The organism is Granulimonas faecalis (genome assembly GCF_022834715.1).
Taxonomy (GTDB): domain Bacteria; phylum Actinomycetota; class Coriobacteriia; order Coriobacteriales; family Atopobiaceae; genus Granulimonas; species Granulimonas faecalis.
The window spans coordinates 1-57,671 of record NZ_BQKC01000002.1; the positions used below are offsets into that span (position 1 = coordinate 1).

Consider the following 57,671-nt stretch of genomic DNA (forward strand, 5'->3'; position numbering starts at 1 on the left):
GGACGGGTCGCGCTCCAGGCGGGCGGCGTGGGCCGCCCCCATGGCGCTGACGAGGCACTCGCGGGCGTACTGACGCCTCGCGCCGGTGACCGACGCCCCCACGACCACGGAGAGGGCCCCGTCGGCCGACGGCCCGAACCCGAGCTCAACCACGTGATCGGAGCCGTCGAATAGCGCCTCCACCTTCGCCCGGGCGTCCTCCTCGTCCAGGACGCGTGCGCCCCGCTCGGTGACGAAGGCCCCGTCGGGGCCGACCAGGGAGACGGCCTCGGGGAGCTCCGCCCTTCCCATGACCACCGGGGCCTCGGGGATGACGAGGTCGGCCGGGTGGTCCATCATCTCGGCGAGGGTACCCCCGTTCAGGCGCGACAGGTTGGACCACCCCGAGGCCACCATGTCCAGGTGGGGGTTGGCGGCGAACAGCCTCACGGCGGCGGCCTGGGCGTAGCCGAGGCGCCCGATGTCGGCGGCGGGGTCGGCGACGAAGCTGATGACGCCCTTGTTGCCCGACTTGTCGCAGAGCTTGTCGCCGGCCATGAGGGGGCGCTCGCCACCGCGGCCGTCGGGGACCGGGTGGGCGGCGGCCCAGGCGGCGGACACCACGTAGGCGTCCTCCATGGTGAGCCCTCCGAGGCACATCTGGGCGACGCAGGCGGTCTGGTCGGCCCAGATGGCTACGCGGTTGTTGGACAGCGTCATGCCGGCGCGGTCCGCGGGGTTGTTGGCCCTGGTGTAGGAGTGGCACCCCTTGGCCGTGAGGGGGCCGAAGACCTCGACCTGGTCGGCGGGCACGGGGTGGCCGTCGGAGGCGATGGACACCCCCTCGCCCAGGACCTGGACCACGCCCTGCTTGGTGCTGGTGTAGACGAGGTCGAGGGCGTCGAACATGTGGTCGTGGCCCGCGGTGCGGACGCACCGGCGCCCGGTGAGGTCGAGCCCGTCCGCCATGCGGTCCGCCCTCCAGCGGCGCCTGCCGTCGATGGTCTTGCAGGCGTCCTCCGCAGCGAACAGGGCGTCGACGCCGGCGGCGTCGGCGAGGGCCGTCGGGAACCGCACGGACCGGGCGTAGCGTCGGACGAGGGCGTCGACGTCGTGGCCGTGGTCACCCATGGCCTCGAGGCCGCCCTCCTCCCACTTCTCCTCCTCCATGGCCCGCCAGACCCGGTTGAGGGCCGTCTCCCCGTGGACCGGGGCGCAGGCGGCGCCGGCCTTGCGGGCCGAGGCCCGCCCGTCGGTCCTGCCCACGACCTGTGAGGCGACCTCCCGGGCGACGGCGTCGGCGAGCCTGCGGGCGGGGTCGCGGACCTCGATGCGGTCCTCCTTTTTCCCCGTGGCCTTGCCGGACTCGACGTAGCGCCCGGCCATGGAGGGGACAAACTCGTGGTTCTCCCTGCCGAGGAACGTCGTGGTGGCCACGCCGCGCCCGTCCACATCGAAGACCTGGCCGAGATAGCCGGTGAACCGGGCCGCCGGGGTCCCGGGAAGTGTCCCCTCGTAGCGCATGACCCCGCGCCCGTCCACGGCGCAGGCGGTGTCGGTGAGGCCCAGGGAGGCCAGGGCCCCGAGGGCGGCCGCCGAGGCGGCGCGGGCCATGGGCCTGTCGTCGCCGAGCTCGGAGGAGTCCGTGGCGCTCGCCCCGTCGAAGGCCACCATGGCCTCGAGGTCCCTGCCGAAGGTGCCCTCGGCCCCGAAGACCTGGTCGACGGAGAGGGCCGCCTGGCGCATGAGGCAGTCCACCTTGTGGCCGCAGGTGATCGCCCCGTCCACGGAGGGGCAGAAGGCGGAGATCCTGCGGGGGGCGACGCGCAGGGCGCCGTCGACCTCCCCGCCGCACATGGAGCGTGCCCAATCCCCGGCGGCGCGGACGGCCTCGGCGGCGCGGGCCGCGGCGGTGGGAGCCAGGCCCCCGTCCACCGGGACGCCGTCCACCCCGTCGGACCTCCCGGAGAGGTAGTCCAGGAGCTGGCGCTGGAAGGAGGCGACCTCGCGGTCGACGTCGAGGGGGACCGCCGACGGGTCCGCCCCACCGGCCACCGCGGCGGCGAGGCTCATGGGAGACACCCGGTCCGCCATGGACCGTGCGGCCTCGTCGGCCATCCACGCGAGCTCCCGGCGTGCCGTCTCGGCGTCCACGTTCTCCACGGACCAACCCTGGCCCCTGCCCGGCGACTCCACCTTCATGCCGTCGGACACCGTGTCGACCGGGACCACGCACAGGCGCAGGCCCCGGCTCCTGTCGCTGCGGCCGGGCCGCAGCGACACCGAGTTCGCCCGGGTCGTGCCTGAGAGGCGCGCCTGCCTTTGCCCGGAACCGTCGAAAAGGCCCGGGCCCGTGGGCCGGCCGAGGGCATCCGCAGCCTCGGCGGGACGGCCGAGGAAGACCCTGGCCACGTTCCTGGCGTCCACGGGGCAGACGTCCGGGGAGGCCGCCATGGTGCGGACCTCGCCGGAGGCGTTGAGGCCGGCCCCCGTGTCCTCGACGACGCGCCAGGCGGCGGTGCCGTCGTAGATGTTCACCACGTCGCCGGCACAGTCGGCCTCGTCGAGGACCGCCCTCACGGCCTCGGGGGCCGAGCGGGGGGCGCCGTAGCCCGTGGCCAGGCACCGCACGTGGCACGAGGCACCGCCGTCGAAGGAGCAGGTGGCCTCGACCCTGAGGAAGTCGCCGCGGCCGGCGGCCCGACCCCCCAGGGCCGGGTCCACGGCGACCTCGGCCCCGGCCCCATAGAGCTCGTCCAGGCAGGCGGCGCCCACCGCCGCCGCCTGGCGGCTCCGGGAGAGACCGGCGCCGAGGCAGGCGGCCAGCGCGTCCTCCGAAGGCCTGCCCCCGATGGCCTCGGAGAGGGTCTTGGACACGCGTCGGGCCCAGGAGGCGAGGCCGCCGCGCTGGAAGACGGCGAAGCGCCCCCGCCTGCCCGTGGTGCCTCCCCGGTAGTCTCCGAACACCGACCGGTACCCGGCGACCCTCTCGGTGAGGTCGGCCCAGGTGCCGTGGTCGCAGTAGCGCGCCAGGGTCGTGAGGCCGCACTCGTCGGCCGGGGTGATGAGGCAGAAGAACGGGTCCTGGCCCCCCGCACGCCTGGAACGGGTCCGTGACTCCCGGCGCCCCTCGTCGCCCTTCGCCGCCGCGAGGGCGGCGGCGTCGGGGTCGAACGTGGCGGCCCCCTCGCGCATGGCCCGGGGCCCGAAGGCGCCCCGGGAGAGCGCGGGGACGAAGTAGATGGGGTCCACCCCCGCCTCGCAGACGGAGACCTCCCCCTCGCAGAGGGCGGGGTCGAGGGGCGAGAGCCTCATGACGCCCCCCTCGTAGGCGGTCGACGGGACCTCCGGGGCCCCGTCGAGGGTCCAGCCCCTCGCCTCGCACTCCGCCACCGCCGCCTCCATGAAGGATGCGAGGCCGTCCCTGTCGGCCGGGGAGACCACCGGGTGGCCGCCGGGTCCCGCCGTGTAGCCGGCCCTGCGCGCCGCGGCTTCCCTGACCGACAGGCAGGCCGCGGAAAGCGGCCTCTGACCGTCGGCGTCCCTGGCGGAGCGGACGATGTCGAGCACCGTCGCCTCGGCCATGAGACGCAGGGCGAGGGGGTCGTTGGGGTCCGCCATGCGGGACGCGACGTCCTGGATGTCGTCAGAGGCTCCACCCTTGTAGACGTTCGATGCCGCGTAGGCGTTCTGGCCGAGGCCTTTACCGAGGGCCATGAGGTCCTCCCTTCGATGTCAGCGGTCCGCAGGGACCTGGATGTAGGTGCCGGCGAAGATGATGTCGGGGTCCGTGATCTGGGGGTTCGCGTCGCAGAGGGACCCCATGGGGACGCCCTCCTCGATGGCGATGCCGTAGAGGGTGTCGCCCACCTCTACCAGGCGGCGCCTGGCCGGCCTCGGCTCCCGGTCGTCCGGGCCCGCCGCGGCGGAGACTTGCGCCTCCGCGACGGGGAGCTGGCGGGAGAGCCTCCTGGCGGTCACGGCGGAGCCCGCCACGAGGCCCAGGAGGAGGCAGACGATGAGGGCGACGGCGAACGCCGCAGACAGGGTCTTGGGCACGGGCGCCGCGACGCCGCCGGTCAGGGTTTCGGTCCGGTCCATGGAACTCCTTCCGTCGGGACGCCCTAGGCGTCCTCGCAGTCCTCGTACTCGACGTCGAACGGGTCCTGCCCGTCCTCCTCCAGCGAGTCGTAGCCGAGGACCTGGGGCCTCGCCACCTCGCAGTAGTGCTTGAAGACGCCCTCGAGCCGCCCCCGGGCGGCGCCGGTGGGCGCGTTCGGCCCGCAGAGCCAGCGGATGGCGTCGTCGGTGACCTCGTAGAGGTCGAAGGCCTCGTGCATCTGGCGCTCCAGGTCGTCGGCGGCGAGCTCGGCGGTGTCGGTGGGGTTCCGTCGCCGCTCGAGGACGACCGTGCCCTCGACGCTCACCTCGCGCCCGGACTCCTGGGCTCCGAGGGCCTTCCTGACATCCCTGTGGTCGAGGGTCGCGGCGAGGGCGCACAGGAGGTCCCCGTCGATGTCCGGCCGGACGCCTCCGGGACCGTCGGGCCCAAGGACCACGAGGTGGGACGCCTTGAGGTCGTGCTCCCCGTCGACGGCGATCACGACCTTGGCGTCGAAGGCCGCGTGGATCTCGTTGGCCTCCCGCTCGCTGGTCTCGTACTCCACGTCGTCGTAGCGGTTCCTGGAGTAGTGGGGCAGGTCCCTGCCGGCGCCCCGGAGCTCTTCGCGGCGCTCCTCCACGAGGTGCTCGGCGATCTGGAGCACGTCCCGGGAGACCTTGTCGCGGTCGCGGTCGAGGGCGTTCTTGTACTCCACGACGTCGAGGCCCATATAGGCGCAGTAGGCCTTGACGGCCTCGTCCATGTGGGAGGCGAGCCACAGGACCCGGTCGAACTCGTCGTAGAAGTCGGGTGTGGCCTCGTCGAGGCTGAAGTCGTTGGGTCCCGAGGAGCTCGGCAGGGTGAAGGCCGTGTAGCGGCGATGCGGGTCGCTGATCTTCATCTGGCGGGACATGTGGTCCGGCGGCATCATGGTGTCCAGCTTGTTGAAGATGGGGTAGCCGCCGCGGTCGAGCACCAGGCACTGGCCCCTGGTCATCGTCCTCAGGGCGTTCACGGAGATGACGTTGGCCTCGACCACCGACTTCTGCAGGCTGAACTCGTTTTTGACCTGTCCGCCGAGCTTGGCGGGGTTGTGGTCCTCCGTGGCGCTCGTGGGGCGCACCACGTGCTTGACGCCGGTGCGCTCGCTCATCTCCTTGAGGAACTCGTTGTCCTTGGACCCCATGAGGATCTCCACGAGGGCGTTGGACTCGATGGTGTCGCTCTCGCCGCTGTAGACCGACTTGAGCTGCTCCTTGGTCTGGAAGACCATGGTGAACCCCTGACGCTGGGCGAGGCCGAGGGAGAACTTCGTCGCGAGCTCGGGGATGCCGTTGGTGCCGCTCTTCAGGTTTCCGGCCTCGTCGAGGATGTAGAGGGTGGCCACCTGGGGCTTCTGGGTCGCCTTCCTGACATAGGCCTCGGAGACGTTGGCGTCGAACTGCTGGTGCAGGTAGATGAGCAGGATGGGCAGGTAGTGCGTCTTGGTGAGGTCGGTCATGAAGAACACGGCCTTGGGCCGCTCGCAGTAGGACACGCGGGTCTCGGAGACGCGGGGCACGTCGATGACGGTGACGCCGGCGGGGATCTTCTGGCGGGTGCCGAAGAAGCCCTCCCTCTCGTCGGCGGCGATCCGCTCCTTGACCCGGTCCCAGTGCCTCACGGCCATGGCGCAGTCGAAGGCCTCGGCGCGGTGCATGGAGCGCCCCTCGGCGAGCAGGCGGCGCCCGGAGGCGTCCTCGACCATGGTCATCTCGGTGAGCTGGCCGCCCTCGGCCACACGCTCGTCGGTGAACAGCGTCCGCACGTAGATCCTGCCGCCGTTGCGGGTCCGCCAACCCTTGGTGAAGCGGAAGTAGACGGGCTCGGCCACCTCCTGCATGCGGTTGCCGTCGAAGATGCGGCAGCGGATGTAGGCGGGCCCGTCGGGCATGATCCCCTCCCACACGTAGGAGACCCAGCCGTTGGAGTCCACCTCCTCCTCGTGCTCGTACTCCGGGCCCATGGGCTCGGTGAGCCCGCGGTCCCGGAAGGCCTCGAAACGGCAGAGCCGGCCGCGGATGTGGCGGCGCCGGGCATAGCCGCTCTCGAAGCGGAAGGAGATGCGCCTGGGGAAGCTGAAGGAGTAGATGTCGAGGTTCTGGCTCTTCCTGCCGGACGTGATGCGGGCGAGGTTCTCGTCCTTGAACTGCGACATCTGGGTCGAGGCCACGCCGTAGATCGAGGCGATGGTCTTCTCGCTGTCCTTCATGGACGAGATGGAGGCGTTCGCGAAGCCGACCTGCTCCCTGACCTTGTTCTGGGGGAAGGACAGGAGCGCGTTGCAGTACACGGACATCATGTCCAGGGACTCATGGCCGTTCCAGAACCTGGAGGCCGGGTCGTTCTCGGCGGCCGCCTCGGTCTCCGCCGCCGTGCGACGCAGGCGCACGACCTCGTCCTCGACGGCAGGGTCGCAGGGAAGCCCCGTCTCCTCGGTACGCTCGGCGGCCTCCTCCTCGAGCCTCTGGGCCTTGGCCCTCATGGACTTGGCGATCTCCTTGTAGGCGTTGGCCGGGTTCTGGACCTGGCTTCCGGCCATGGCGCGGAAGAACTGGTAGATGTTGCGGAACGACAGCGCCCCCCAGTTCTCGTCGATGAGGGTCTCGGCCCTGGAGGCACCGATCTCACCCCGGGCCTCGCTGGCCCGGATGCGGTCATCCGTGCGGTTCACGATGTCCACGAGCATCCACGCGCACATCTGGTAGCAGTTGGACGCGGCGTCGTTCCAGAAGGTGTCGTCGCCTTTCCCCTTGGGGAAGAAGCACTGGGTGATGCGCTCCATGGTCGAGCTCGCCTGGCCGCCCTTGCCGTCGGCCATGAACTCGGCGCAGATCTGGAGGCAGTTGATGACGTTGGAGTGCATCTCGTTGAAGAAGTTGAACTGGCGGATGTCGTAGCCGCTGTGCTCCAGGGAGGCGTAGAGCGAGGTGACGATCTCGCCCTTCATGTCGGCGACGATGAGGTTGGGCTTCTTCTCCTGGCGGCGCACGACGTCCAGGAACGGCAGGATGTAGTTCTGGGTCTTGCCCGTGCGCGTCGAGGCGACGATCATGACGTGGTTGTCCTCGGTGGAGACGCGGTAGGCCCCGGCGGGTCGCTGGGGCTCCTCGGGGTCCATGACCCACTTGGCGTTGATCTCGTCGGCAAGGGTCCCTCCCCCGAGCACCTCCACCTCGGTGGGGTCGAGGATGCGGCGGACCGACCGGTCCACCCCCGACCCGTCCAGGGCCCTCCTGACGGTCCTGGTCAAGAAGTTGTCCGGCAGGCCGTCGACGGCCTCGGCGAGCCTGCTTCTCACGGCGGTGCCCCCGACGGCGTGCCTGTCGAAGATGCGCCCGGCCATGGGCTCGTCGATCATGGGCACGCGCTCGGTGGCGATTCGCCCCTCCTCGTCCTCCACGACCATGCCGGCGACGATGTCGCGGTCGGGGTCGTCCCCTTTGTGGCGCTTGGCCACCTCCACCTTCTTGAGGCCGGAGTTCGACAGGAAGCTGTGGCTGATGAGGGCCGAGCACTCGTAGGGGACGCTGGCGCCGGCGTCGGGGGCCCAGTGGTAGATGCCGTCGAGCTCCTTGGGCGTCAGCTGGTGCATGTCCTCCTCGTTGTCGTTGAGGAGGAAGTCCGAGGTGGCCCCGGCCCAGGCGGACGACAGGCGCAGGTGGCAGACGGCCGCGTAGGTGCCGACGGCCGCCACGACGGAGAAGGCCGCTATGGCGACGGGCTGGATACCGTCGCCGTCCCTGGGCACCCGGGCCTCGGCCACGGCATCGGAGTGCCATGCGGGCTCGGGGACCTCGGACGGGTCGCCGTAGGGGCCGGACACCACCTGCTGGGCGGGGTCGATCTCGTAATACTCGTAGACCAGCCCATCGCCCATGGTGTTCCCGATGTAGTCCGGGACCTCGAGGACACGGCCCTGCACGGCGGACTCGGCGACCGCCGAGGAGGCGAAGGTCCCGATGACCGCGGCGACCACGAGGGCCGCCACGGCCCAGAGCAGGGCCTCGGTGCGCGAGGCGTCGGCGTTGGCCCCGGCGCTGTTGCGCTCGGCCCTCCGCAGGTCCTGGTTGGAGACGTGGTCGAGCTGGGCGAGGTCGTTCTTCGACCGGTTCTCGACGAGGTCGCGCTCCACGGCCTCGAGCCTGTCCCTGGCCATAGCCCTCCCCCCTTACGAGATGGCGCCCACGACGGCGAAGACCGCCATGAACAGCACGATGCAGACGACGATGGTGGCCGCCACGGCCCAGAGGGTGCGCCTGAGCGACGCCTCCCTGAGCTCCTCGAGCTGGCGGGAGTTGCGGTCCAGCTGGTCGCGGTAGGTGGCCGCCTGGGCCTCGGCGTTCTCCCGGAGCTCCCGGGCGGCGCGCTCGGAGTCCTCGCGCAGGGCCGCCTGGCGCTCCTCAAGGCGGCGGATCTGGCCGTCGCGCTCCTCCACCATGGTCTTGTAACGGGCGGTCTCGGCCTCGGCCGCCTGGCGGGCCGAGGCGACGAGGCCGTCGGCCTGGCTCTTGCCGTCCTCGATGGCATGGGTGGAGCGGCGCCGCTCCTCGGCGATGGCCCGCTGGGACTCCTCCTTGATGCGGACGACCTCGCCCTGGAGCAGGTTGTGCTCGGCGGCGAGCTTGTCGTAGGGGCGGGCCTCCTCGATCTTCTCGGCCACGGCCTCGATGGCGTTGAGGCGCAGGCGGTCGATGCGGCCCGAGCTCTTGCGCCACACCGCCACCATGGCGTCGGTCGCCTGCTGGCGGGCCACGGTCATGCCGGCGTCGAGCTCCATGCGGAAGACCTCCTTGGCCTCCGCGTCGAGCTTGAGCCTGTCGTCGGCGTCGGCGACCTCGGCCCGGGCGCGGATGCTCTCGACCACGGAGTCGAAGTTCTTCGCGAACTCGGCGTCCCACTCGAGCTCCGCGACGCGGGTGCGCGACGCCACGAAGGCCGCGCGGTCCTTGCGGGCCTTCTCGAGCTGGGCCTCCACCTCCTCCGTGGCCTTGTCGTGGCGCTCCCTGGCCCTGACGTCCAGGTCGCGCCGGCCCTCCTCGATGAAGGACTCTCGGCGCTCCTTGGCCCTGGCCACGGCGTCGTCGGCGAGCTGGCGCAGGGTGTTCCAGTAGACGAGGCGCGCCTCGGCCTGCTGGTTCTCGCTGAGGCCCACGAGCTCGCGGTCGAAGTAGCGCACCAGGGGCGCCACGTAGCCGGCGGAGGGGCGGTCGAGGTCGATGGGGATGGCGAGTTCGGTGGAGGACCCGGGCCCGCCGCCCAGGACGGAGGAGAGCACGGCCTCGGCCTCGCCGGGAGAGATCGACACCGAGTAGGTGCCGTCGCCCACGAGCATCACCGCGACGTCCTCCCCCTTGGGCACCTCGACGGAGGTCCCGTCGTCGGCCAGCTCGTAGACCCCCTCGGCAGACCCTCCCCCAGGGTTCGCGGGGGTGTCCGCGGGGGCGTCCTCGTAGTCCCCGAAGGGGTTTCCGAGGTCGTCGTCGACGGGCTCGTAGGCGTCGGGGGCGACGTCCGCGTAGGGTCCCGGGATGTCGCCGTAGGGGTCCTCCCCGGCGGGGGGCTGGCCGAAGGCCCCGGGGAGGGCCGCCATGGCCACCGTGGAGCCGTCCGCGAGCGGGTCCCCGAAGGCGCCGTCTGGGTCCTCCCAGGCGCCTGCGTAGGGGTCCTCCCCGCCGAAGGGGTCGTAGTCGCCCTCATCGAGGTCCTCCCAGGCGTCGACCCGGGAGGTGGGACCGGCGGGCGCCTCCGCAGGGTCCTTGGCCGGGACGTCCGGGGCCGGTTTCGACGGGGCCTCCGCCGGCGGGGTCTGGGGGCTGCGGCCGAAGGCCGCGACCAGCATGGGCTCCGCCGAGTCGTTGGCACGGACGTGCTCGGCGACGTCCTTCAGGGAGACCCCCGTCCGGGCCCGCTCCACCACCTTGCCCGAACCGTCCATGAGGGCGAGGTTCAGGGTGGCCCCGGCACGGCCGCCGGAGAAATAGGGCTGGTCGCTCATGACCTCGAGGGACAGCCGCGTGGGACAGAGAAGGAACCGCCCCTGGCCGAGGAGCTCGGGGGTGACCACCGACACGATGGCCCCGGTCTCCACGTCCGCCTGGAGCGACCCCCAGACGGTGTCGTTGCTGGAGGCGCGGCCCTTGAAACCCATGGCCTCCGCGTCGCACTCGATGACGAGGTAGCGCCTCTCCCCCTCGGGGGAGGACGTCGTCAGGGCGGGCTCCTCGTCCATGGTCTCGCAGACGACGGCCACGTTGCTCTCGGGCAGGTAGTAGGCGAGGTCGTCCCGACCGGCCTTCCTACCGCGCTTCTTACCAAAGGCCATGGAAAGGCCCCCTTTCGTGTCTCGGGCGCACCGCCCGACGGACGCATCTGACACGAATGCTAGGGGGCTCCACGGGAACCGTTTCGGTCACGGATTTCTATCAGGCCGTCTACCTGCGGTTATATGGGACAGCCCGCAAATTCGGTGACGAACAGGACGACCCCTCAGCCCAAGGGGGTGATGGTGAGCTCCTCCACACGCCCCTCGGAGGCTGTCCCGGTGACCCTGGCCTCGACGGCCACGGCGGCTTCGGCCGTGCCGGTCACCATGGCCCGGTTCCTGAAGCGCAGGTGGGCCACGGCGACGATCCGCTCCGGGTCGCCCTCGACCTCGCCCATCTCCACGGACCCGAGGGAGAGGGTCCCGCCTTGGTAGCCGGCCCCCTCCCCCGTCCCCTCGGGCATGAACTCGGTCAGGGCCTGGGAGTCGGCGGGCACGCCGTAGCGTTCCTGGAGGTCCTGCCTCACCCGAGCCACGTCGCCGTAGTCGGAGGTGGAGAAGCAGGTCTCGAGGCACTCTTTCAGCAGGTCCCGGCGCCAGGAGCCGTCCCCGTCCCCCTCGGGGACGGCGGCGGCGGTCCCGGCGCCCTCCTCCGCTCCGGCCGCGGCCGAGGCTGCGGTCGGCGCCTCCGCGGGACCCCCGTCGTCCGACGGAGCAGCGGTGAGGACCGCGCCCCAGAGCAGGGCCGCGCACAGGCAGACGGCCCCTGCGGCCACCATGGCCGCGGCCCTGCCCCTCCCCATGGTCGGGACCCTCATGTCACTCACCGCTCCCCTCATCGTCGTCCCCCTTCCCGAGGATCCGGTCGTAGACGCCGGCATCCTCCATCATCCGGGCCCTGGCCGCCCCATTCTGCTCCCGGGCCTCGTCGGTGACGCGGTCCAGGTCCCTCCTGGACTGCTCGTCGTACCCGTCGGGCTCGCCGAGGCCGGGGTAGGCGTCCCGCACCGGGTCGTAGTCGCCGTCGAGCATGTCGTCGGTGGCCTGGGCCCAGAAAAGATCCGCCTCGGTGAAGCCCTCCCGCTCGGCGTCGTAGACGGCCACGACCGTGGAGTGGGCCCTCCCCGTCGCCGCCTTGCGGGCGAAGAAGACCACGCCCACCTCCCCGTCCCCGGCGCCTTCCGGGGCGAAGAGGGCGAACGGGACCTCGAGCCCGCCTTCGACGCCGTCGGAAGCCCCCCAGTTGACGCGGAGCTGCGAGGCGGCGGCGTCGGCCACGAGCCTGTCGACGGCCTCCATCCTCTCGGCCTCGCCCATGGTGGTCTGGGCGAGGACCACGGCGCGGGCGGCCTCTGCGGCCCGGTCGCGGTCCCAGTCCCCCATGGCGCCTTCCTCTCCCTGGGGCGTCTCGCCCTGGACCGTCCCGGCCTGGGCTCCCTCCGCCCGGGCCGCCTGGCCGCCCGCGGCGGGCCGTCCCAGGCAGAGGACGAGGACCGCCACGGCGGACGCGACCATGGCCGCCGTGGCGACGACGCACGCGACGGTCGCGGCCGGCCCCAGCCGCCCGGACCCCTCCTTCGGATTCCTGCTCATCTCGGTGCCTCCCCTCAGTACTTCACGGAACACGAGAAACCGGCGCCGCGCTCCCAGACCACCTCGAAGGAGACCCGGGACCCATCCGAGGCCTCGCCCGAGAACGACCAGACCCACGGGCCGTCGGCGCCCTCCTCCGGGCGGTCCACGAGGGAGCCGTCGACAGGGTCGATGGCGGGCACCGACGACGCCTCGGCCCAGAGCCTCACGGCCTCCCTGAGGTCGTCGGCCGAGGTCCCCTCGGGGAGCTCGTCGCCGACGGGGAGCCCGTCTGCGGAGAACGGCTCCCCCGTCGGGTCGGGGAGCTCCTCGACCGGGGCCGCCCCCGCCACCGGGCGCACGTCGGCCGCCCGCTCCAGGGCGGACGCCTCGACGTACCTGAGGGCGGCCAGGGCCAGACAGACCGCCCCGATGACGAACAGGGCCGCAGCGGCCGAGCGCCGGCGCCCCGCCGCGTCCTGCCGCGCCCCCGGGCCGGTCGGGCCCACTCCCAATCTGTCCATGGGTCTCCCCTTCCTCAACCTATGGAGCGGGTGGTGGCGAAGCCCCACCTCGGGGTCTGGGTCGCCCCGTAGTAACCCACCCACTGCAGGATGTTCGTGGTGTCGATGGTCCCGGTGTTGTGCATGACGAGGCCGTCCCCGACATAGACCCCCACGTGGCCGTAGACCGACCCGGCGGCGGTGTGGGGGTGGCTCGGCACGGCCACGATCATGCCCACCTTGAGCTCGTCGAGGTTCGTGCTCGTGCACCACCGGGCGTACTGGTCGCAGGCGTTGCCCGAGACATAGCCGAGGCCGGCGGCCTGGTAGACCTGGGAGACCCACATGGCGCAGTAGCCGGCCCCGGGGGACGGGACCGAGCGGGCCGCGTCCACGATGCGCCTCTGGGCCTGGCTCGCCCCGGCCAGGGCCTGCCCGTCGGTGCCCCCCGAGACATCCTCCCCCGCACCCCCGTTGTCCGGGGCTACGCAGCGGTAGGCCTCGTATGAGCGCGCGTCGGACAGCAGGGACGCCGTGGACGCGGCGGCCGGCGAGTAGGTGTTGAGCGACGCCTGGACCATATCGAAGGCCGGGTCGACCCCGTCGATGGAGGACAGCAGGCCGCCGCCGGTGAACACGGCGGTGTGGCCGCAGCCCATGTCGTGGCCGTCGGCGGCCGTCTTGTCGGCGATGAGCACGTCCCCCGGCCTCAGGAGACCCACCTTGTCGGCCCCGTCGAAGTCGCAGACCTTCTCCCACTTGGAGGAGGAGCGCAGGTACGGGAGCTGGTTGGCCGTGGTGTCGGCCAGGGGGTAGTCGAGGTCGGCGCCGCTCGTGCGGACGGCGGTAGCCACGGCTATGCCGCAGTCCTTGTAATTCGCGCCTGGGCCATGCACCTCGTCGTGGGCCCGCCTGTAGGCCTCGGTGCCGTCGTTGTATGCCCGCTCCTTCGAGGGCCACGCCCAGGAGGCCGCGGCCCGGGCGATGGAGGCCGCCCCCTTGCCGAGGTCCTTCCCCTGGGGGGTGCAGCGCTCCACGGCGGGGTTGTCACGCACGGCGGACGCGACGCTCGACGCGGCCGCGTCCTGGCCCATGGAGGAGACGATGGAGGTGTAGAAGCCCTGGGCCTCCGTGGACATGGACCTGGGCTGGGCGCCGGCGATGGCGGGCAGCCAGCGGTCGGCTGCCTCGAGGCGAACGTCGCCGCGGTTGCCCATGGTCTGGCCGTGGAAGACGTCGACGTAACGGGATACGCACTCGGCCACGGTCTTGCCCTCGCACCAGGAGGCGTAGTCGGCCAGGAACTCGGTGCCGTTGGCGAACCCTCCCCTGCCCGTGGTCTCGTTGTTGCCGTAGGCGAGCCAGTAGGCGATCTGGAAGTCCCTGTCCCACCAATCGGCGCCTGCGGCCTGGGCGCGGCTGTAGAGGCGGTAGGCCTGACCCCCGGTCCAGCTGCAGAACCCCAGGGCCGGCCAGTAGTTGCCGTCGGCCTCGCTCAGGTAGGCGTCCCGGTTGATGGACAGGCCCGACGACGCGTAGCTGGCGAAAAGCCCGCGGGTGTAGACATCGATGTCGGACAGGGCCCCCGTCTTCTTGGGGCCGGGCGCACCCCACTCGTCGTAGATGCCCTCGACCTGGGAGAAGTCGAACCCACACTCCGCCGCCACATTGCCGACGATGCCGGCGATGGCGTTGTCCGAGAGCCCCTGGCCCTTGAGGATGCCCGCCAGCTCGTCGACGATCTCGCGGTAGGCCTCCTCGCCCTCGACCACGACGTCCTCGTCCCCGGTGACGCTGTCCTGGGCGGCCCTGTTCGCCGCGACGTCGGCCACGAGGGCGCACGGGTCCCCGTCGTCTGCCTGCTGGGGGGAGAAAACCGCCACGGAGCCGACCACCGCGACGCAGGCGACGGTGGCCCCGACCACGGCCCCCGAGGCGCCGAGGCCGGAGAGGAACGCCCCGATGGAGGTGAACAGTCCGACCACGGCGCCGGCGACCGACTGCACGAGGCCCACGACGCCGCCCGAGACGAGGTTCTGGACCGCCACCACCGCCGTGGACAGGAGCGACACGAAGGTCTTCTTCACCGTGGACGCCACCTGCATGAGGACGAGGGTCGGCGCGGCGGCCCCGACACCGCCCTCGGCAGCCTTTCCCGCGACCTTCCTGGCGACGTCCCTGACGCGGCCCTCGACGCCCCCCTCGGCAGGGGCCCCTTCGGGGCCGTCGTGGGATGTCCCCAAGGCGGCCTCGGCCCGCCCGTTTCCGGAGACGCCCTCGTCGGACGTCCCGTCGGGCGTCCCCTCGCCATGGGCGCCATGGGCGTCCGGGACGTCCCCGTCCGCAGGGGTCCTGCCGGCGTCGGCCGCCAAGGCCTGCGCCGGGGCCTCCCCCCTAGGGTCCCCGGGGAGGTCCCCGGGAGTCCCTGCGTGCCCCTCTGTCGCAGGGCCCGGAACGGTGCGCCCGTCGTCGGCGACCCCAGGGCCTGCCATGGGCATATCGACGGGACGCCCTGCAGGTTCCGCCCCATTGCCGACCTTCAGGGACCCGCCCAAGGGGGCCTCTGCCTGGGGCCCTTGGACAGGGGGAGCCGCCACACGGCCCCGGCCGTGGCCCGGCGCCATGTCCTGGAATGCCCGCTGAGCAGGCGGCGGGCAGCACGCCTCGCCCGAGGGTCCCCCGGGCACGGGCCGGGTGCCTTCCGGGACGGCCGCCACGGACCCCACCCGGAAAGGCCTGGCCGCGGGCTTTGCCGGCTCCTTCGCAGGGACCGGCTCCGGGGCGGCCCTCCTCACCTGCCCCTGGGACCTCTCGGGGCGGCCCTGCACGGGACCCCGGTCGTCTACGCGACCCATAGCTGGTCCTCGGTGGACGACACCTTGAAGGCGCAGGCGACGTCGGCCTCCGCCTCGAGGTCGACGAGGTTCGCCAGGGAGTCCAGGTAGGTCTTCCTGACCCCGACGTAGTTCGCCCAGGCTTGCTCCAGGTCGGCCTTGGCCTGCTCGGCCCTCTGGGCGGCGGTGCGGGCGAGGCCGGCCGTGTCGAAGGGCTTCCCGTCGAGGGTCCACGAGACGTCGGCGAACGTCGCCGCCAGGGCGTCCTTCTCGGAGGCCTCGATGGCGGCCGCCAGGGCCTCGGCCCCCGACGACCCCGCCTTGCAGGTGGCGGCGTAGGACCCACCTTGGGAGATCGCGGTGTCCGCCCAGGCGATGTCCGTGCCGCCGTCGTCGTCGGCGCGGGAGAGCGTCTGGGCGTCGAGGTCGACGGAGTCGGACTCGACGACCGCGACGGTAGATCCCCCGGTGTGGCCGACGCCGGCGTTGGCGGCGCGGGTCTCATACTCGTCGATGCGGGCCCTGGCCTGGGCGAGGTCGGCCAAGGCGCGGCCGCAGTCGCCCCTCAGGGCCTCCTCGTCGGCCGACGCCGCCTGGCCGCGGTAGAGGGCGTCGACGTCGACCGTCTCCCCCTCCATGTAGCGGGTCAGGTCGACGGCGCCCGCGGCCACGGGGTTCACGTCGACACGCAGCACGTTGCCGCCGTCGAAGCCCGCCTCCGGGTCGGCGGCCACGGTGGGGGCCACCTCTTCCGCCTGGCCGGAGCCCCCGGTGATCCGGGCCTTCGACTCGAGGCGGACCGCCAGCACCTCGTTGGGGAACGGGGTGTCGTCCACGGAGTCCATGACAACGAGGCAGTAGCCCGTGTCGGAGAAGAACGTGATCCTGCCCACGGGCACGCAGAGCGGCTCGTCGCTGTTGCCGGGGACGTCGGACCGGCCGAGCACGATGCGCCACTGGGCCGGGTCGAGGGAGACCTGGCCCGGGGAGTCGAAACGCAGGAGGACGAAGGCATGGCGGCCGGTCCGGTCTGAGCCGCACGAGACGACGCTGCCCGAGGCCCCCGACCCGCTCATGACGAAGGTCGGGGTGTAGACGGCCTGCTCGGCGAGGACCACCTTCTGGGAGTCCACGTAGTAGAAGGCCGAGACGACGACGATGGCCGCCATGGCGACGGCGAGCACCGAGGTCTCGAGGATGAAGCGCTCCATGCGGGCGTGGGGGCCGAGGATGCCGGTGACCGCCCTCGCCACCCGCTCGACGGGGGCCGGCACGGGGCGTCTGGCCGCTGACTTCGTGGTCACTGTGTCTCTCCTTGGTGGGTGTGCGGAAGGTGGCGCCCCCGCCGTGGCGGGGGCGCCGTTGGCCGGGCCCTAGGCGAACATCACCCAGGCCCAGGTGCGGACGGCCTCGGCCTGGGCGGCGAGGTCGACGGCACCGGACCCGGCGAGGCCGGTCGAGCCCTTGAGGTTGGGGTTGATGGAGATGCCGGAGGAGGTGGAGTTGCCCCACTTGACGAGGGTGTCCTGGCCGCCGCGGGAGATCTCCGCGAACATCACGTAGCCTCCGAAGAGGCACACGCCGGCGAAGATGCCGCCGGCGACGACCATCGACCACTTGACCGGCGGCGGGCCGCCGTGGCCGTGGGAGCTGGCCCAGACGTTGCGGGAGATGGAGACGATGGCCCAGAGCAGGATGACCGCACCGACGAGCAGGACGGCCCTCTGGGCGTTTTCGGTGAACCAGTTGAGGCCGGACTCCAGCATGCTGCCGAGGTCCCAAGCACAGAGGTTGCTCATGGCCCCCCCTTTCATAGACGGATGACTTGCCGATCGCGGACGGCCCGGCGGCCCTCGGCCCGCGGCGCCCATCAGGAGCCCCCTTCCCTCGAGGCGGCGGATGCGGCCGCCCCCAGACGCGACTCGCCGATGGCCTGGGCCACGGAAAGCGCCCGCTCCATGGCCTCGGGATGGGCGAAGAGGTAGGCCTTGGCCGCCCGGGAGCCGGCGTCGTCGGCGGCGACCGCGCCGGCGGCGTAGTCGTCGTGCAGGTCCCTCACCACGGAGGGCAGGTCGAGGAGCGCCTGACGGGTGGCGGGGTCGGCCGCCGCCGCGGCGGCGGCGGCCCCCTGGCCGCCGGCCCTCAGGGACGAGGCGACCGACTGGACCAGGCCGTCGGTCTCCTGGAGCGAGCGGGCGGCCCTGGCGAGACGGCAGGCCCCGTCCGGGTCGCAGGAGCGCAGCATGCGCTCGAGCCTCTCCTTGGACCCCTTGGTCCTGGTCCCGGCGGGACCGCTGAGGTCGCGCCTCAGCCTCACCGCGGCGTCCCGCGCCTCCCTGTGGGCGGTGGCCGCCTGGAGGTGGCGCCCGTAGGCGGCACGGTCCCTGGCGTCGGTGCCGGCCTCGGCGGCCGCCCTGGCGACGCCTCCCGCCGCGGCCGCGAGGCCGGAGCCGGCACCGGTGCCGGTGCGGGGGCCTGCCCCGTACTGGTCGCTGTGGAGCCTCGGGACCCGCGCGGGCTCGCCCGTGGACTGGGAGACGAGGGCGGCCTTCTGGAGCCTGATGAGGTCGTCGACCTGCTCCCTCTGGGTGACCTGGTCGACCTGGGCCCGGTTCCCGAGGTGGTGGCCGAGCCTCTCGGCGCCGCCGACCGCCTTGGCGGCCGCATCCGCCAAGGGGGCCATCCTGCGGGCCGCCGCGGTGGGGGGCTCGGAGAGCGAGCCCTTGTGCCTCTGGTCGTAGGCGCCGTCGATGCGGTCGTCCACGGCGGACCAGGGCTTGGACGGGGCGGCGGCCCCCGGCGCGGCGTCTTCGGCACCCGGGGCCTCGGGGGCGCCGATAGCGTCCGCGAGGGCGCGGTCCCGTGCCGATGCGGCCCTCGACGCCTCGCGGGCGGCGACCATGGAGGAGAGGCCCGGTCCGTCCGATGGGGCCGACGCGGCATCCTCGATGCCGTCGACCGCGGCGGAGGCGGCGGTCGCAGACCCGTGGCGGTCCCGGTCGTCGCCGACGAGACCGGCGGCGGCCCCGGGGACGGGTGCCCCGCCCGACGCCGTGACCCCGTCCGGGGAGGTGCCGGCCGTCCCGGGAGCACCGGGCACACCCGGCGCGTCTGCGGGTCGGCCCGCGGCCACCGCGGCCGCGGACGTCCCGTCGGCGGCACCGTCGACCCGGACACCATCGGCGGGCGCCTCCCCGATGCCTTCCGAGGGTGCAGAGCCGTCGGCGCCGGACAGCTCGCCGTCGCCGCCCTCGTAGGCGTCCGGGGGGAGGTAGTCGTCCGGGGCGTCGTCAAAGGACCCCCCGTCGGGGTCTCCGCCGCCGTAGACGGCTTCCACGGCGTCGTCGCAGGTCTCGGCCCCGGCGGCGTCCGCCGCCCGGGCGATGTCGGCATCGGTCGGCTCGCCGCCGCGGTCCTGGGGCCCCTCGGCGGAGCTCCCGGGGGCGTCGGCCGGTCCCCCCTCGCTGCCGTCCTGGACGTCTCCGGCGGGACCGCCTTCGGCGGTGTCCGTGTCGCGGTCGGCGTCCCAGGCACCCGGGGGCGCCTGCTCGCCCTGGGGCCCCTTGTCGTGGGCCCCCTTCCCACCCAAGGCGTCCATGGCCGAGGAGAGGGCCCCGGCGCCGAGGGGGGCCGCCTTGTTGATGGCGTCGCCCATCTCGTGGCCGGCGCCCTGGCCGTCCTTGCCCTCGGACGCGGTGTCGAAGACGCGGTCCACCGTACGGCCGACCATCTCATCGAAGGCGCCCACAAGGCCCTTCCGGGCCTTGACGACGACGACCACGACCAAGATGTTAACGGCGACCATCAGCAGGTTGAACACGGACCCGAACACCGACGCGGTGCCGGCGATGGGGGTGCGGGAGACGACGTTGCCGACGACCTGGGGCACGGCCGTGGAGATGGAGACGACCATGTCCACCAAGACCGTGTAGACGGCCACCGAGAGAAGGATCTCCACGACCACGAGGAAGACGCCGGTCACGAGCTTGGCGGCGCCGGCCAGGGAGCCCATGACCGCCACGGGGACCTGGACGACCGTCATGAAGAGGCGCTTCAGCGCGGTGAAGATCATGGAGATGCCGTAGAACCACCCCACGACCCCCATGGCCACGAGGAGCGACACCGCCTTGGCCCAGTTGACCGCCTTCACAAGGAAGTTCCCGCCGGCGAGGTTGGCGCTGTTGTGGCTCTTGACGGTCATCGAGCTCAGGAGCTTGCCGGAGCCGTAGGTCTTGATATCGGATTCCTCGAAGGACGTGGTGAGGTAGTTGTAGGTGGAGAGGCTCGAGAGTCCGCGCGACCCCTCCGGGCAGGAGCCGCCGGAAAAGACGATCATCGCCCCGCGGTAGCCGACCCGCCCGTACTCCTCGTCGGGGGCGGTCTGCCCGGAGAGCGCCGCCCTGAGGGCGGTGGGACTGCCGTCGTGCATGGCGGACAGGGCGGAGTAGCCCGAGTCCGCGCCGTCACCGATCTCGGCGTCGAACTCGTCGGCGTCCTCGTCGGGGTGGAAGTAGCTGTTCCCGGTGGTCTTGACCAGGTTGGACACCTGGGCGACGTCGTTGATCTTCTCGTAGAGCTCGGTTCGGGCCGCCGCCGAGAGGCGGGCCTTGTACGAGCTCTCGAAGCTAGATGCCGCGTAGAGGGAGTTGTTGGTGTAGCGGTCCAGGAGGTCGGCCGCATAGGCGCTCTTGGTGACCGAGCCCGAGGCGTCGGTGAGGCCGGCGTTGACGCCCTGGTCGGCGTCGCCCGACACCTCCTGGACCCGGCGGCCCCACTTGTCGTTGATCGCCTTGACGATGCCGTCATAGACCACCTCGGCGTTCCCGGAGGGGCCCGAGACCCGGGTGACCTGCCCGGGGCCCTTGTCGGAGCACGAGACCTCGACCGAGTAGCCCTCGGGCAGGGCCAGCCCGCCGTTGGACGACCATCCCTCGAAGTCGACGAGGGTCTGCATGACGACGTTGTCCTGTTGGGTCGAGCCGCCCGCCCCGCTCTCGCCGAGGTTGTCGGCGATGCCGTCGAGGATCCCCGTGTAGGCGAAGGCGAGGAGGGGGACGCCCAGGAGGATGAAGGCGACCCTCCTCACCCAGCGGCCGGCCCTCGGGCGGTCGAACCTCCGGCGCATGATCGACGAGGCCCCGAGGAAGACCAGGCCGAGGACGAGGAGGGCGAAGCCGTAGCGGTAGGCGATGTCGTAGTAGCCGGAGACGACGAAGCGAACCGGCTGCAGGATGCCACCGACCTCCTCGCTGCCGATCGATGCGGCGAGGTCGGCCTTCGAGGCCGAGGTCCCCCGCACCGGGCCGACCATGTCGCCCGTCGAGGAACCTGCGGTCTGCCCCATGAAGGCGCTCATGTAGTCGGAGTCGGTGAAGAGGGTGAACGGGTTCAGGAAGCGGAGGAACTCGACGGCGGCCCCCATGACCGAGTCCGCGGAGTCGGCGAAGAAGTAGGCGAAACGCATCAGGTTGCCCGAAACGGCCCGGACGGCGGTGCCGATGGGGTCGGCGGAGCCCTTCACCTCGTCGAGGCCGAGGGAGGAGAGGGCGTGGCCGTAGGCGGTGTAGGCGTAGAGGGCCTGGGACCCGTCGTTCTGGAAGGTCTCGTAATGGATCTGCTGCTCGCCCGTGGAGACCTTCGCGATGATGCCGACGATGCCCTCGGCCTCGTCGGAGAAGCCCACGAGGCCGCCCGCCTGGACCATGTTGGAGGCGTCGTCCATGGCCTCGTCGTCCACGAACTGACTCACGGTCTTGCCGTCGGAGTCGCTCGTGGTCTGGCTGAGGGAGTAGTAGGAGGAGGTGGCGCTCGCCAGGCGGTAGAAGGAGAGGTCCTTCTCGTCGTCCGCCAAGGCCAGGCCGGCCCCCGCCAGCAACAGGCACATCGCGGCCACGGCCATGACCGCTCCCAGGCGGCGCAGGGCGCCCGGCCGTCCCCTACCGTTTCGCTTCCCGTGGCCCATGACGTGTGCCACCCCCAAAGACTGTCTCGCGTTTTTCACGAGTCCATCGTCTTGAAGGCGGCGTCCGCCGTTTGAGTCATCGTTTTAGGGTGTTGGTGTCTAGCTGGCGTCTCTCAAAATGGCCCCACAAAGTCGGTGACGAACGGGACGACCCGGGCCCCGTCAAGGGCGCACGGGGACGTCGAGCTTGAAGACGACGTTCTCGAAGTCCCTGTGGAGGTAGGCGAGGTCCGGGGACCGGCTCGTCACGAGGTCGGCGAGGTCCTTCGGGACCTGCCCGTCCACGATCTTCTGGTAACGGCCGGCCTCCTCCTTCGTCATGGTCCCGAACACGGTGTAGTCGGCCGCGTGGAACCGGTTCTCCTTGTATGAGTCGAACATGGCATCGAAGGACCCATAGGCGAGGGCGGTGCGCCCCCCGCGCTCGTGGAGCGAGCCCAGGCAGGTGTCGAGGTACTCCCAGACGGGCGGCGAGAGCCTCTCGGCACCGGTGACGATGCAGAGGTCCCCCGAGCCCAGGGACTGGATGGCATAGGAGACGACGTTGACGAACTGCGCCAAGGCGACGCCCCGGCCCCTGGTGAGGAGGCTCGAGAAGTCGTAGACCACCCGGCTAGCCTGCCTGACGCTGTCGATGGCGTCAGAGGTGGGGGTGTCGAAGAGGTCGCCGTTGTATTGGACGAGGTTCGTGAAGGTGAGCCTGATCTGGTTGAGGGCGCTCAGGAGCTCGGGGTCGATGCCGCGGGACTCCTTCTCGCTCTCGTAGGCGTCGGTGATGTAGCTGATGAACTCGCGGAGGAGCGGCGCCTGGTCGTGGGCGACGCCCAGGACCCTGACCTTGCCTCCGCGGTCGGCCCACATGCCGCGGTGGATGTAGAACTTGTTGAGCATCTTTCCGAGCTGCTCCCGGATGATGACCGACGACTCGTCGGCCTTGTCCGAGTAGGCCAGGTCCGCCATGAGGCAGACCTTCTGGCGGTGAGCAGCGAACGACGCCCTGTCGGTTCCCGGGGCCCCGAACACCTCGAACATGTTCACATCGCCGCGGTTCATGTCGATGCGCGTCTCCGAGAGACCCTCCGGGTGGAGGCCCGAGTCGTCGATGGAGTCCAGCTTCAGGTGCACGACCCGGTGCCCGTTGGACAGGCACGCGTGCACCATGGCGGCCGACCAGACCGCATAGACCGGGGCGCCGTAACGTTGGGCCTCGCGGGTGTCGGAGCAGACCACCACGTTGCGGCCGAACCGGTCGATGTCGCACAGGACGGCGGAGTCGTTGACGTCCCCCATCATGTAGCCGACGTACTCGCCCGCAGGGTCCTCGAGGCCGTGGGTCACCAAGGGGTAGGAGCCGGCGAACTCGGTGGAGGTGAAGTGGTGGCCCCTGCCCATCTTGTCCTTGTTCCAGGATAGGAGCCCCTGGAGCTCGGAGCGCTGGCAGCCCATGTAGCTTCCGAGGTAGACGCCGGAGAAGGCCTCGGTGTAGTAGCGGTTGAGCCGCTCGCAGGCCCTGTCGAGGGTCTCCAGGTCCGGGGCGCACACGATCATCCGCATCTTGTCCTGGAGGTACGAGGAGCCGTTGTTGACCTCGACGGCGATCTGGGCGAGCTGCCGCTGGCGGACCGACGCCCTGTGGCGCGAGGTCACGGTGCCGGCCTCCGCCTGGGCTCCGGCGTCCATGTTGCCGAGGCCCTCGGCACGGGACAGGGCGTCGGTGACCCACGACTCCGGCATGCGCTCCACCGAGTCGAGGACCGTGACGCTGACCCCTTGCTCCAGCCCCCGGGGGATCCGCGCGAGGCCCCAGAAGAACCCGAGGCCGTCCGTCACCCCCTGATTGGCGGCGAACTCGAGGATGCAGGCCACCCTGTCGTCGACATTGAAGTGGTCGCTGTGGAAGCGGTAGCCCCAGGCGGGCTTCACCGCCATGAGCAGACCGTCGTCCCGGATGGCGTCGGCCTCGGGGCGGTCCCGGGTCCTGTCCCGACGGAACCCGAGGCCCCTGCGGACGGCCTTCTCCCTCTTTCCCTTGAACATCGGTAACCCCTAACAGGTGAAGATCGACTTGACCACGGCCTCGGCCTCGCGAGCCCCGAGGCGCTCGACGCGCTTGAAGACGAGGGACGAGTTCTCCGCCTCCCCCTGCACGTGGCTGCAGCAGCGACGGAGGGACTCCGGGTTCTCGGCCCGGACAAGGAGGTACTGGTGGGTGCTGCGGAACTCGTCGCCGACGTAGCCCTTCAAGACCTTGTACTTCGCGTTGATGAGGGACCTCAGGGCGTCATCCGTGCACCCGTGGCATCGCCTGACCATGGCCCCGCATTGCGAGTCGACGCGCATGGGGGCCTTGGTGGACACGAGGATGTACTGGCAGGCGACATCGAGCTTCCGGAAGAAGCTGTCGTAGCGCGACACGATCCTCGCCCGGTCCTCCTCGAAGAGCAGCCGGCTGCCGTTGCCGACCACCTCGTAGATATAGCCGCAGGACCCGTCGGTGAAGCCCAACCTCCCGTCCGAGCGCCCCCCGTCCTCGACCGACGCGATTCCCACCATGGCCCTGAAGGGCCTGGCGGGCTCGGTGCGACGGGTCGGCAGGGACCTGGAACGGCTCCGGAGGTACTCGATGGCGGGCACGACATAGACCCACATCTGCTGCCCGAGCCTGTCCCGGCGAAGCAGCAGCCAGGTGGCCAGCAGCCAGACCAGCGAGAAGCATCCTCTGAGCCAGAGCGGTCCTGCGGCGATGAAGGTGCCCGTCACGGCCCACATGAGGCCGAGGGCAGAGGCCATCCACACCAGGAGGAAGCCGAGGGGTATGGGCCTCGGCCCGACGCCGCTCTTCCCCGTGATGGCGATCTCGACATCCAGGGGGCTCTCCCCGAGGGAGACCGGGATACGATAGTTCTCCTTGATTGCCATAGGTCCTCAGCGGCCGCGGGCCGCATCCCCCTTCCATCCGGTGCCGTCACTTTGGATCGTGGGCCTTCGGGCCCCGACGCGCGGCGTCGGTGCGCCTCGGACCCGTGGTTTGGGAAAAGCCGCGGACAGACGGGACGCTCAGGAGGCCTTCCTACCCCTGCGCGTCGACCCCTTCCGTCCCTTGGCGCCGGTCGTCCCCTTCCCCTTCCGGGGGACGAACTCGACCTTGCCGGCCTCGGCGTCCCAGTACAGCTCCCTCGAGTAGGTGCACCCGTCCTTCCTGACGAGGTTCTCCACCATGACGCGCTTTCCCGCGAGAAGCGCCTCGACCTCGGTATCGGTGAAGGTGTGGCCGGAGAAGCGGGTGGGGCGGTCCGCCCTGCTGGACGAGACGAACACGATCTTCCTCGCGTCGGGGTCCCATGCGATGTCGGCCACGTAGGTGCTCCCGTCCGCCGTGCGCCTGAGCTGCATGTCGGAAAGCACCTCGCCGGCCGACAGCCTCCCCATCTCCTCGTCGGTGAAGGTGTGGCCCGAGAAGCGCCTCCACACTCCGCCGGCACCGAGCTCCCGCTTACAGAACGTGATCCTGCCGTCCTTCCACTCCACCTCGCGGCGGTAGGTCCGGCCGTCCCGGGTGACGAGGCCCTCGAGCATCACGGTCTCCCCGGCCTGGAGGCGGTCCCTCTCGTCCTGGGTGAGGATGCGCCCGGAGAACGAGTCCGGCACCCCCCAGCCCCTGCGGTCGACGGCCACGTAGAGGCGCCCGTCTTCGGTACGGGAGAGCTTGGCGGGGGCGTCGAAGACGCGGACGCGCCCGCTGACTCGGTCCTTGGCCCTGAGGCCCTCGATGAAGACCTCGGAGCCCCTGAGAAGGGCCTCAACCTCGGAGTCATCGAGCCTGTGACCGAGGACGGTCCGCGGGAAGTCCACCAGCACCCCGCCGAAGACACCGCTCGCCCGCTCGGTCACGGGGCCGTCCGGCACCTCGCCGCCCGATCTTCTGACGTTTGCCGCCATCACCTCTATGTCGTGCACGACGAGGGCCGTCACGTCGGCCGCAGCGTCGTCGACGGAGAGGGTGCCGGCCGCGGCGGCGCGCATCGCCTCCTGGACCCGTTCGGTCGTGGCCAGGTCCGCGATGGAGGTGCCGCGGGTGACGTCGTACACCGTCCTTCCGAGATCGGTGAGCGAGATCTTGCCGGTCTTGGTCTGCTCCATGAGGCGCCGGCGCCTCGGCTTGGCCGCTCCGGGACGTCCCTTGGGGTCCGCCCTGCAGACGTCTGCCAATGTCGACACCCTGGTGGAGCCCGTGCCGACGTCGTGCTTCTCCAGCCGCTTGCGGATCCAGTCGACCGACGGTTCCTCCGGGCGCTTGTTCACGTGCTCGTGCACGAAGGCCGTGGCCTTGCCGCCGGGGACCGGCTGCTCCTTGGCCCCTCCGTCGTCGAGGACGTCCCTCCAACCGGGACGCAGGGTCCTTCGGCTGGACCCCTTGAAGGAGGGGTGCCCCTTGATGTGGGCCTCGGTGAGCTCGTAGACGTAGTCCTCCGCGAATATCCGAAGGGCACCGAGGGCCACCTGGCGCCAGATCTCCGAAGCACCCTCGCCGTAACGGTCGAGCTCGGACAGGTCCTGGGGTACCTTGGACCCGGGGCGAATGGCGCCGTGGGCGAGCCCCTCACCCACATGGCGCTTCCTGGGCTCGGTGTGGGTGAGCAGCTCGAGGCCCACGCCGCAGACGGCGGCGATTCGGAGCCGGTCGCCCTTCAAGGCCTCGAACTGCTCCTGGGTGACCTTCTTGTCCTCGGTCCTTGGATAGGACACGTAACCCGCCTCGTACAGGGCCTGGTATGTGGAGAGGAAGGTGTCCGCCGCCATACCCCGCTTGGCGAAGACGGCGGCGATGGCCATGAGGTCGGGGAGGTCCGGCGGCGTGTTCCCGCGGCGGCGGATGCCGTCGACCTCCACCACGTCGTCGCCCAGGCGGCCCAGGTCCACCTTGTCCGGGCTCTCCTCGTAGGGCTCGTCCTCGTCGGTGAACACGCACCCCGTCTCGTCCTTGTAGCGTGCCTGGTAGGTGGGGCGCCTCACCCAGGTCCTGCGGGCCTCCTCCTGGTCGCCGACCAGGGTGACCATGGCGCTCTTGAGCCTTCCCACGCGGCAGATGGAGTCAGACCCTCCCGCCATGCGGGTGGCGGCCCGGGTGAGCTGCATCGAGAGGTAGTCCCAACGGCAGCGGTAGGTCGCCTTGCGGCAGTCGGGGTCCGACTCCGAGTCGATGAGGGTGTCCCTCTCCTCGAAGGCCTCGACGAGGGACGCCGGCTCCTCATCGGCGAAGCGCATCCGGGTGACGAGTCGGTCCTCTCCCACCCCGAGCTGGTCGATGATCTCCCATGCGAGGAGGCTTCCCTCGCCGGTGGGGTCGTCGTCGGTGGCGATGACGATCTCGTCGGCCTCGGTGAGGTCCCTCTTGAGGCGGTCCCAGGCGTCCGAGGCCGACCGGGTCGGCACCGCCTGGCGCCTCCAGGAGAGCCTGGCAGCGTCCCATGGCAGGAGGCCGAGGTCCCACCGCCGGTAGCGCCAGGCCAGCGAGGGGTCGACCTGGAGGTGTGGCGGCGCGTACTCGAGGATGTGGCCCGACGCCCAACTCACACAGATGTCCTCCCCCTCCCTCTGGAAGCGGTTCGGCCCGTCCGTGCCGGAGAGGGCAAGGATCATGTGGTTTGCCGCAGAGGCCTTCTCAGCCATGATGCAGATCATTGGGCCACCTTCCTGGGGCGGTCGTGGTTTCCCGTGCCGGAAAGGGCCCTGTCTGCGGCCCTTTCCGCCCGCTCGTTCACAGCTACGCTCCGTACAGACGACCGTACGGCCGGCCCCGGGATCATCCGGTCGAGGGCCCTGGCGACAAACGGGTCCCTCTCCGGGTCTGCCATGGTCGAGCTCGAGTTCCATCCCCGCAGGGCCTCTTCCAAGGGACGGTCCCTGACACCGCCTGCGAGGGAGGCGAGGGAGCAGAGCGCCGCCACGGCACCCATGGAGGCGGCGGCACGACATGCTTCGACAGGGTCTGTCGGTCCCATCTCGGCGATCCTGTCGGCGGCCCTGATGGCGAGGGAGCCCGGGCAGAACCGACCGATGGCCTCGGAGAACGCACGGTCGACGTCGCTGTCGGAGGCCTTGGAAACCGTGTTCCACGTCCTCAATGCCTCTTCCAAGGGGCGGTCGCGGACCTCTCCCGAGAGCAGCGCCATCGAGACGACGGCCCCCACGAGGGAGGCGGCCGCGGCCCTTCTTGCCTCCTCGGCGGCGGACTCCAGAGCCGTGTCGGAAGACAGCCGGCGGGCCCTCGCCGACACCTTCCCGGCCACGAAGATGGAGTCGTCGGGAAGGCCGTCGGGGTCCCCGTGCTGGGCGACCCAGCAGAGCGCCCCCGCGACGAGGGCGCGGTCGGAAACGTCCTCGCTCAGACCGAGCACCGACCGTGCCTCTTCCATGACCTTGGACGGGACCCTCACCCGGCGGGCGTCGGCGGCACGCTCAGCCATGGCTCTCCCCCACCACCTGCTCGTAGGCCCGCACGGCCTCGTCGAATCCGGCAGCGCCCACGCCTAGGGCGTGGGCCAGGAACCGCCCGACGGAAAGGTTCGCGTCGGTGGCAGCCAGCGCAGTCTTCTGAAGGGCCTCCATGGATGCGGTCCAGTCGGCCAGCGAGGCCTCCATGGAGGCCACCGCGAGGGCCATGGGGGCCTCGACCTCCCGACCGTGGCTGACCTCGTCATAGAGGTAGAGGGACCGCTCGACGTACTCCGAGCGGGAGACCCCATCCCTTCTGGCCCCGAGCTCCAACAGGCGGGCCGTCTCGGGGCTCAGCCGCAGCTGCACGCGGACGTTCTTCTCCTTTACGGCCTGGGCGGCCACGGTCACTGCCCCACGGCGCAGGTGGCGGGCAGCCTGTCGCCCCGCCAGTCGTACAGCACGAGATCCCCGAGGCGGATCGAGCGGAGGCCGCACCCGCCGTAGCGGGGCTCCTCGACGGCCTTGGAGATCAGGTCGTCGATGTCGTCGAACTCGTCGAGGGACCCGGTGGCCACAAGGCACTGGCCGAGGGTCACGTCCCCGTCCGCGGCCTTGCTCACCACCTCGATGGCGATGTCGGACATGGGCAGGGACACCATTTTCAGGCCGACCCCGCAGCCCTCGGGCACATCGAAGGTCTCGAAGGAAGTGCTCGTCTCAATGGTTACTCTCATTGGCTCTCCTCGATTTCTCGCCGGGTCCAAAGCCGGCTGTCGTTGACGCTCTCGACCCAAGAATCGCCGAACGGGGCCCCGGGGGTCTGGATGCGGCACCACCCACCTGCGGCTATCCGCAAAGTCCGTGACGAACGGGACGAGGGTGACGAGAGAATGGGGCCTTGGATCGACCCCTACCGCCCGTCCCGGCGGCGCCCGTGAAGGCGGGCGGCAACCGAGCACCCGAGGGCCGAGAGCCCCCAAAGCCCCCAGACGATGCCCGGGCCGCCTGTCTCGGGCAGGACCACCGCCAGGAGCCCCACGGGGACCTCCACCCGCACCGTCCCGGAAGAGACCGTCGTGTCGGGGTCCCAGGGGCAGGCGGCCGTGGCCGAGACGTCTGTCGTCGCCCTGCATGTCCTGCAGGGCGCCTACTACACTCTTGGCGTTGTGTACATGGTGGTGAGGATTCGCCGCCTCGTGCGCGAGGACGCTATCCGCAACAAAAAAGAGAACCGGTAGTCTAGGCTACCGGTTCTCAGCTCAACAATCACGGGTGGCGCCCACTTCCCAAGGCGGACGTTCCCGTCGCGTGCCCACATTGTACAACAGATGCCGACGGCCGTGGCCGGAGACGGACAGTGTCCCACAGAGCCTCGACCCCGGGCGCGGGGCGCCCCTGCGGTACGGGAGGGGGTGCCCCTCCGGCCAGAGGGTGTGCAGCCAGGATTCAACGCGAACGTTGCCGTCTCCTTATTTTCCCGGTTCTATCAGCTGTTTCCCTTGGTTCGTGCTATACTGTTTTCAACAGTATGCCACGACCGAAGGGAAGTTCTCTATGGCCGACCACCAGCCCCTGCAAGAGCTCCGCGAGGCCTCCAGACGGGTCCTCGTCTCCATAAAGGCCGTCCCGGGTCGCCTGAGGGAGGCCCTGACGGCGTCGCCGAACAAGGTCCGCAACCGCATCCTGGCCGCCGGCTGCTGCGCCGCCGCGGCCCTGCTGGTCGGCGCCGGGGCCTGGGCGGCGGCCGCCCCCGTCGCCCTGCCGGTGCCGGGGGAGCCGCCCGCCGCGGCCGACCAGGCCGCCGACGACGGGGCGGCGGGGCCCGTGGCCGTGGCCCTGGAGGTGAGCGCCGAGGGCTACACGGAGCAGTCCAGCCCGCTCGTGGCCGTGGTGGAGCCCGTGGCCGACGCCGGGGGCGACGGGGCCGACGGCCAGGGATCCGACGACGGCCCTGCGTCCCCCACCGAGGCCTTCGCCCACGCCGTGAGCGCGGAGGAGGTGTCCTCCGGCACGGCGTCGGTGGAGCTCAAGCCCGGCACCTACACCGTCTCCTTCGTCTCCCCCGTCAACCAGGACGGCTCCGTCTACAAGGTGCCCGAGCCCCAGGAGGTGACCGTGGCCGCACCGGAGGGCGAGGCCGACGACGGCGGTACGGCGCCCGAGTCCCCCAAGGTCGACGTAAAGCTCGACCCGGTGCCCGCCGACCAGGTGACCAAGGAGGACCTGGACAAGATCAAGTCCGACCTCGCCGACGCCGTGGCCAAGGGCGACGGCACCCTCTCCGGCGACGCCGGGTCCCAGGCCACGGACAAGGCGGAGGAGAACGCCTCCAAGGCGCCGGCGTCCAAGCCGGCCGAGGGGGGGCAGAAGCCCGAGGAGAAACCCGCGGAGGAGAAGCCGTCAGACGGCGGTCAGACGTCCGGGTCGTCCGGCAGCGGATCCTCCGGCGGCGGGCAGTCGTCCGGCGGCGGCAGCTCCTCCGGGGGCCAGTCCTCGAGCTCCGTCGGCTCCTCCGGTGGCGGCCAGTCTTCCGGCGGCAGCGGCTCCTCGGGCGGCGGCTCCACCGCCCCGGCCAAGAAGTGGGTCCCCGAGCAGGGCCACTACGAGCCCGTCTACGAGAACGTGTGGGTGCCGAACGTGCAGTACATCCGTCACCCGAAGTTCGTGTGCAACGGGTGCGGGGCGTCGTTCAGCTCCGTGGACGCCTGGGGCGATCACGACTTCGCCTACTGCGAGAAGGGAGACTTCTCCCACGGCACCTACCTCGACGACTCCTACACCGAAACCGTCGACAACGGCCGCTACGAGAAGAAGCAGACCGGCCAGAAGTGGGTCGTGGACGTCCCCGGCCACTGGGAGTGAGGCCGGGACCGCGAAGGGGGCACCCGTCGCGAACCTCGACTCGTAACCAAGGAGGGGCCCCATACGGGGCCCCTCCTTTTTCCTGCCACTGACCGCCTCAAGGCCCTCCTCCCCCGCCGGGGCCATGACCGGCAGACGCCGTCGGCGCGCCGCCCTCTTGTTCGGGCATGGGGAAGCCCCTGTGGCCGCCTATTCCTCACCGGCCTCGTCGGACGCGTCCCAGAGGTCGTCGGCTTGAAGCGTCGAATCCAGACCCTGCTCCACCTCGGCCACCCCCGCGAGGGCCACGGCCACCCCCGCCCGGGCATCCCGCAGCCTCTTCGCTATCTCCCTCTGCTCCTCGATGGGTGGGAGGTAGACCAGCACCTTGCCGAAGTCGTCCTCCTGGGTCCTCCTACGGTTGCTGTGACCGGTGTTGATGGCCTGGAAGGCCTTCTGGAACCTCTTGCTCCGGCCGAGAGGTCGACGGCGACGTTGTTGACGTGGGACACGCGGTACGGGACCTCCACCACGTCGCCGGCCCTGACCGAGAAGGTCATGGACTCCCTGTCCATGCGGGGCGTCCACCTCTCCAGGCGGGCCAGGTCGATCGAGACCGACACCTCCCGGGGCTCCTTGCCCTCGGCCGACAGCGTGACGGTCCCCGTCCACACCCCTGCGTCCACCTGCTCCTGGGTCGGGGCGATGTACAGGGGGACGTACGTGGAGAACTGGATGGTGCTCGTGTATCCCGGCGACACGTCTCCCTCGAGGTGCCACGGGGTGCCGTCGACCATGACGAAGTCGTCGGACGAGGCCGTGACCTTGCAGGCCCCCGTGTTGGCGACCACGAGGTCGACCTGGGCCCGCTCGCCCGCGAACATCGCGCCGGTGCCCCAGGTCCAGCTGTCGAAGGTGTCCCAGCGGAGGGCCACGTCGGCCTCCATGGGGGCGGGGTCGTAGTCGAGCGCGACGCCGGACGCCTCGACGGTCTGGGCGTGGCAGTCGCGCTCGTCCCGGGTGTAGAGGTTCACGATGCCGTCGGAGGGGCCCGCGTGGCCGTCGGACGCTGCGAAGGAGACGTAGATGGAGCGGGTCTCGCCGGGGGCGACCACGTCGTCGCACCAGGTCACCGAGAACGGGTCGTCGTCGGTGCCGTAGCCGACCTGGTACCCCGACATGGCGACGTTGAAGGACGGGGACGGGACCTTGAAGCCGACGGTGTCCTCCCCGGGCACCGAGAAGTCCAGGGCGAAGGTCACGGTGTCGCCGTCGAGCACCGGCTTGGAGGTGTCGCCGACCCTCCTCACGGCCACGGTCGGCGCCTCCGCCCTGTGGGGGATCATGTTGCGGTAGATTCCGACGCTCCCGTCGGCGGCGAGCAGGTCCGTGCCGTCCCCGTCGGTCGACCGGCGGCCGACGAAGACGGTGACCCCGGTCTGCTCGTAGGAGGGGTCCCAGACCACGGTCGCCGTCACGACGGCGGTGCCGTCCGGGGCCACGTCGACGCCCAGGGGAGTGACGCCGCCGGGGACCCGGTACAGCCCTTGGTCGGACCCGTCGGGGTAGACGGTGTCGGGCCAGGTGCCGGAGACGAAGTAGCCCGCGTCCGTGAGGGCGACGTTGCCGGTGACCTCGACCTCCAGCTCCACCGGCACCTCCTGGCCCGCCTCGAAGATCGGGAGCACGTCCGGCCATGCCTCCCCCTCGGAGGGGGCGACCCCGGCGATGGAGCGGAAGCAGACCCGGAGCCCGGGTGAGCGGAGCATGGAGACGGGGAAGGACCCGCCGCCGACGGTGGCGGAGTCGAGCATCTCCTGGGTGACGGTGAGGCGCACCTCGACGGCGTCGGTGGTGTGGTTGTAGAGGAGGCCGGAGTTCCAGTTGAGCGATCTGGTGGTGCCCGACGTGGAGGTCTGGCGCCCGTTGTCGAGGAACCTCAGGGTCCCCCACCCCTCGCCGTCGTCGAGGCCGAGCGACCCCAGGATGGCCCTGACGCCCGTGTCCGCCTGGTTCCTGCTGAGGGGGTTCGGGTGGGTGTTGGCTACGGTCAGGGTGCATAGGGCCCTGTCCCCCACCCGCGGGGCCCTGAGGTCGCTCTCCCCCTCGGGGGTCACGACGTCGTTGGTGACCCTCAAGGCCCTCAGCTCGACGTTGCCCGAGGACGGGCACCCCTCGGCGACCGCGGCCGGGAGGCCGAGGGGGAGGGGGGTGACGACGACCGCCGCCGCGAGGAGCAGGGTCGTCAGGAGCCTGGCGGGTGTCGGCCATTTTGACATGGGAACCTCCTGGTATGGGTCTGCACGGGCCCTCGCCTCCCTGAAAGGCCCGGCCCCTCAGGGAGGCGGCCCCGGATATACCGGGGCCGCCCGCGGGGGACGTCCGGGGCCTAGCGGCCGCGGCGCCCCGTGAGGGAACGGACGAGCGGGACGAGGCCCGCGAGGCCGGCGGCCAGGAGGCCCGCGGCGGCGCCGACGGGGGCGCCGAGGGCCGGGACGGACCCCGTGCGGGCACCGTCGGGACGCGGCGCGGCGGCCGTGGCCGCACCTTGGCCGATACCGTCTGCGCCGTCGGCAGGGACGGCGGCGGTTCCGCCGGTCACGCCCCGGCCGTCACCGGTGCCATCGGGGCCGGAGGGGGTGCCGTCACCGGGGTCCGCGACTGGGTCGTCGGCCGGGTCGTCGCCGGGGGCGTCGGGAGCGTCGCCCGGGTCCTCCCCGGTAGCGTCGTCCGGGTCGTCGGCCGGGTCGTCGCCGGGGGTGTCGGGGCCGTCGTCGCCGGGCAGGTCGCCGGGACCCTCGGCGTCACCGTCACCCGGGCCACCGGTCTCGCCGTCGGAGGGGCCCTCCGGGACCTCGGCGAACAGGTCGCCGAGGTCCTCGTGGGAGAGCATGCGGGCGACGGTGCCCAAGGGCCCCTCGAGGGAGCAGGGCACCGAGAAGCTCAGCCTCCCGGTGGAGGGGTCGACAGCCGAGGGGGGAAGGACGACGGGGACGACGCCGGCGGCGCCAGACTCGAGGGAGAGTGTCCGGCCGCGGACCTCGATGGAGAGGGGCGCGGCACCGACGTTTCTCACGGCCACGGGGACCGTCACGGTGCCGTCGTCGGCCACGGGGAGGGCGGAGGGGTCGGCCCCGTCGGCCAGGGCGAACGAGGCCCTCGGGGCGAGGGCGGCCTCGCGGCACCCGTCGGAGACGGCGGCGCGGCAGGAGGCGGAGACGGAGGGGCCGCCGTCCCACGAGGCCGAGGCGCCCACGTCGAGGGCGCCGGCCACGATGTCGTCGACGGTCAGGGGCACGTCCACCGCGACGGTGCGGGTGGCGCCGGCGTCGAGCCCCACGGTGCGGGCGGTGCCGGCCACCTCGACCGTGACGGGGCCGGACGCGCCGCCGACGGAGGCCACCTCGACCGCCACGGGCACCGTCCAGACGCCGTCGTCGGAGAGGCGGGCGTCGCCGGCCTGGAAGACGGTCAGCCCGAGGGAGGGATCCGGCTGCGGGATCTCGACGTCGACCGGGGCATGGACGGCGTTCTTCTGCACGTACGCCACCAGGTCGCGCGAGATCCTACCGGTGGTGACGTCCCAGGAGAGCACGGTATAGGGGACGTCGACCAGGCGGGTCTCGCCGGGGGCGAGGTCGTCCCCGATCTCCACGGTGGGGCCGTTGAGGCCGATCCTCACCGGTCCCCGCAAGGCGGAGCCGGTGCGGTTGGTGACGGAGACGCGGAACGTCGCCACGTCGCCCTCCGACGCCCCCTTGGGCACCGAGGCCGACACGAGCTCGAGACCCACGGGGCACGTCTCGTCGTCGGCCCTGTAGTAGCGGTCGGGAAGGTGGGACTGGAGCCGGAGGGTGTGGGTCTCCCCGTGGAGGGTCACCTCCACGGAGACGTCGACGTAGTCGTCTGCCCACTCCTCCTCGGTCGGGTAGTAGGCGGCCGAGATGTAGCGGCGCTCGCCGGCGGCGAGGGGGCCGTGGTCCTCGGTGGCGACCCTCTCGCCGGAGACCCGGAGGGTGTCGGCGGAGGCGACCGGTCCGTTGGAGACCGCTATGGCGATCGGCAGGAGCCAGCGGCCCTCGTCGTCGCGCTGGGCGCCGTAGGCGTAGGACTCCGGGTCGAGGCGGGCCCTCCACTCCCCCCTCGGCACCTCGCACCTCACGGGCGCCACCATGTCGCTCGTGATGGAGGCCGGCGTGAGGGCGCCGGCGACGTCGTCGGTGGAGGTGTAGCCGCGGTAGGGCAGCTCCCAGGTCAGGGTGCCGTCGGAGGCGATGGAGGTGACCTTGACTGGCCAGGACACGGTGCGGGTGGCCCCGGGCGTGAAGTAGGGGCTCCCCACGCCGTCGATGAACAGGCAGGCCCAGAGCCGCGTCCCGTCGGCGGCGACGCTCGCGTTGGTGACGGTGAGGTCGATGACGGCCGTCATGGCGTCGCGGTCCACCTCGACGTGGTCGGCGTCGAAGCCCTCGGCGAGGGACACCTGGAAGGTCGGCGCGGGCATGTCCTCCTTGGCGAGGGCGCGCCGGAGGGCCGGGGCGGCCTCGGCCGGGCCCTGGGTCGGGACGGGGGCCGGGGCGGGCTCCGGGGAGACCTCGGCGTCCCCGGCGAAGACTCCGATCGACGCGGGGGGCTCCGCTGCCGGCTCCTCCCCCGCGGGCCCGTCCGCGACGGTCTCGGCCGCTGTCGGCTCGGCCGCTGTCGGCTCGACGGCGGGCTCCTCGGCGGCGGGGCCGCCGTCGCCTTCCGTCGGGTCCTCCCCGGCGCCCTCCGGGGGCGCCTCCTGCGGCCCCGCGGGGGCGCCGTCCTCGACGCCCCCGGCCAGGACGTCTCCCGCGACGTCGGCGGAGGGATCCTGGGCCTGGACGGCGGTCGCGGCGACGGCCAGGGTCGGCTGGGCGGCCAGGGTGGCGGCCATGGCGATGGACAGGATGGTGCGCTTGGGGTCCGCGCAGCGGGTACGACGTGACATCTCGAGATCCCTTTCCTCTACCTACCGGCACTCCCCTACTCGGGGTCCTCGGAGTCCTTCTTGGCGCGGGCGAGCTTGACGCCGGACACGGCGATGAGCACGCCGCCGGCCAGGATGCCGCCCGCGATGCCGGCCATACCGGTGACGGGCATCTGGGGGCCGGACAGGTTGACGACGGTGGCGACCACGGTGGCGTCGTCGACGGTGAAGGTGGCGGCGTTGGAGGGGTCGGCCGTCTCGGTGGCCGAGATGGCCGTGATCTCGTCACCCTCGGCGGAGACGGTGGCGGCGATCTTGAACTTGATCGGGTCGATGGCCTTGTGGCCGGCGGGGACGGTGGTCTCGGTCAGGGTGTACTCCACGCCCGAGTCGAGGCCGGTGAAGGTGAAGGTGCCGTCGTCGGCCGCGGTGATGTCCTTGCCGATGACGGTGCCGTCGGCCTCGGTCAGGGTGAACTTGGCGCCCTTCAGGGCCTCGGCGTCCCCATCCACCTTGTCGACCTTGAGGCTGTAGCTGTAGAGCTTGGCCTGGTCCTCGGCGGTCTTGTTGGTCTCCCCGCCCATGAAGCCGTAGGTGTAGGGCTTGTAGGTGGCGTAGGCGGTGCTGACGAGCGGGTCGGCCAGGGAGGTGCGGGAGCCGAGGAGGGCGTCGAGGTTGCCCTCGGCGCCGTCGATGATGCGGGAGCCGTTGTAGACGTACTCGATGTGGTAGCCGCCCATCTCGGAGGGGGTGACGCCGGCGTCGGCGAGGACCTTCCTCACGTCGCCGAAGTCGAGGACCATCTCGTCGCCGACCCCGTCGACGGCGTTGAGGATGCTGATGTTGTCACTCGAGAACTGGATCGGGACGGTCTTGGACCCGTCCTCGTTGACGAGCGTGGCGCTGACCCAGCTCTCCTTGGCGTTGGGGCCGAACTTGAGCCCCGAGCCCAGGGTGCTGTGGACGGTGACCGGGTAGGAGTCCATGTCGCCCATGATGTCGGGGAGGGACACCTCGACCTTGTAGCGGACGTCCTTGACGTTGGCGATGTCGCCCGCGTTGTGGATGTCGAAGTCGGAGACCTTGGTGAACTCCTTGTCCCAGTCCTCGCGGCCGTCGGGGTCGTGGGCGAAGTTGTCGGCCACGGTCTTGACGAGGACGGGGACCTCGGTCTTGGTGGCAACGGTGGTGTCGCCGGCGACGGGGGTCAGCACGGCCTGGGTGCCGGACTCGCCCACCTTGCCCCACACGCTGCTGGGGTCGGAGACGATCAGGTAGTAGCCGTCGGAGGGGGCGGTCAGGGTCGCGGTGCCGGACTGGCCGGCCGCGGTGCCCACCACGTAGGAACCCGTGGAGGAGGCGAGCGGGGTGTAGTTCTCCCCGCCGACGTTGCCGGCGGCGACGGAGTTGGCGAACGCCTGCATCTCGTCCTCGGAGAGGGAGGCGATGCCGTCCGCGAGCTGCTGGTCCGTGGCGGTCTCCCACTTCGGGTCGTGGGCGTAGGTGTTGAGCGTGTTGCGCAGGACCTTAGCCACGGCCTCGTCGGAGACCTTGGCGTCGCCCATGTGGAGCCTGCCCTCGGCGTCGGTGGTGAAGGTGCCGTCGAAGAGCTTGATCAGCTTGTAGGTGTGGGTCTGGGCGGAGGTGACGGTCACGGTGTGGTCGCCCTCGGCCGCGAGGGCCTGGACGGCCGGGGCGCAGACGCCGCCGACGAGGGACAGGGACAGGCCCGCGACGCAGGCGGCACGGGCGATCTTGGACTTGGGGCTGAACATGTGTCTCTCCTTCTCTCTGCCCCGGGTCTCCCGGGGCCTCTGTCTTCCTGGGGCTCCCCGGCCCCGTTCACGAGGGCGGCTCTAGGTCATAGGCCCTCCCCTCCCCTCGCAGCCGCCGCCCCGCCCCTTGCGGAGCGCCTTCGAGACCCTCCTCCCGGCGAAGACGCCGAGGAGGACGAGGATCGCCAGGAGCAGGACCCAGACGCGCGTGTCGTGGGCCATGGACTCCACGACGCCCACGGAGCCGTCGAAGCCCGCGGGGACCTCGCAGCGCTCGCCATGGACCAAAAGGCGGTGGGAGTTGATGCCGTAGGGGGTGCAGGTGACGAGGGTCGCCCTGTCGGCGCCGGGCTCGATGGAGAGGCTCGAGAGGTCGTCGGGCTCCACCACCTCCGAGGAGGTGACCCGGTAGCACACCGTGCGGCCGAGGACCTTGAAGCCGAAGACGTCGCCTTCCTCGAGGCGGCGCAGGTCGTCGAAGGCGCGCATGCCCTCCATGCCGGAGTGGCCGGTGACCACGGCGTGGGTGGAGGGGCCGCCGACGGGCAGGGACGTGCCCTCCATGTGGCCGGCGCCGGCGGACAGCGACGCGTCGGAGGTGCCCCGGTACATCGGCATGACGAGGCCGATCGCGGGGACCTTGACGTAGCCGAAGGCCGTGTCGTGGCCGTCCCTGGAGAGCTGGAGCCCGTAGGGGAGCACCTCTACGCCGTCTGCGCCCTTCCCCGCCAGCCGTGCGTTGTAGGCCTCGGCGTTGGCGAGGAGGGCCTCGTCGGCGCTGCAGTCGGCCTCCCTGTCGGCGAGGTCCATGGAGGCGGCCACGTCGGCCCTGCGGGCGGCGTCGACGGCCTCGACCAGGGGGAAGTAGGCCATGAGGGCGAGGCCGAGCGCCATGCCCAGGACGGGCATGATGCGGCCGAGGCGACGGCGCTTGTCGGATCCCCTAGCCACGGCGACCCTTGGAGGCGAACTTGGCGAAGAGGGCGACAAGGAGCGCGGTCAGAGCGACCGACGAGACGGCCGGGGCCCAAGTGATGTCGTCGTCACCGGTCTTGAGAATGTTGCCGAGCCTGATCGCACTAAGACTCTTGGTCTTGGGCATCTCGGGGTCAGCGAAATCGACCGAGACCGCGCTCTCCTTGGTCCTCGATGTCGCAACGTCTTCGGGATTCTCGGGATAGAAGGCGCATACGCAGTTCTCATAAGACCCGGGCCTCTCCCCCACCGCCGAATACGAGATGGAGATCTCACCGTTTGACTCGACTCCGAACGCCTTGACGTCGTCGATGAGAACCGTCACGGACCCGTCGCTTCCGACGACCTCGAATCCGCTCTCGACCTGCTTGCCGGACACCGAGACCTGGACCGAGGAGACATCGATCGCCAAGCCTGCATCAGGTTGGTCCAAGAGAGTCAACGGGTAGCGCTCAAAGGCATCGAGATTGCTAGGTGCGGTCACGCACACGGAGAAACGGACGGCCTCACCGGCGGTGGCGTACTCTCGGTCCACAGTTTTCACGACGGTCGGAACGACGACCTTCTCCGCAGTCGCAGCGGACGAGACCGCAGGACAGCCGATCGCCGTCGCGACGAGAAGGAGGAGACCGACGAGAAGGTGCCTGGTGCGAGGACGGGCCGCCATGGGACTCCAAACATGCAGCCGGTCAACCCATTCGGATGACTGACCGGTGATTTCAGGTCCCATTCACGATATTGACTAAGACTGCGCCAATCGGCGATGCCTGCTGTGCAAACGTGCCTCTACCTGCTGTTTTATGGTCGGTCATCCCAGGGTTGCAGACAGACGGGACGAGGGGTGTCCATCTAGACCAGATGGACACCCCTCGTAGGAGAGCCTGAATGTGGTTCACCCCGCGACCGAAACCATAGGCAACCTTGCCTTGCCCTTGGAAACCGGTCCCTCCCCTATTCCGTACGGGAGGTCTCATCGACCTCATAGGTGGGGTTCTCATCCAAGACCTTCTGCTTGGAGCTCTCGATCAAGGCATGGAACCGAGCAGGGAGAAGCCTGGTGGTAAGAGGGGCAGCCCCAATATCATCCACCACACTCTTTATCTGACCGAAGCAGATGGCATAGCGCTCGATGCGATCGTGGAGGTACCGGACCTCATTCTGGGAGAATCGGAGGTTCTCCTCTCCCCTCTTCCTCTCATCACCGAGCTCCTGCTTCAGAGAGGCGATTTCGTCGTCCTTCTCCTTGATCCTGTCCCTGAGCTCCTGGATCAACTCGGGAAGATAATCCCGGGCGGGCTGAGAGGAGAACGCTCGCCCCCCGTCCTGTGCCCCCGGCTGCCCCGTATCCCCAAGGTCACCGCCCGTAGGACCCGCCTCCTTGGCAGGCTCTGCCCCATCGCCGTCCAGACCTGAGGAGACGGAGACGAAGTCGACGTCCTCGGCCTCGTCGTCGGGACCGAAATGCCCGATCAGGCTGTCCCTGGCGACGGCATCGAGGTAGATGGACTCCCGACCGAAGCTCATGAAGCTCCATTTGACCCAGTGGCCGTTGTTGATGGGCCTTTTGATGAACTGCAGAGCGGTGGTGTATTTGAGGTCAAGTTGCTCCTGGACGAGCTTGAAGGGATATGGGAAGCGGTGGATCTTCTTAATCTCGGCGGCGCCATCGGCCGTAAGGAAGTAGTCTCCGTCCCTCTGGAGGCTGTTCAGCTCCACAAGCCGCGTCTTCTCGGTGCCGATCGTCGAGAAGAACTCGTCGACGGTCTCGCCATAGGAATCTATGAGCAGATTCTTCAGAGAGACTATGTACTGGTCCTTGCTCACGACGACCCCTTTACGTTCATAGCGACCCAGCAGGTTCCTAGTTACTGCCATTATGGACTATGAACTTGTGAGTTCAAGTGGTAGTGCATATGTACCAGCATGTGAACTCAACTTGAGTCCACCTTGCAGTTCCAACTACACATGCTGTCACGGAGACTACTCGACCAGATACCATCATGGGTTAGGTATTACGTGAGCTCAGAGTTGGTTTTACTGTCATCTTGCCATCCATCTGCACTCAATGTGAACTCATAGGTGCATCGATGTATGAATCCATGAGTTCACAGTCCATGGACTATTCGATGCTGTGAGTTCAGAATGCACTTTGAGGTCAATACACCGTCACTTCTTGAGTTCAGAATGAACTCCCAGAATCACCCCATAATGTGACAATCAGAACCCGTGAGTTCAGATGCACTCTTCCCTTTTGACAACGCAAAGCGTCTACTATACGTTTTCCCAGCTACATATCGATAGGCTGGATGCATGCTTCATTATGGTTCTCTCAGTTCATGCGCCTGTGAGCTCAAAGTGAACTCACAGGCGCATGAACCCTGGTCCCTTGTGCAACGGAAAAGCAAACCCAAAAACTCAGATTGAGCTCATAGCCAGACAACCAGCGAAACCCTGTGAGTTCATATCGAGTGCAAACTGCACTCGTGAGAGTGAACCGTATGCTGGAGCTACCCGGACAAGATCGCCATAGACAGCCATCTAGCAGGCGCTACTTCAAGGACGGGTGCTTAAGCATGGACTTTTGAAATTCGACTCGGGAAAAACGGAGGGCTAGTTCCTTGAACTCAGAGAAACGCCTTTCTATGTGGGAGTGAGTTGACAGTGAACTCCCAAGTTCGTAGATAGTGCATCGCGAACTCTTGGCTTCATCGTCGTCGGAGTCTGCGAACTCAGGGGCCCCGAGCGAAAGACCGACAACCTGGACACAGCGGCCGACCCGTCGCAGGCAGGCGCCTCGGACGGGCCGCGGGCAGAGAAAGCTGTCTTCCCATGGCACCCGACGGAGGGGTGGGGGAGTGGTCGAGGAGCCCCAGGCTCCGAAGCCTTGGCCCGGTGATCTCCAGGACCCGTACCCCGGCAGGAAGACCTATCCACCGAAGCCAACGCACTGGACACCCCGAGACACACCCGAAATCGCCTCGAACAGGCCCCCTCGCAACCTGGACTTTGGGCGAGACCCCACCACAGGCCTAGGTGAGGCGCCTCAGGTCGACCGGGGGAGGGCTCGACGGGCCTACAGGGCCACTGCCAAGGCCCTTCGAGCCACCGAAGAGGACAGGACGGCAGGGAAGGGCCCCACCAATCTACGGCTTGACATAACGACTGGTAGCAGAGATCCCCATCATGGCGGACCCCACCTCGATGGAGACGCAAGGTGCGAAGCGACCAAAGACGCTCGAACGGTATAGGAGACAGAGCCAGGCCTTCGAAGGCCGGAGAAGGCGGGTGAGAGCGATCCGCACGGCTCCAAACGAATCCGGTGGCCGAAGGAAGAGGTCGACGGACCATCAACGATCCCTCCCGTGGCACCAGCCACGGGAGGGTAAGGGAGTGGGGAGGGTGAGGACAGTCTTCCCGAAGCCTCTTCCTCACCCTCACCCTCCAGCACTGCCGTGAGTGGTGAGAAGGCCGGGTCCACCCCAGGCATACAGTCCAGGCTGATTCCCGCCCTTAGGTTGGCTCCTGTTCCTGTTAGCCTGTTGGCCTATTTGGCTGTCAGGATAACAGGCTTACAGGATTTGTGGCCTTGGAACGAGTCGTAGGGGAGTGCGGCACCCGAAGAGATCCGCTGCATCGACTTCCGCCACTTTCACTGCATCATTTTGCTGTTTTTACCGGATTCAGTATTTTACATCTGTGTTTCTACAGCTTCATAGCTGCCGTCACACCATCTGTTTCTCCGAGTTCATCTTGAACTCGGAGAAACGTCCGTCGAAGTTCGTCGATTCGCCTGGATTAGCTTCTGTTAGTCTATTAGCCTATCAGTCTGATAGACTAGTCAGGGAGTTTTCATTCAGCCTGGCTTTGCAGATCGGGAGGGGAGGTGACCATGGCCACAATCACCATTTGGGTCCCGGAGGGCGAGCAGGAGGACACGACCTGGGAGTGGATCGAGAACCAAAGGAACCTCTCCCAGTCGATCAGGCTCCTCATCTCGGACCGGATAGAGGAGTCCGGCACGGCCGACATCTCTCCCGCCCCCCAGCGGAACACGCGAAGGCACCGCAGGGGAAGCACGAAGAGCGGCGGAGAAGGGGAGGGGAGCGCCCCCGCAAGCCCCACCGAGAGCAACCCGACCCACGGAACCCCGGGCAGCAACGCTGCAGAGACGACCGAGAAGGCGGCTGCCAAACCCGCGCAAACCGGCATCTCGGACCTCTTGGGAGACATGGGCTTCTCATCGGCCCTGAGCTAGACCAACTCGACATCAAAGGCAGAGAGGACATACTTTGGCGACCAGTAAGAAGCAGGGAAACACCTATTCCGTGACCGCCGGCCTCGACATCGGCAACGGCTATACCAAGGGCCGCGTCGACGTCGGCGGCACCGTCTACCCCGTGGACATCCCGAGTGCGATGGCCTACACCTCGGCCGCGCGCCTCGCTCAGCCGGTCTCCGAGGAGTCCCTCAGCGACCTTGCGAACTCCCTGGATGCGACGGTCCTTTCCCCGGCCATCCCCTCCGTCGACCGGGGCCGGGTCCTGTTCGGCAAGCGTGCCATCACGAGCAAGTGGGACGAGATCCAGTTCCAAATCGACAGCCCCGTACCCAAGAGCCGCGAGTCCCTCTCGGTGATGCTCATCCTCGACGCGATCGTCAGCCAGGTCATCGCCGTCGCCGGCTTCAAGGGAACGCTTCCGACCGACATCGAGGTCGACGCCAAGCTGGCCCTCGCCCTGCCCATCGACGACTACCTCGGGCACCACACCGAGTACCGCGAGTCGCTGATGCGTGAGCCCCACCGCGTCATCGTCCATAACTTCGGCACCGACGTGGAGGTAAAGACCACCTTCTCCGACGTGGTCGTCGTCGCGGAGGGCGTGGCGGCCCTCGCGGCGCTGAAGAACCGTGGCGAGGACTTCCTGGACAAGGTCGTCTCGTTCGAGAGGGCCTCTGGGGCCACGTTCGACGCGGCCTACACGGGGGAGGCCCTCGCCGCGGCACAGAACATCGTCGGTATCGACATCGGCGAGGGGACGACCAACTTCGCCGTCTTCACCAACGGAACCATCGACACGGACAACTCCAAATCCATCAACCGAGGGTTCGGAACGATCCTCGACGAGGTCCTCGACCTGCTTCGTCAGACGGACAGCGGTATTCCCGCAGATTCCCGCGGCGCGCTAGAGAAGATCCTTCTCAGCGAGCCCACGCTCCCGAAGCAGCAGAGAATCAAGGCCCGCGTGGAGAAAGAGCTTCAAAAGGTGATCCCGACCTTCGTCAACCGGGTCACCAAGACCTTCTCCAACGTCTGGCGCAGCGTCGGTGCCCAGGTGGAGGTGGTCTACATCTACGGCGGGGGAGCGAGCTTCGTCCGGGACGCCTTGGTCCCGAGGATCTCCCAGGCGACCGAGTCCGACGGGATGGAGACCCCGGTCATCTGCCTCGACTCCTCCTACTCACGCGTCCTGAACGCGGACGGCCTCTTCCGAGCCGCAAAGAACCTCTAGCCCCGAGGCAGCTCTTAGGCGAAAGGCCCCCGGACTTCGGTCCGGGGGCCTTTTCTTACGGCGCTCGAAGGTTCATGGATGCAATCGGATCAATGAGTCTGCGAGTTCATATTCATTTTCATGTTGATGCACTTCAACGGCCCTTCTTGAACTCATTTTGGACTCAGGGGGTCAAAGCCGTCGTCGTTGCCAACTTACACCGTCGTTTACCTGCGCGTTTTTGGAAACTCACTTGGGGTCGGCCGGAGTCTCTGAGTCCACGGCCACAGCAAAGCCGGTTACATGCGTTGCGCTTGAAGGCCATCTGGCACTCACTGCCTCTGGGGAAGGGTTCGAGACGGCGCCGTCGATCCGAAGTCACAGGACCACGGACCAAGGAGGACCGCCGGCCCATGTCGGGATCTTCAAGCCCCCGCCTCGACCCATGTCGGGATTCATTCCGGGCCATGTCGGGAAAAGGGGCCAGCACGAAGGGGGTCACACGGATCCGAAGGGGGATAACCGCTGGTAGAACCTTGTCGGGAAACACCCGAGGGACCTAGTCGGGATTCACCCGAAACAGAGGGGCCGACCTAGTCGGGAAGTAAGAGCCCGAGAGCGGAGGAGATGGCCCAGGTCTCCAGCCCCCCAGGTGAGACCTAGTCGGGAAATAGCCGTGAACAGGGAGCGCCACGCCCCGGGGAGCCACCGGCGGAAGAGGCGGCCGTCACCCGGAGGGGAAGGGAAACCAGTCGGCAACAAAGGGGAAAGGCAACCTATAGGCGCAATTCCCGACATAGATACTGATAAGAAGATAGGGATAAGAGATTTGGATGGGCGCCCACCGGTTCGAGTCAGGGAAGGGGGGGGGGCGGGTGAGGGAAGCCGTCTGCCGACGTGGTGAATCTTCCGATGGGAACAGGTCTTAGGCCGCATGGATAACCGCTGGTAGAAGGCCGCTTTCCTCATCATCATGTAAGATAAACCGAACCTGCGAATCAGCATTTCAATCACAACGAGAATAACGTGTCGATATTCTCGTCCATGAGTGCACGGATTTGATATACGATATGGGCAGGGCAGGCAGGGGTGTCGGATCGTCCCTCCCGTTGCCTGCCAGGCGCCCAGGTCCTTCGGGACACAGCGTCGATCCATAAGAAAAAACCCGGAGTTGGCTCTCCGGGTTTTCGAGGGGTGACGACCCAATTTGTGTGACAGCAAACTTCGTCAGCCCCAGAAAGAAAAACTATGGCTATTATCACCTCTCCCTCAACGAAATGCAAGACCCACAACCCCGCAACCGGGTGCCCATCTCGCCGCACCCATGGGAGGAAGTCGCCCCGCCGCGGTCTGGTGGCAGACCAGGGGCTTGAGGTCGGGATGCGTGTCGTGGCACCGGAGGTCTCGGTCTACAGGCCGAACCTGGCCATCAACCACCACAACAGGATCGACGCATCCCTCGTCGCCGTCGTTGCCGAGGAGGCCCGGGAGCACCCGGAGACCCCCATCCTGTCGCTGCCCTCCATGCCCCGATGCGCCGTCAAGGCCCTCGACGCCATATCCCGCAGGGCCTGGGCCCTCTGGGCGGCGAAGGGGGAGTCCTGCGGCGGGGCCGACGCGTCCTTCACCGCTTCCCGGGCCGAGCTCATGGACGCCTGCGGCCTCAGCAAGGACCTCTACTACTCGGCCATCGCCTTCTTGGTCCTCTGCGGGTACATCGCGCTCTACAACACCGGCTACAGCGGGGGGCGCTGGACGTGCGGCAGGGTCGTCTGCCTCGTCGCCCCCGAGGTGGCCGGCGTCTCCTCCGACGACTACTCGTCGGCCGCCGCCTCCGCCATGGGCGCCGTCGATCTCGGCCGCGAGCCTGTGGCCGTGGACCCCGCCTCCACGGCCCGCAAGGCCCTCACCGACGCCGCCGGCGCCCTGTGGCGGGCCCGCGAGAGGCGCTGTGGCGCCCAGGCCATGGCGGGTCTCGGCGCCGACGCCCCCAAGAAGGTGGCGGACGCCATCGAGGCCCTGATCGGCGACGGCCTCATCCGCACCCCCGAGGATGCCGTGACCGCCTGGGAGCTCTACTGCGCCGACCAGGACCGTCAGGGGGTGGCCGTCGCCAAGACGGCCCATCTGATGAAATTCCTCGACATTTCCTGGCCCTTGGGCATCGTGCACTACCTCTCCGTCGTCTGTCCCCCGGACATCTCCCCCGACTCCGACCGGGTGCTCGAGAGGGCGCGGGAGAGGGCGCGGGGGCTCGCGGCAGCCCAGCCGCGCCGGGACGACGCTGGTGGGACCGATGGCGACGGGGTCAAGGAACCGGCAAGCCCGTTCGCTGCGCCGCTGCCCGGGGAGGGGCCCTGCCCGGAGCACCCCCTCGACCCGTCGCTCGTCATCGACGGACGCGCCTCCGGGCCGATCTCCTACGAGGAGGTCCTCGCGGCCTCCTACTGGGTCTGCGGTTGCGGGGCCGTTGTCGCCAAAGACTTCTTCGGGTGGATGGAGAAGGATGGGTGGACCCGGAGGAACGGCACCGTCAAGGTGAGCCGGGCGAACCTCGTCGAGTCCGTTCACGAGTGCGCCCGCAGGGACCACGGGGTCCACAGCTTCTCACTCGAGCCCAAGGAGATGCTCGTCGTCCAGTACCCCGACCAGCAGGCCTACGAGGCCATGACCCCCAGGGACGGGCCCGCCGACTACGAGTCCTACAACCTCGACCTCAGGTCGAGGGTCGCCAGGAAGGCCATGGAGGCCGGTGTCTGGCCCGTCTTCGTTTCCGTCGCCCCGGATGCCTACCGCTCCGTGGACCCATGGTCCGCGTCCATGACCCCCGAGCAACAGGTCTCACAGCGCCATGCGATGGAGGCGGGGATCCTCTGAGGCTGCGGGTTCCTCCCGCGCGGCAACGCGCGGGAGGCCGCACCCGTGGGCAGGCCGACGGTCCGCCTGCGGCGCCCGTCCGGTGGGGGTCGCCCGATGCGGCCGCCTTCGGGCGGACAGAAAGGCCGTGATCGCCATGTTCGCAGTGATCAGCGTCATCGACGAGGACTGCACCGAGCGCGTGTGCCTGTGTGACTCCGAGTGCCGCGCCTACGACATCGCCCACCATATGAGCGTCCTCGAGGGGGTCCCCTGCAAGGTTGTCCGCACACCCTCCCCCTGGGGTGCCGCGAGGAAGGCCAAGGAGGCCATCCGCGGGCACCTCGACCGGGGCGTCTCCGGCGGAGGCGCCGTCGGGGGCCTCGCATGAGCGCCCAGGACAACCCCTGGGGGCTCGTCGCCGGGCACACCGAGGAGACCGAGGTGTGGCTCGGCTTCTGGCACTCCGACACGCTCCACCCAGACCACCTGCTCTGCGTCTGTTCCTCCCGCAGCCTCGCCGGGGGGTCCCGCACGACGGTGGCCCTCGAATGCGACGGCGACGGGGCCCTCATCGGCCCCATCGGTCCCCGGTCCTTCCTGGAGGACCGCGACGAGGCCGTCGGCCAGGTGCTCCGCGACGTCTCCCTGCTCCCAGGGGTCTGAGGGGAGGTGCCGCGGAGACCCCCCTATGGAAGCGCACCCATGGGCCGCGGCGGGCGGCGTCGGCGGGTTCCGCGGAATCGGGACGGACGGGACGAGTTTCGAGGCCCCTTTCGGGACGACACCCGCCCTACCTGCGGTCTTCCTGCCGCCGTCCCCTTCGACCTCTGAAAAGATTCCAAAAGACGAATGAGCGGGCCTCCCGGGGTGAGGAAATTGGGCTGTCTGAAGACGCCGCGACCACCCGGGAGGCACCATGCTCACATTCGCCAGGACCGATGAGTACCGGGGCTCCGAAAGAAGCATCTGCTATCTCCTGACCAGGACCCACGGGGCCCCGGCCGGTGCCCTGTCGCCGAAAGGGGTCGTGCCCGGCCCCTCGGTCACCGACGGCGTGTCCTACGCGCGCCAGCTGGCCGCGGACGATGAGGGAGAGCGCTGGCTCGCCGGGCTGGCCGGGGCCGCCACATCGCCGGAGGCCGACGTGTGGGTGCTCTCCGGAGGGGAGGCTCACCTCGACACGCCCCGGGGCGTCGTGGCCGGCATCCTCCAGGCGCGCGGACTTCCCACCCCGGGCATCGACTCCGACATGAGGTACTTCGGCCAGGTCTACGACAGCGAGCGCGCCCGGGTCCACTCCATCGGCGAGGTCTTCGGCCATGGGGTACCGCAGGACCGGGGGCCCGCGGCGGCGCCGAAGGTCCGAGCCCGGACTGCCCCCGAGCCCACACCGGCCCCGCCGTCGACGTCCGCGACCCCCTCGGCCACCCCCGAGTCGGAGGCGGTCTCCCGGACCGCTGAGGCCGCGGTCAAGGCGCCCCGCCGGTCCCGCGACGACTACGACCCGAGGTCCACCATCCACTCGTCCCCCGTGGCCGTGGAGGTCCCCGGCCACGGGACCATGAGCTTCCCGACCGTGGGCCATGCCTACATGGCGGTCATGCACCCGACGGCGGCACCCCAGATCTTCGCCATCGCCTGCGACGGCGGGTCGCCGGAGGTGCTCTACGGGGACCGGGAACTCGTCCGGCGGCACCCCACCCCCGAAGGGATGGACCCCGCGGCGGTCATGGGCAACATCCTCTGCCTCCACGTGGAGCAGCACCCCGGCGAGGGGGAGCGCCTCCTCGCCGCCATGGACGCCGAGTTCCCCGAGAAGGGGTGGCTCTCGGTGCCGGGCCTCGACGAGGAGTCCTATCTGTCCGGCCCCGTGGCCCGGGCCCTCGCCCTTGCCTGCGGGACACCCCTCGACGGGTGCCTGGCGGAGGTGACCGTCGACGGGTCCCCCTGGACGGGCAGGCCGGACGGGCCGGCCTCCCAGGGGAGGTCTCCCGAAGAGGGGTTCCGCGCCATGGCGGACACCTGCGACGGGCCCTCAGTGTGCCTCGCCGCCCCCGAGGGGCGCGGCATGGTCCACAGCCTCTGCAGGGCCCTGTCGCCGGCAGCGGGGACCGACCTCTCCCAGGACCGGACCTGGGGGTCCGTCTTCCGGGCGGCCTACGGGATGGTGGACGAGCTCGTCTCCTCCGGTGCCCGGCGAATCGTGGTCCCCTTCGGCCTCGGGGCGCCCCAGGCGGTGCTTGCCGCCGCCACCCAGCGCGTCCGGGATGGCCGTGCCCGCCAGGAGCCCCTGTGGGACTCCGTGGAGGTGGTCGCTGCGGCCCGGTCCCTGGACTCGGTGGAGTTCCTCGACTCGGCGGAGTCGGCTTTTTCCACCCAGGCTGCCGCGGGTTTCGCCAAAGACCAGCTCATGGCGGCGGATGCCGTGGTCTGGACGGCTCCTGCCCAGGCCTCGTGCAGGGACGCCACCCGGATGCTGAGGCGGGCCGTGACGTCCCTGTGCGACTGCGCCGTCATCATGGCCCCTCCGGGCTCCCTGTTCGGCGAGTCCGACCTCTGGCGGGACTCGGCCGGGGCGAAAGAGGGGGTGGCGGCCGACACGAAAGCCGGCATCGGCACCCGCTGGTCCCTCGACGACATGGCCCGGCTCGCCCGGGTCATGAGCCACGGGGGCAGGGAGGTGGCCGTCGTGCCCAGCACCCTGGACGCCTCCGGGGCCCCGGTCGTCGACCCTTCCCGGGTCCGGGTTGTGGAGCCGGACGGCAAGGGGGCCGAGACCTCTGCCCGCGAAGCCGCCCAGGAGCGCTGGGACCGGGAGTTCCGGACGACGAGGTCCATCGAGATGGAGCGCTCCGAGCCCCGGGCCGCGTCATATGGCCGCATCCCCGCCGTGTCGGCGTCGAAGGGCGCGGACGTCGGCCTCGGGTGACGTAGAAGCGCGTGAAGGAGGCCCATGACCGAAGAGACCAGCCAGAACGTAGGCACCGGGAAGGACCCGGTCGCGGCAGAGCTCGAGGCCTGCGCCCGGACGGCCCCGGGCCGAAAGTGCCTGCGCCAGGTCCTCCGCGCCTGCCCGACCCTGGCGGAGTCCCTGGCATCCCGCCACGGCTTCGCGATGGGCACCGCGGGGAGCTGTTGGACCGCGGAGGAGGACGAGCTCCTCCTTGCCGCCGCGGCCCTCGGGATGACCTACAGGCAGATGTCGTGCATGACCGGCAGGAGCGCCCAGGCGGTGAGGCAGCGGATCAAACGACTTTCGAAGACCCGCCCCTTGCAGGCGCCCTTGGTCGGCGCCTAGGAACCGTTCGGAGAGAGAGGAGAGAGAATGGCCGAGACGATCATGAGGAAGCGGGGTACGCGCGGCCTCTGGATCACCCCTAGGGAGGCAAGGTCCCTCCTTGTCCCCGTCATCATCGGAGACGTCGACGCCGCGGCGGTATGGACGGGGACCGAGAGGGTCCACATCCTGTCCGCCGTCATCGACGGCAACGACGACGCCCACTCCATGGGGGCTCTGCGAAGCCTCTGCAGGGCCTACGGCCTGCCCCTCCCCGTCGCAGACGGGGCCCCGTCTGCCAGGGCGTGCCTGTTCGCCGAGCGCCTCGCGTTCTGCATGGACGCCCTGTCCCTGGACAAGAGCGAGGTCGTGCAGAGGACGGGCTTCACCCCCCAGGCGGTGGACAGCTGGCTTACCGCCTCCAGGCAGAGCCCCTGGACCTCCTCCATGAACCGCATGGCCAAGACCCTGGGGGTCCCCCCGAAGGACCTCTACGAGAGCAAGACCCCCTCCCAGCGCCTCGTGAAGGACATCGTGAAGAGGGCCATGAGGGCATCGGGCCACACCGTCATGTCCCTGGCGGACCGCTGCGGCACCGCCCCGGCCACCATGAATGCCCTGATCGACGGCCGCTGCCCGGTCCCCTTGGGCACCCTCGATTCGATCTCCGGGGTTCTCGGTGTCGCACCCTCGGCCATGTGCGAGGGCATGAGGGACGTCTCCGGCGAGATCGAGCAGGCCGTCGCCGTCCTGTCCTCCCACGCCAGGCACCTCACGGGCTCCCAGGCCAACCGCCTGGCCGACGCCATGGATACCTGGTACCGCGTGAACGACGTGTCGGTCGTCTCGCTCGTCGGCACGGGTCTGTGAGAGAGGGTTCGTCATGAAGATCATCAAGCGAGACGGCACCGAGCAGGCCTTTGACCGTTCCAAGATAGAGGCCGCCATCCGCGGGGCCAACGGCGACGTGGCCGAGGCCGACCGCATCAGCGACCTTCAGGTCCGGATCACCTGCGACGCGGTGTGCGCCGTGGTGCAGAACCGCTTCGAGATGGAGGGGCGCGTCCCGGAGGTGGAGGAGGTCCAGGACCTCATCGAGGACCAGTTCATGCTCCTCAACCGCTTCGAGCTTGCCCGGGCCTTCGAGCGCTACCGCCACAGGCGCGAGCTCGCCCGCCGCGCCAACACCACCGACGACGCGGTCCTGTCGCTTCTGGCCCTGGCCAACGAGGAGGCCAAGGGGGAGAACGCCAACAAGGACCCCGTGCTCATCTCCACACAGCGCGACTACATGGCAGGGGAGGTCTCCCGCGACATCACGAGGCGTATCCTGCTCCCCGAGGAGGTCTCCAGGGCCCACGACGAGGGCGTCATCCACTTCCACGACGCCGATTACTTCGCTCAAAACTCATATAATTGCGAGCTTGTTAACCTCGAGGACATGCTGCAGAACGGCACCGTCATCTCCGAGACCCGCATCGAGAAGCCCCACTCCTTCTCCACGGCCTGCAACATCGCCACCCAGATCATCGCCCAGGTGGCCTCCAACACCTACGGGGGCCAGACCCTGTCTTTGGCCCACCTCTCGCCCTTCGTGGAGGTGTCGCGCCGCCGCATCCGCGAGAGGGTGCGCTCCGAGCTCTCCGACGCCGGCGTCCGCGCCTCCGACGACCAGGTGGCCTCCATCGTCTCCGAGCGCCTGGCCGACGAGGTGACCCGCGGCGTCCAGACCATCCAGTACCAGATCCTGACCCTGCTCACCACCAACGGCCAGACCCCCTTCGTCTCGCTCAACCTCGACCTCGGGGAGGTGCCCGAGGGGCCCGAGCGAGACGACCTGGCCATGGTCGTGGCCGAGGTGCTGCGCCAGCGCATCCAGGGGGTGCAGAACGAGGCGGGGGCCTGGATCACCCCGGCCTTCCCGAAGCTCCTCTACGTCCTCGACGACCACAACGTCGGCGAGGGCGCCCCCTACGGGTGGCTGACGAGGCTCGCCGCCGAGTGCACCGCGAGGCGCATGGTGCCCGACTACATCAGCGCCAAGGTCATGCGCCGGGAGAAGGGCGACGTGTACCCCTGCATGGGCTGCCGCTCCTTCCTCACCCCCGACCGCTTCAGCGAGACTACCGGGGACCCCTCCGGGGCACTCACGGCGTCTGCCCACCCCCGCAAGTATTACGGGCGCTTCAACCAGGGTGTGGTCACCGTCAACCTGCCCGACGTGGCCCTCTCCGCCGCGGGCGACGAGGGGCGCTTCTGGGAGATCCTCGACGAGCGCCTGGAGCTCTGCCACAGGGCCCTGCGCATCCGCCACGAGCACCTCCTGGGCACACCCTCCGACGTCGCCCCGATCCTCTGGCAGCACGGCGCCATCGCCCGCCTGCCACGCCACGCCGTCATCGACCCGCTGCTCTACGGGGGCTACTCCACGATCTCCCTGGGCTACGCCGGGCTCCACGAGTGCTGCGTGGCCATGTTCGGCCGCGGCCACACCGACCCCGCCGTCACGCCGTTCGCCCTGGCCGTCATGGAGCGCCTGAACGACAGGTGCGCCCAGTGGAAGGCCGCCGAGGACATCGACTACTCGGTCTACGGCACGCCCCTGGAGTCCACCACCTACAAGTTCGCCAGGTGCCTCAGACGCCGCTTCGGCGTCGTGGAAGGCGTCACCGACCACGATTACATCACCAACAGCTACCACGTGAACGTCAGGGAGCAGATCGACGCCTTCGCCAAGCTTGCCTTCGAGAGCGACTTCCAGCGCCTGTCCCCGGGAGGGGCCATCTCCTACGTGGAGGTGCCCGACATGAAGGGCAACGTCGAGGCCGTCATGGCCCTTATCTCCTTCATCCACGACCACATCATGTACGCCGAGCTCAACACCAAGAGTGACTACTGCCAGGAGTGCGGCTACGACGGCGAGGTGGCGGTCGTGGAGGAGGACGGCAGGCTCCTGTGGGAGTGCCCCCGCTGCGGCAACCGCGACCAGTCGACCCTGAACGTCGCGAGGCGCACCTGTGGCTACATCGGGACCCAGTTCTGGAACCAGGGCCGCACCGAGGAGATCCGCGACCGCGTCCTGCACCTTTGAGAGGAAGGGGAGAGCCATGGCCGGAACCGACGGGAAGGGCCCGGCGCAGCGCTGGTACGCCCTCTGGCACAGCGGGGGCCTCCGGCACGACCCCACCGCGGCGGTCCTGCATATCTTCCCCACGAGGTCCTTGAGGGACCTCTGGGTGGAGGGGTCGGCCGACGACCCGCCGGGGCCCTCCTGGCGGTCGGTGTGCCGGGCCCAGGAGGCCCGCATCCTGCTCAACAACCAGACGAACACGATCTTCCACGGGGCCCTGTGAGGCCCAGGGGAGGGGAGGTGACCGTGGGACAGACGGAGCGAAGGCCCTGGGACGGGCGCGAGGACTCCCTGATCAGGGAGCACTACCCCGTCCACGGCAAGGGCTGGGACGGCTGGGGGGAGCTCCTGCCGGGCCGGAGCCTCGAGGCCATCTCCTTCCGGGCCAGCCGCATCGGGGCCACCCGCAGGCCCCGCTGGACGGCCGGGGAGGACAGGGCCCTGAGGGAGCTCGCCGCCTCCGGGGCCGACGACTGGGCCTCCCGCCTCGAGGGGCGCAGCCCCGAGGCATGCCTCGCTAGGGCCAAGGCCCTGGGCATCGTCCCCAAGAGGTCGAGGGCGCCCCGGTGGACCCCCGAGGAGACCCGCACCCTCCTGGTGCTCTCCCTCGTCCACGGCCAGTCCTGGGAGGGGTGGGCCGAGGCGCTGCCCGGAAGGAACCCGAGCGCCCGCAGGAACCGCCTCGCGAGGGTCGCCTCCACGGGGTGGTCCGTCGAGGAAGACCACTGCCTCATCCTCCACTACGGGACCTGGGGCCCGAGGTGGACCGGCTGGGCCAAGCGCCTCCCGGGGCGCAGCGAGACCTCGATCCGCGCCCGGGCGGCCTTCCTCGGGATCTGTCACATCGTTCGCAGGAAGGGAGCCGCGGCATGACCGGAACCGAAACCCAAGAAAGGCCCTGGGCGGCCCGGGAGGACGCCGTCGTCCGCTGCTGCGCGGGGCCCCACGACGCCGCCTGGGAGGGCTGGGGCCGCCTGCTCCCCGGCAGGACGGAACTTGCCATCCGCGCCCGGGCGAAACGCCTCGGCCCCAAGGCCGGGGGCGGCCGTCCCCGGCCTTGGGGCCGAGGGGGAGATCGGGCGCCTCAAGGAGCGCTACCCGGCCCACGGCCCGTCCTGGGACGGGTGGGCAAGGGTTCTCCCCGGCAGGGCGCCCGCCGCCATCGCGGCCATGGCGCGCCGCCTGCGGGTCCTGCCGCCAGGAGGCCCCGCGACCGCCCACGGGGCCTCCTGATGGCCCTTCTGGCGGCCGCAGGCTGCGCCCTCGTGGTGTCGACCCTCTGGGGGCTTGGTCGGCGGCGTCCTGCTGCTGCCCCCGGTCGTGGCCCCCGTGGCCATGGGCGGCGTCGCTCGCGGCGTTCGCGGTGGCGGCCCTCTTCGACACGCTGCGGAAAGACACCCCCCACCTGGGGGCGACCCTGGGGTTCATCGGGGCGGCGGCGTCCTGCTGCCTGGCCGTTCTGGCCCACCTGATCTGCACCGCGGCCTGACGGGGCCGCACCGACAAGACATCCATAGGAGAGCGAGGGAGGAGACATGGACCAAGACATCATCCGCGGCTACTGGCCGCTCTACGAGGACGGCGCTCCCGTCCGCATCGGGGACCGTATCATGGGGACCTTCGACCCGATGACGGTCGAGAGCGTCACGGTGTATCCCAACACCACCAACGTCAGGAGCACCCCAGACGTCGCGGGCACCCGCGACCACCTGCACCTCTCTCCCGGCGAGCGAGTCAAACGCGTGGGCGACGCCCCGGAAGGCGTGCCGTGCCTGGGCACGGGCCCCGACGGCGACATCGGGACATGCATCCTTGAGGAGGACCACCAAACCTGGCACATCGTCATCGACGGCGTGCGTTACGGCGTGGGCAACTACGCCCGCCGCGCCATCGCCGAGGCGCTGGACCTCACCACGAGCCGGAAAACGCTCCCGTCCGGCATCGCGTGGCCCGAGGTGGACGGAGAGCCGGTGGTGCCGGGCGACACGCTGTGGGACGACGAGGGGTTCATGATCAATGTGACGGGGGTGGAGTTCAAAGGCGATGGCTACTGCGTCCTTCACGTGTTCAACGAGCACATCAGGAACGTGGCTTGCACCGTCGACACCACGTCCAAGTGCTTCCCCACCCTCACTCGCACCGAACCCGAGACCGTGCTCGACCGCGACGGGGTGCCCATCGAGGTGGGCGACACGGTGTGGCACGAGGCCGATGGCACAGAACTTCACGTTATCGGGTTTCAGCATGAAGAGGACGGCGAGCGTATCGTCACCGTCGAGCGCGTGCGCGGTCCGATCGACTGGGATGGGTGCCGATGCCTTTCGCTCTCCCACGTGCGCCCTGACAGCTGGGAGCGGCTGGCGGAGGACGCGCGGAATGGCCTGTGCGACTACTGGTCGTGTCATGACGCCCGCTGCGTCGACTGCCCGGCGACGGTCGACGGCAAGGACCCAGCTCAGCGGTACGGCACGGACAGCTGTGCCCATGCGATGGCTGTCGACATCGTGGCCCGCGCCAAGGCCCTCGCTGGGGTGGTCGGCGATGAGTGACACCACGGAGGTGCTCGTGCTGCTGAGCACGTCCCTCTCCATGACCAAGGGCGTGCAGGGGCTACTCGGATGGGCCTACGAGTACGGCGACCTGGACTTCCGCGAGATCGAAGCCAGCGATGAGGTCGATAAAGCGGTGAAGCACCTAGCGAAAGCGATGACCCTCATCGGTGAGGGGAAGAGCTGCGACGGGGGTGAGCGGCTGCTATGAGTGAGCGGACCCACGTGAGCGACACCGGGCTCACCTGCACCTTCGACCCCGAAGAGTACGCCACCCGCTGGGACGAGGACGACGTGGAGCACGAGACCGGTGGGACGGGATGCCGAGAGAGGAGCGAGACGATGGGTGACCGACTGAGGCCCTACGCGCTGGTCGTCCTCGACGAGTGCGACGAGTACGACGGCGAACGTGGGTGGTGCATGGCCGAGTACGACTCCGAGGATGAGCTGGGCCGGTGGATGTCCATCGTCGGCAGGTGCGGGTACCGCATGGCCCACAAGACGTGGGCCAGGGACCGTGACGGGCGCCCCACCGGCGCCACCGTGGTCATGGTCAGGGAGGGGAAGCGATGAGTGACGAGGAGCTGGCAGACGACGGCCTCATGTACATCGCCGCCCCCGGGGTGGATAAGGTGCCCCTGGACGGGTCCGAGCACATCACCACCATCGACGACCCGCAGGTGTGCGAATTCTACGGCCCGTGGGACTGTCCGCAGGTGCCCGCGGTCATCGTGCCCGAGGACACCGTCAGGGGCGGAGACCGCCTGCACGTGACAGTGGAGCTGGTGAGAGGGGGAGACGATGGGTGACCTCACCGCCGAGGACCGCGCCGCCCTGCTGGCGGCGTCCATGGCCTGCGAGAACGCGAAGGCAGCGCTGTGGCGGGCGTACGCCAAGCTCTTGGATGTCGAGGACAGGCTCGGCAAGAGAGCCAAGGACGACGAGGGCAACCTGCTCACGGACCGACTGGTCGACACCTGGTGCGGCGCGGCCCACTGCTACGTGCTCATGGACATGGCGATGACGGACAGGAGGTGCGTCGAATGGGAGTGAGCAAGCCCTGCCCGTTCTGCGGGTCCCACGACACGACGGCGGTCTGGGACCGCGCCGGCGACGACCCCTTCTTCGTCCGTCTCCCCGGCGCCTGCGAGGTCCTGGTCCGGGTCCGGTGCCTGCGCTGCGGCGCGGAGGGCTCCACGTTCTCCGTGGAGATCGAACCCCCGCTCCGGGACGGCGAGACCTACTACCACCCCAGCGCCTTCGGCGAGGCCGCGAGGCTCTGGGACGAGAGAAAGGAAGGCTAGATGAGCGTCAACCGAGTCATCATCACCGGCAACCTCACCCGTGACGGCGAGCTCGCCGCCACCCAGTCGGGCTCCAGCGTCCTGCGCCTGGGCGTGGCGGTCAACGACCGCTGGCGCAACCCCCAGACCGACCAGTGGGAGGACCGCCCCAACTACATCGATTGCGTCATGTTCGGCAACCGCGCCCAGTCCATCTCCCGTTTCCTCACCAAGGGGACCAAGGTCGCCGTCGAGGGGCGCCTGCGCTGGAGCCAGTGGGTCGACCGCGACACCCAGAAGAACCGCTCCAAGGTGGAGGTCGTCGTGGACGACATCGAGTTCATGGGCCCCCGCCGCGAGGCCTCCGGCGGCGGTGCCCCCGGCACCCCCGCCCCGCAGGCCCCTCAGGCCCCGACCTTCCAGACCCCTCCGGCCCCGGTGCCCCCGCAAGCCCCCGCGGGACCTGCCTTCCAGGTGCCCCCGGCGCCCCCGGTGGTGCCCCCCGGGGCGCCCCAGGGGGTCTACGACGACGTGGTGCCCTTCTGATGGCCCCGGGCAAGGACCCGGCGAGGCCTCCGCGGCTTTCCGCGGAGGGGCTCTTCGAGGCTGTGTTCGGCGGCGCCCGCGAGGATCCCCGCAAGGTGTCGGGCGGGGCGCGTCCGGGCAGACCGGACGCCCCTCCCGCCGGCGGCCCCGGCGGGCGTCCGGGGGTCGGTGCCGTCCGGGGGTGCCGGCGGTGAGCCGGGCCGGGGCCTGCCGGGGGAGGGCCTGCCGCACCGTCCGCTGCGCCTCATGCGGGCAGGTGCTCGCGGTCGCCGGCGGCGTGACGTCGGCCCTGGGCCACTCCT

Annotated in this window: 44 protein-coding genes; 20 read left to right on the plus strand and 24 right to left on the minus strand. The window is 69.8% G+C overall.

Going from position 1 to position 57,671, the window contains the following annotated elements:
* The 17 genes from OR600_RS09215 to OR600_RS09295 form a co-directional block, all read right to left on the minus strand.
* Positions 1 to 3,696, minus strand: a 3,696-nt coding sequence (locus tag OR600_RS09215; RefSeq protein WP_265591070.1) for a hypothetical protein, incomplete at its 3' end; no start/stop codon positions are given.
* Positions 3,697 to 3,714: 18 nt separating this feature from the next.
* Positions 3,715 to 4,080 (minus strand): LysM peptidoglycan-binding domain-containing protein, encoded by a 366-nt coding sequence (locus tag OR600_RS09220; RefSeq protein WP_135978497.1) that lies wholly within the window; start codon positions 4,078 to 4,080, stop codon positions 3,715 to 3,717.
* 23 nt (positions 4,081 to 4,103) lie between these two features.
* Positions 4,104 to 8,279: a type IV secretory system conjugative DNA transfer family protein gene (locus tag OR600_RS09225; protein ID WP_265591071.1), complete on the minus strand. Its 4,176-nt coding sequence runs from the start codon at positions 8,277 to 8,279 to the stop codon at positions 4,104 to 4,106.
* Between the two features lie 12 nt (positions 8,280 to 8,291).
* The gene (locus OR600_RS09230) at positions 8,292 to 10,445 is read right to left on the minus strand and encodes a hypothetical protein (RefSeq protein WP_265591072.1); all 2,154 of its coding nucleotides are present in this window, start codon (positions 10,443 to 10,445) and stop codon (positions 8,292 to 8,294) included.
* 164 nt (positions 10,446 to 10,609) lie between these two features.
* Positions 10,610 to 11,203: a hypothetical protein gene (locus OR600_RS09235; protein ID WP_265591073.1), complete on the minus strand. Its 594-nt coding sequence runs from the start codon at positions 11,201 to 11,203 to the stop codon at positions 10,610 to 10,612.
* Between the two features lies 1 nt (position 11,204).
* Positions 11,205 to 11,978, minus strand: coding sequence for a hypothetical protein (locus tag OR600_RS09240; RefSeq protein ID WP_135978501.1), 774 nt, complete (start codon positions 11,976 to 11,978; stop codon positions 11,205 to 11,207).
* Positions 11,979 to 11,992: 14 nt separating this feature from the next.
* Positions 11,993 to 12,481 (minus strand): hypothetical protein, encoded by a 489-nt coding sequence (locus OR600_RS09245; protein WP_135978502.1) that lies wholly within the window; start codon positions 12,479 to 12,481, stop codon positions 11,993 to 11,995.
* A gap of 14 nt (positions 12,482 to 12,495) precedes the next feature.
* A complete protein-coding gene (locus OR600_RS09250) occupies positions 12,496 to 14,832 on the minus strand; it encodes a phage tail tip lysozyme (protein ID WP_265591074.1) in 2,337 nt (778 codons plus the stop codon).
* Positions 14,833 to 15,302: 470 nt separating this feature from the next.
* Positions 15,303 to 16,598, minus strand: coding sequence for a hypothetical protein (locus OR600_RS09255; protein WP_265591075.1), 1,296 nt, complete (start codon positions 16,596 to 16,598; stop codon positions 15,303 to 15,305).
* A 69-nt stretch (positions 16,599 to 16,667) separates the two neighbouring features.
* A complete protein-coding gene (locus OR600_RS09260) occupies positions 16,668 to 17,093 on the minus strand; it encodes a hypothetical protein (RefSeq protein ID WP_265591076.1) in 426 nt (141 codons plus the stop codon).
* A 71-nt stretch (positions 17,094 to 17,164) separates the two neighbouring features.
* On the minus strand, positions 17,165 to 21,193 hold the full coding sequence (locus tag OR600_RS09265) for a hypothetical protein (RefSeq protein WP_265591077.1): 4,029 nt from the start codon (positions 21,191 to 21,193) through the stop codon (positions 17,165 to 17,167).
* Positions 21,194 to 21,418: 225 nt separating this feature from the next.
* On the minus strand, positions 21,419 to 23,293 hold the full coding sequence (locus OR600_RS09270; protein WP_265591078.1) for a hypothetical protein: 1,875 nt from the start codon (positions 23,291 to 23,293) through the stop codon (positions 21,419 to 21,421).
* A 9-nt stretch (positions 23,294 to 23,302) separates the two neighbouring features.
* Positions 23,303 to 24,175, minus strand: coding sequence for a hypothetical protein (locus OR600_RS09275; RefSeq protein WP_265591079.1), 873 nt, complete (start codon positions 24,173 to 24,175; stop codon positions 23,303 to 23,305).
* A 138-nt stretch (positions 24,176 to 24,313) separates the two neighbouring features.
* The gene (locus OR600_RS09280) at positions 24,314 to 26,938 is read right to left on the minus strand and encodes a DNA topoisomerase (protein WP_265591080.1); all 2,625 of its coding nucleotides are present in this window, start codon (positions 26,936 to 26,938) and stop codon (positions 24,314 to 24,316) included.
* Entirely contained in the window at positions 26,935 to 27,723 is a 789-nt protein-coding gene (locus OR600_RS09285; protein WP_265591081.1) for a hypothetical protein, read from the minus strand. The genes OR600_RS09280 and OR600_RS09285 overlap by 4 nt, the downstream gene beginning before the upstream one ends.
* Positions 27,716 to 28,096 carry a ribbon-helix-helix domain-containing protein gene (locus OR600_RS09290; protein WP_135978510.1) on the minus strand — a complete coding sequence of 127 codons (381 nt, stop codon included), beginning with the start codon at positions 28,094 to 28,096 and terminating at the stop codon, positions 27,716 to 27,718. Before OR600_RS09290 ends, OR600_RS09285 begins: the two co-directional genes overlap by 8 nt.
* 2 nt (positions 28,097 to 28,098) lie before the next feature.
* Positions 28,099 to 28,428: a hypothetical protein gene (locus OR600_RS09295; RefSeq protein ID WP_135978511.1), complete on the minus strand. Its 330-nt coding sequence runs from the start codon at positions 28,426 to 28,428 to the stop codon at positions 28,099 to 28,101.
* 342 nt (positions 28,429 to 28,770) lie between these two features.
* Here OR600_RS09295 and OR600_RS09300 point away from each other — a divergent pair, with 342 nt between their 5' ends.
* The gene (locus OR600_RS09300) at positions 28,771 to 28,932 is read left to right on the plus strand and encodes a hypothetical protein (RefSeq protein WP_265591082.1); all 162 of its coding nucleotides are present in this window, start codon (positions 28,771 to 28,773) and stop codon (positions 28,930 to 28,932) included.
* Between the two features lie 316 nt (positions 28,933 to 29,248).
* Positions 29,249 to 30,556, plus strand: a complete 1,308-nt coding sequence (locus OR600_RS09305; protein WP_265591083.1) for a hypothetical protein — start codon at positions 29,249 to 29,251, stop codon at positions 30,554 to 30,556.
* A 189-nt stretch (positions 30,557 to 30,745) separates the two neighbouring features.
* Here the strand turns inward: OR600_RS09305 and OR600_RS09310 are convergent, their stop codons facing one another.
* The 7 genes from OR600_RS09310 to OR600_RS09340 form a co-directional block, all read right to left on the minus strand.
* Positions 30,746 to 30,922 carry a restriction endonuclease subunit S domain-containing protein gene (locus tag OR600_RS09310; RefSeq protein WP_265591084.1) on the minus strand — a complete coding sequence of 59 codons (177 nt, stop codon included), beginning with the start codon at positions 30,920 to 30,922 and terminating at the stop codon, positions 30,746 to 30,748.
* Positions 30,880 to 32,814 (minus strand): hypothetical protein, encoded by a 1,935-nt coding sequence (locus OR600_RS09315; RefSeq protein ID WP_265591085.1) that lies wholly within the window; start codon positions 32,812 to 32,814, stop codon positions 30,880 to 30,882. Before OR600_RS09315 ends, OR600_RS09310 begins: the two co-directional genes overlap by 43 nt.
* A 110-nt stretch (positions 32,815 to 32,924) precedes the next feature.
* Positions 32,925 to 35,507 carry a hypothetical protein gene (locus OR600_RS09320; protein WP_265591086.1) on the minus strand — a complete coding sequence of 861 codons (2,583 nt, stop codon included), beginning with the start codon at positions 35,505 to 35,507 and terminating at the stop codon, positions 32,925 to 32,927.
* Between the two features lie 35 nt (positions 35,508 to 35,542).
* Positions 35,543 to 37,261: a SpaA isopeptide-forming pilin-related protein gene (locus tag OR600_RS09325; protein WP_265591087.1), complete on the minus strand. Its 1,719-nt coding sequence runs from the start codon at positions 37,259 to 37,261 to the stop codon at positions 35,543 to 35,545.
* 81 nt (positions 37,262 to 37,342) lie between these two features.
* Entirely contained in the window at positions 37,343 to 38,212 is an 870-nt protein-coding gene (locus OR600_RS09330; RefSeq protein WP_265591088.1) for a class C sortase, read from the minus strand.
* Positions 38,205 to 38,903 carry an isopeptide-forming domain-containing fimbrial protein gene (locus tag OR600_RS09335; protein ID WP_265591089.1) on the minus strand — a complete coding sequence of 233 codons (699 nt, stop codon included), beginning with the start codon at positions 38,901 to 38,903 and terminating at the stop codon, positions 38,205 to 38,207. Before OR600_RS09335 ends, OR600_RS09330 begins: the two co-directional genes overlap by 8 nt.
* Positions 38,904 to 39,187: 284 nt before the next feature.
* Positions 39,188 to 40,060 carry a hypothetical protein gene (locus OR600_RS09340; protein WP_265591090.1) on the minus strand — a complete coding sequence of 291 codons (873 nt, stop codon included), beginning with the start codon at positions 40,058 to 40,060 and terminating at the stop codon, positions 39,188 to 39,190.
* A gap of 2,065 nt (positions 40,061 to 42,125) precedes the next feature.
* Between OR600_RS09340 and OR600_RS09345 the strand changes: the two genes are divergently transcribed.
* From OR600_RS09345 to OR600_RS09430, 18 genes are all read left to right on the plus strand, one after another.
* Positions 42,126 to 42,491, plus strand: coding sequence for a hypothetical protein (locus tag OR600_RS09345; RefSeq protein ID WP_135978518.1), 366 nt, complete (start codon positions 42,126 to 42,128; stop codon positions 42,489 to 42,491).
* Between the two features lie 34 nt (positions 42,492 to 42,525).
* Positions 42,526 to 43,746: a ParM/StbA family protein gene (locus OR600_RS09350; protein ID WP_265591091.1), complete on the plus strand. Its 1,221-nt coding sequence runs from the start codon at positions 42,526 to 42,528 to the stop codon at positions 43,744 to 43,746.
* 1,368 nt (positions 43,747 to 45,114) lie between these two features.
* Positions 45,115 to 46,602, plus strand: coding sequence for a hypothetical protein (locus OR600_RS09355; protein WP_265591092.1), 1,488 nt, complete (start codon positions 45,115 to 45,117; stop codon positions 46,600 to 46,602).
* A 136-nt stretch (positions 46,603 to 46,738) separates the two neighbouring features.
* On the plus strand, positions 46,739 to 46,972 hold the full coding sequence (locus OR600_RS09360; RefSeq protein WP_265591093.1) for a hypothetical protein: 234 nt from the start codon (positions 46,739 to 46,741) through the stop codon (positions 46,970 to 46,972).
* A complete protein-coding gene (locus tag OR600_RS09365; protein ID WP_265591094.1) occupies positions 46,969 to 47,247 on the plus strand; it encodes a hypothetical protein in 279 nt (92 codons plus the stop codon). Before OR600_RS09360 ends, OR600_RS09365 begins: the two co-directional genes overlap by 4 nt.
* 253 nt (positions 47,248 to 47,500) lie before the next feature.
* Positions 47,501 to 49,513, plus strand: a complete 2,013-nt coding sequence (locus OR600_RS09370) for a hypothetical protein (protein ID WP_135978522.1) — start codon at positions 47,501 to 47,503, stop codon at positions 49,511 to 49,513.
* 24 nt (positions 49,514 to 49,537) lie between these two features.
* Positions 49,538 to 49,882: a hypothetical protein gene (locus tag OR600_RS09375; RefSeq protein ID WP_135978523.1), complete on the plus strand. Its 345-nt coding sequence runs from the start codon at positions 49,538 to 49,540 to the stop codon at positions 49,880 to 49,882.
* Between the two features lie 27 nt (positions 49,883 to 49,909).
* Positions 49,910 to 50,731 (plus strand): helix-turn-helix domain-containing protein, encoded by an 822-nt coding sequence (locus OR600_RS09380; protein WP_135978524.1) that lies wholly within the window; start codon positions 49,910 to 49,912, stop codon positions 50,729 to 50,731.
* A gap of 13 nt (positions 50,732 to 50,744) precedes the next feature.
* Positions 50,745 to 52,952 carry an anaerobic ribonucleoside-triphosphate reductase gene (gene nrdD, locus OR600_RS09385; protein ID WP_265591095.1) on the plus strand — a complete coding sequence of 736 codons (2,208 nt, stop codon included), beginning with the start codon at positions 50,745 to 50,747 and terminating at the stop codon, positions 52,950 to 52,952.
* A gap of 16 nt (positions 52,953 to 52,968) precedes the next feature.
* Positions 52,969 to 53,214, plus strand: coding sequence for a hypothetical protein (locus OR600_RS09390; protein WP_135978526.1), 246 nt, complete (start codon positions 52,969 to 52,971; stop codon positions 53,212 to 53,214).
* A 23-nt stretch (positions 53,215 to 53,237) separates the two neighbouring features.
* The gene (locus tag OR600_RS09395) at positions 53,238 to 53,864 is read left to right on the plus strand and encodes an SANT/Myb-like DNA-binding domain-containing protein (RefSeq protein ID WP_265591096.1); all 627 of its coding nucleotides are present in this window, start codon (positions 53,238 to 53,240) and stop codon (positions 53,862 to 53,864) included.
* Between the two features lie 662 nt (positions 53,865 to 54,526).
* Positions 54,527 to 55,540, plus strand: coding sequence for a hypothetical protein (locus tag OR600_RS09400; RefSeq protein ID WP_265591097.1), 1,014 nt, complete (start codon positions 54,527 to 54,529; stop codon positions 55,538 to 55,540).
* A complete protein-coding gene (locus tag OR600_RS09405) occupies positions 55,533 to 55,751 on the plus strand; it encodes a hypothetical protein (RefSeq protein ID WP_135978529.1) in 219 nt (72 codons plus the stop codon). The genes OR600_RS09400 and OR600_RS09405 overlap by 8 nt, the downstream gene beginning before the upstream one ends.
* Positions 55,748 to 56,113 carry a hypothetical protein gene (locus OR600_RS09410; protein WP_135978530.1) on the plus strand — a complete coding sequence of 122 codons (366 nt, stop codon included), beginning with the start codon at positions 55,748 to 55,750 and terminating at the stop codon, positions 56,111 to 56,113. The genes OR600_RS09405 and OR600_RS09410 overlap by 4 nt, the downstream gene beginning before the upstream one ends.
* Positions 56,110 to 56,349 carry a hypothetical protein gene (locus tag OR600_RS09415; protein ID WP_135978531.1) on the plus strand — a complete coding sequence of 80 codons (240 nt, stop codon included), beginning with the start codon at positions 56,110 to 56,112 and terminating at the stop codon, positions 56,347 to 56,349. The genes OR600_RS09410 and OR600_RS09415 overlap by 4 nt, the downstream gene beginning before the upstream one ends.
* A complete protein-coding gene (locus OR600_RS09420; protein WP_135978532.1) occupies positions 56,342 to 56,593 on the plus strand; it encodes a hypothetical protein in 252 nt (83 codons plus the stop codon). Before OR600_RS09415 ends, OR600_RS09420 begins: the two co-directional genes overlap by 8 nt.
* Positions 56,584 to 56,844 (plus strand): hypothetical protein, encoded by a 261-nt coding sequence (locus OR600_RS09425; protein WP_135978533.1) that lies wholly within the window; start codon positions 56,584 to 56,586, stop codon positions 56,842 to 56,844. Before OR600_RS09420 ends, OR600_RS09425 begins: the two co-directional genes overlap by 10 nt.
* Positions 56,845 to 57,369, plus strand: a complete 525-nt coding sequence (locus tag OR600_RS09430) for a single-stranded DNA-binding protein (RefSeq protein ID WP_265591098.1) — start codon at positions 56,845 to 56,847, stop codon at positions 57,367 to 57,369.
* Positions 57,370 to 57,671: the final 302 nt, after the last annotated feature.

What these genes read in the sequence shown, in the direction of transcription:
- OR600_RS09420 (WP_135978532.1), top strand. Translation starts at nt 56,342, where the DNA reads ATGGGTGACCTCACCGCCGAGGACCGCGCCGCCCTGCTGGCGGCGTCC.
- OR600_RS09415 (WP_135978531.1), top strand. Translation starts at nt 56,110, where the DNA reads ATGAGTGACGAGGAGCTGGCAGACGACGGCCTCATGTACATCGCCGCC.
- OR600_RS09245 (WP_135978502.1), bottom strand. Translation starts at nt 12,481, where the DNA reads ATGGACAGATTGGGAGTGGGCCCGACCGGCCCGGGGGCGCGGCAGGAC.
- OR600_RS09285 (WP_265591081.1), bottom strand. Translation starts at nt 27,723, where the DNA reads ATGGCTGAGCGTGCCGCCGACGCCCGCCGGGTGAGGGTCCCGTCCAAG.
- OR600_RS09375 (WP_135978523.1), top strand. Translation starts at nt 49,538, where the DNA reads ATGACCGAAGAGACCAGCCAGAACGTAGGCACCGGGAAGGACCCGGTC.
- OR600_RS09270 (WP_265591078.1), bottom strand. Translation starts at nt 23,293, where the DNA reads ATGTTCAAGGGAAAGAGGGAGAAGGCCGTCCGCAGGGGCCTCGGGTTC.
- OR600_RS09260 (WP_265591076.1), bottom strand. Translation starts at nt 17,093, where the DNA reads ATGAGCAACCTCTGTGCTTGGGACCTCGGCAGCATGCTGGAGTCCGGC.
- OR600_RS09360 (WP_265591093.1), top strand. Translation starts at nt 46,739, where the DNA reads ATGTTCGCAGTGATCAGCGTCATCGACGAGGACTGCACCGAGCGCGTG.
- OR600_RS09365 (WP_265591094.1), top strand. Translation starts at nt 46,969, where the DNA reads ATGAGCGCCCAGGACAACCCCTGGGGGCTCGTCGCCGGGCACACCGAG.
- OR600_RS09410 (WP_135978530.1), top strand. Translation starts at nt 55,748, where the DNA reads ATGAGTGAGCGGACCCACGTGAGCGACACCGGGCTCACCTGCACCTTC.
- OR600_RS09430 (WP_265591098.1), top strand. Translation starts at nt 56,845, where the DNA reads ATGAGCGTCAACCGAGTCATCATCACCGGCAACCTCACCCGTGACGGC.
- OR600_RS09225 (WP_265591071.1), bottom strand. Translation starts at nt 8,279, where the DNA reads ATGGCCAGGGACAGGCTCGAGGCCGTGGAGCGCGACCTCGTCGAGAAC.
- OR600_RS09305 (WP_265591083.1), top strand. Translation starts at nt 29,249, where the DNA reads ATGGCCGACCACCAGCCCCTGCAAGAGCTCCGCGAGGCCTCCAGACGG.
- OR600_RS09265 (WP_265591077.1), bottom strand. Translation starts at nt 21,193, where the DNA reads ATGGCCGTGGCCGCGATGTGCCTGTTGCTGGCGGGGGCCGGCCTGGCC.
- OR600_RS09335 (WP_265591089.1), bottom strand. Translation starts at nt 38,903, where the DNA reads ATGGCGGCCCGTCCTCGCACCAGGCACCTTCTCGTCGGTCTCCTCCTT.
- OR600_RS09405 (WP_135978529.1), top strand. Translation starts at nt 55,533, where the DNA reads ATGAGTGACACCACGGAGGTGCTCGTGCTGCTGAGCACGTCCCTCTCC.
- OR600_RS09390 (WP_135978526.1), top strand. Translation starts at nt 52,969, where the DNA reads ATGGCCGGAACCGACGGGAAGGGCCCGGCGCAGCGCTGGTACGCCCTC.
- OR600_RS09220 (WP_135978497.1), bottom strand. Translation starts at nt 4,080, where the DNA reads ATGGACCGGACCGAAACCCTGACCGGCGGCGTCGCGGCGCCCGTGCCC.
- OR600_RS09325 (WP_265591087.1), bottom strand. Translation starts at nt 37,261, where the DNA reads ATGTTCAGCCCCAAGTCCAAGATCGCCCGTGCCGCCTGCGTCGCGGGC.
- OR600_RS09320 (WP_265591086.1), bottom strand. Translation starts at nt 35,507, where the DNA reads ATGTCACGTCGTACCCGCTGCGCGGACCCCAAGCGCACCATCCTGTCC.
- OR600_RS09235 (WP_265591073.1), bottom strand. Translation starts at nt 11,203, where the DNA reads ATGAGGGTCCCGACCATGGGGAGGGGCAGGGCCGCGGCCATGGTGGCC.
- OR600_RS09425 (WP_135978533.1), top strand. Translation starts at nt 56,584, where the DNA reads ATGGGAGTGAGCAAGCCCTGCCCGTTCTGCGGGTCCCACGACACGACG.
- OR600_RS09315 (WP_265591085.1), bottom strand. Translation starts at nt 32,814, where the DNA reads ATGTCAAAATGGCCGACACCCGCCAGGCTCCTGACGACCCTGCTCCTC.
- OR600_RS09400 (WP_265591097.1), top strand. Translation starts at nt 54,527, where the DNA reads ATGGACCAAGACATCATCCGCGGCTACTGGCCGCTCTACGAGGACGGC.
- OR600_RS09275 (WP_265591079.1), bottom strand. Translation starts at nt 24,175, where the DNA reads ATGGCAATCAAGGAGAACTATCGTATCCCGGTCTCCCTCGGGGAGAGC.
- OR600_RS09230 (WP_265591072.1), bottom strand. Translation starts at nt 10,445, where the DNA reads ATGGCCTTTGGTAAGAAGCGCGGTAGGAAGGCCGGTCGGGACGACCTC.
- OR600_RS09280 (WP_265591080.1), bottom strand. Translation starts at nt 26,938, where the DNA reads ATGATCTGCATCATGGCTGAGAAGGCCTCTGCGGCAAACCACATGATC.
- OR600_RS09370 (WP_135978522.1), top strand. Translation starts at nt 47,501, where the DNA reads ATGCTCACATTCGCCAGGACCGATGAGTACCGGGGCTCCGAAAGAAGC.
- OR600_RS09295 (WP_135978511.1), bottom strand. Translation starts at nt 28,428, where the DNA reads ATGAGAGTAACCATTGAGACGAGCACTTCCTTCGAGACCTTCGATGTG.
- OR600_RS09380 (WP_135978524.1), top strand. Translation starts at nt 49,910, where the DNA reads ATGGCCGAGACGATCATGAGGAAGCGGGGTACGCGCGGCCTCTGGATC.
- nrdD (WP_265591095.1), top strand. Translation starts at nt 50,745, where the DNA reads ATGAAGATCATCAAGCGAGACGGCACCGAGCAGGCCTTTGACCGTTCC.
- OR600_RS09240 (WP_135978501.1), bottom strand. Translation starts at nt 11,978, where the DNA reads ATGAGCAGGAATCCGAAGGAGGGGTCCGGGCGGCTGGGGCCGGCCGCG.
- OR600_RS09345 (WP_135978518.1), top strand. Translation starts at nt 42,126, where the DNA reads ATGGCCACAATCACCATTTGGGTCCCGGAGGGCGAGCAGGAGGACACG.